This is a genomic window from uncultured Spongiibacter sp. (genome assembly GCF_964011655.1).
GTDB lineage: Bacteria > Pseudomonadota > Gammaproteobacteria > Pseudomonadales > Spongiibacteraceae > Spongiibacter > Spongiibacter marinus.
The window spans coordinates 1-56,447 of sequence record NZ_CAXGPO010000015.1; the positions used below are offsets into that span (position 1 = coordinate 1).

Sequence of the window (56,447 nt, forward strand, 5' to 3'; positions counted from 1 at the left end):
AGCGCGCATAAGAGGGGTGGGGCATGGAAGTGCAAGAGGCAGTCACTCAACACACTGAGCGGGTAAACCTGCTTGGAATGACGCGCTCAAAAATGGAGGCTTGGTTGGTCTCCATTGGCGAGAAGCCCTTCCGTGCCCAGCAAATCCTGAAGTGGATTCACCACTCCGGTGTTGACGATTTCGAGCAAATGAGCAACCTCGGTAAGGCGCTGCGTGCCAAGCTGGGTGAGCTTGCCGAGATTCGTCCGCCAAAAGTGGTGCGCCAGCTCGACTCCAAAGACGGCACGCGAAAGTGGGCGATTGAAGTCGGCGGCAATAATTTAGTTGAAACGGTGTTTATTCCCGACGGCCAACGCGGCACGTTGTGCGTGTCATCTCAGGTCGGCTGCAGTCTCGATTGCAGTTTTTGTTCAACGGGTAAACAGGGTTTCCAGCGGGATCTCACCGCCTCAGAGATCCTCGGCCAGGTGTGGCTAGCAATCAAATCCTACGATGCCTTTGGCCCCGGTAAGAATCGCGTCGTCACCAATGTAGTGATGATGGGCATGGGTGAGCCCCTGCTGAATTTTGAGAATGTGGTGGATGCCACCAACCTGATGATGGACGACTTTGGTTACGGTTTGTCCAAGCGCCGGGTTACGCTCAGCACATCGGGTGTGGTGCCTATGCTGGATAAGCTGGGCGACGTATCAGAGGTGTCACTGGCGGTGTCACTTCACGCCCCTAATGACGCGCTCCGCAATGAGTTGGTGCCCATCAACCGCCGCTATCCTATTGCAGAATTGTTGGCGGCATGTCGTCGTTACCTCGATAAGCAGCCCGACAAACATCGTGTGGTCACCGTAGAGTACACCCTTATTGCAGGGGTTAATGACAGCATGGATCAGGCAAGAGAGCTTGCTCAGGTCTTGCGTGATTTACCCTGTAAGGTCAATCTTATCCCCTTTAACCCTTTTTCTCTGTCAGACTATCAGCGGCCGTCGAAGTCGGCGGTATCGCGATTTTGGCAGGTGATGACCGACGCCGGTTACGTGACGACGGTGAGAACGACGCGTGGCGACGATATTGACGCCGCCTGCGGCCAGCTAGCCGGCCAGGTGCAAGACCGCACTCGTCGCGCAGAGCGTCATCGTCGAAAAGCGGAAGAAACACAAATCATTCGGGTGATGTAAAGGGGGCACAGGTGCCAGCAGGACCGAAAAAGTACCCATTAATCGTGAGCTGTGCGTTGGCGGTGCTACTGTCCGCGTGTGTAACGACTCACAAGGGCGGCTTCGCCGAGAAAGCCGACGAGCAAAAAGCTTACGAGACCTCACTCCAGCTCGCGAAAAGTTATATCGCCCAAGGCAATTGGGAGCAGGCAAAGCGCCACCTTCAATACGTTGAAGAGAGCAACCCCCATAACGCCGAAACCATGGAAGCCCTCGCTCTGGTATACCAGAATACCGGAGAGCTGGAGATGGCTGAGAAGTATTACCGGCGCGCAGTGGCTGAAGCACCTAAATCGATGCGCATCCGCAACAATTTTGCGGCGTTTTTGTACCAGCAAGAGCAGTATCGCGAGGCCGCTGAGAACCTCGAAATTGTTACCGCTGAACTACTTTACGAACGCCGTTTGGAAGCCTTTATCAACCTTGGGCGCTGCTACCTGAAGCTGGATGAATTGCCCAAGGCTGAAGCCGCCTTTAAGCGTGCACTCCTGATGCAAAGCAGCAATGCGCAAGTTCTGCTGTCGATGGCTGAAGTGACCTATCGTCAGAATAAATACCCGGAATCCCAGCGCTTTTACGATGCGTTTCGCGAGCAGGGCGTTCGCCCCTCGGCGGCGTCGCTGTGGTTGGGAATTCGCCTGGCTCAGATCTTTGACGACCGCGATGCCTATGCCAGCAATGTACTGGCGTTAAAAAATCTTTACCCTAAATCAGAAGAATATCTGCTGTATAAAGCCTCGCTAAACTCGGTGGGGCAGTAAGGGCTATGGGCCAAGGTTCAAACGGCAACTATACCGCGCCGCCCGGGTCCGTGTTGCTCGATGCACGGCTGAGCGCCGGCAAAAGCGTTGAAGAGGTGGCTGAGGCGCTTAACCTGTTGAAGACCCACGTTGAGGCGCTGGAGAGTAACGACTACTCCCGTTTTAACTCGCCAATGTTTGCCCGGGGATATATACGCAGCTACGCGCGTTATTTTGGGCTGGACGAAGCACCGCTGCTCAATGACTGCGAACGTATTTGTCGCCGCGATGAAGAGCAGGCCGCCAAAAAGCGCCCCCAGGGACAAACGCGCGCGCCGGGTCAGGCGAAGTTACTGTTTGCCCTGCTGGGAACGCTGCTGATTTGGGGGTTGAGTGTGCTGCTCTTCAACGGCCAAAAACAGCCGGAAATACAGCTCAGCTTGATTGAGGAGCGCTATGCGCCGCTGGTAGAGTTGCGCGCGAGGCCGTCGCTGGGTGAGTCGCTGCTACAACTTCCGGACAGCGGCACGGCCCCGCGAGTCCCACCCGAACTATTGCATGATGTCAGCATGACGCTGCTCGCCGACGAAACGGTCTGGGTGGAAGTGCGCGATGCCAACAACGCTATGCAGTTCAGCGGCAATATTGACGCTGGGCAAAAGCAGGAACTCGACCTCCAAGGGCCAGTGCAAATCGCCATAGCGTATTGGCCGGCACTGGAAATTACCTACAACCAGCAGGCTGTTGACCTCAATGGCTTGGCAGAAAGCAACGCCGTGCGTGTGCAGATTGGTGAATTATGAAGATGGAATCACCCATTAATCGCCGCAAGTCTCGCCAGATATTTATCGGCGATGTCGCTGTGGGCGGCGACGCACCGATTTCGGTGCAGAGTATGACGAATACCGACACCTGTGATGTCGACGCGACGGTGGCCCAAATTCGACGTCTGGAAGATGCCTGTGCAGATATCGTGCGGGTTTCGGTGCCGAGCATGGACGCCGCAGAAGCCTTTAAGAAAATCCGCGAGCAAGTCAATGTGCCGCTGGTGGCCGATATTCACTTCGATCACAAAATTGCCTTGAAGGTCGCGGAATACGGCGTGGATTGCCTGCGCATCAACCCGGGCAATATCGGCAGGGAAGATCGCGTGCGCGCTGTTATCGACGCCGCAAAAGCACGCAATATACCCATTCGTATTGGCGTGAATGCCGGGTCATTGGAAAAAGAGCTGCAGCGCAAGTATGGCGAGCCCACTCCCGAGGCATTGGTGGAGTCGGCGATGCGCCACATCGACATTCTCGATCGTCTCGACTTTCAAGACTACAAGCTGAGTGTGAAGGCCTCCGATGTCTTTATGGCGGTGGCGGCCTATCGGCAAATAGCCAGTCAAATTGAACAGCCTCTGCACCTGGGTATTACCGAGGCCGGTGGCTTGCGCGGTGGCACCGTCAAGTCTGCCGTGGGCTTGGGCATGCTATTAATGGATGGCATCGGCGATACAATTCGAGTGTCTTTGGCTGCCGATCCGGTAGAGGAAGTAAAAGTTGGTTACGAAATCCTCAAGAGCCTGAAGCTGCGCACCAAGGGCATCAATTTCATCGCGTGTCCGAGTTGTTCCCGCCAAAACTTTGATGTTATTGGCACCATGAACGAACTTGAATCGCGCTTGGAAGATGTCACCACGCCTCTCGATGTCGCCGTGATCGGCTGTATTGTTAATGGCCCTGGTGAAGCGAAAGAAGCGGAAATTGGTCTGACTGGCGGTACGCCCAATAACCTGGTGTACGTTAACGGCCAGAAAGATCACAAAGTGCAAAACCCCGAGTTGGTGGATCACCTTGAAAAACTGATCCGCGAAAAAGTGGCTCTCAAAGAACAACAAGACAAGGACCTGATCGCCCGCAGCTAAGCATCGGGTGCAGTGGTAATAGGTAAACACTTGGCTAGAATTCAATCGATCCGCGGGATGAATGACATCCTCCCCGAGGACTCGCCGTTATGGCAGTACCTAGAGTCCACAGTAGCGGCGCTGTTGGCGCGCTACGGCTACCGGGAAATTCGCTTCCCCATTTTGGAGCAAACCGAGCTGTTTAAGCGCTCTATTGGCGAGGTTACTGATATCGTCGAGAAGGAGATGTATACCTTCGAAGACCGCAACGGCGATAGCCTGACTTTGCGCCCGGAAGGCACCGCAAGCTGTGTGCGCGCCTGCGATCAAAATGGTTTGCTGCACAATCAAGTTCAGCGGCTGTGGTATGCCGGGCCGATGTTTCGTCACGAGCGCCCGCAGAAGGGGCGCTTGCGTCAATTTCATCAAATTGGTGTCGAAACCTTTGGTTTAAATGGCCCGGACATTGACGCCGAGCTAATTTTGCTCAGCGCACGCCTGTGGCAGCAGTTGGGAATCAGCGATGCCCTGACGCTGGAATTAAACAGCATTGGCAACAGCGAGTCCCGCGGCCGCTATCGCCAGGCCTTGGTGGATTATCTCAGCCAGTATAAAGACCAGCTAGACGCTGACAGCCAGCGTCGTTTGGACACCAATCCGATGCGGATTCTCGACAGTAAAGTGCCCGAAACTCAGGCTTTGCTGAGTGATGCGCCGTTATTGTCTGACTATTTAGACGATGCCTCCAAGGCACACTTCGACGGTCTGTGCGCGCGCTTGGACGCGGCTGGCCTGAGTTACACCCTGAACCCGAAACTGGTAAGGGGGCTGGATTACTATGGCCTCACAGTGTTTGAATGGACGACGACGGCGCTGGGGGCTCAGGGAACGGTTTGCGCCGGCGGGCGCTACGATGGCCTGGTGCAACAATTGGGCGGCAAAGCGACCCCGGCGGTGGGCTTTGCAATGGGCTTGGAGCGGCTGTGTCTGCTGCTGGAAACCCTAGAGGCGTTGCCGGAATCAAAACCCCTTGCTGATGTCTATATCATCGCCAATGGCGAAGCCTGCGAAATTCGCGCTTTGAGCCTGGCGGAGTCTCTGCGAGACGCGCTGCCTGCGGTGAAGGTCGTGCTTAACTGTGGCGGTGGCAGCTTTAAAAGCCAGTTTAAGAAAGCGGATAAAAGTGGCGCCGCCGTGGCCGTTGTTCTCGGTGAAGACGAGCTGGCCAACGAGCAGGTAACGGTCAAGGTCTTGCGTGGTGAACCGAACCAGCAACAATTGGCTATCAGCGATCTGGCTGAACATATTAAAACAACGCTGTTGTAAGACAGCTGAAGGCTTGAGGAAGAACGTGGAAACCTACCGTACAGAAGAAGAACAAGTAGAAGCTATCAAGCATTGGTGGCGCGAAAACGGCAAGTCTACCGTGCTGGGCGTGGCCATTGCGCTGAGCTTGGTATTCGGCTGGCGTGGCTGGAATAACTATCAGGCTGACCGCGCTGCTGAGGCCTCGGTGCTCTATGAGAATCTGCTGCAGGCCGACGCCGCCGTGCAAAGTAACGGCAGCAAGCGCGAAACCGCTGAGCACTTGGCGAATACGCTAAAAGACGGGTTTTCAGGCCATAGCTATGCCCAATACGCGGCGCTTATCCAGGCGAAATATGCTGTCAATGACGGCGATTACGACGCTGCAGAAGCTGAGCTGAATTGGGTGTTGGCGCAGGGGCCAGATGCGGCGATAAAGGCGCAAACGCAGTTGCGCTTGGCTCGCGTTCAATTTGCCAAGGGCGAACTCGATGCCGCGCTGGCGATTGCTGAGGGGCTGAAAGACGGCAGTGCTGCTGTGCAGGCTCTGGAATTGCAGGGCGACGTGATGCGTGCGCAGGGCGACAAGGCTGCAGCGCTTGAGGCCTACCGCCAAGCTGACGCGATTAATCGTCAACAGGAAAACCCGCTGAATAATCCGCTGTTAAAAATGAAAATTAACAGCCTGGCCGCCGAACAAGGCGCTGACAAAAATACCACGGCTCAAAACTAGGAATGGCTATGTCACTGTTGCGCCCACTCGTATTTATTCTGCTAGGCAGTGTGCTGGCGGCCTGCTCCTCGACCCCGAAAAGCAGCGACCCCGCGCCGCTGACAAGCTTTGACGAGCAAAAACGACTCAAAAAGGCTTGGTCTTACTCTCTGGGAGATGGGCAAGGAGAGTCTTACTACCGTATTGCACCGGCTATCGATGGCGATGAAATTTTCATTGCCTCGGCAGATGGTGGTGTCGCGGCCTTGAATAAAAAGACCGGCAAAAAACTCTGGAAGGAATACCACGAGCTGAACATCTCCGGTGGCGTGGGTGTTGCCTCGACGCAGTTGTATGTGGGAACCGCCGACGGTGAAGTGGTCGCGTTGGATCGCCTCAGTGGCGACGAGCTGTGGCGCACGGCGGTCAGTGGTGAGGTACTTGGCGCACCGGCAGGCAATGGCAGCGTCGTTGTGGTGCAAACCTACAGCGGCTTGGTACATGGCCTGAATGCCGAATCGGGAGAGCGCCTGTGGACTTATACCTCGCAGGTTCCTCGCCTTACCATGCGCGGCACCAGCAGCCCGGTGATTGTTCGCGGTGTTGCCCTAGTGGGCTTGGCCAATGGCCGTATTGTTGCTCTGGACGCCGATACTGGCACCGTGCGTTGGGAACAGCGCGTAGCGGTCGCGCAGGGCAGTACCGAAATTGATCGTCTGGTCGACGTCGACGGCCGCTTGCTGTTGATTGAAAACGAGCAAATAGTGGTCGTTAACGGATATCAGGGCAAAGTGATCGCCATTGATATTGCCAGCGGCCGGCCGCTGTGGGCGAAAGACAATTCCAGCTACGTGGGCGCGGCCGAAGCACTCGGTAACATCTACGTGGTCGACGCCGAAGGCGGTGTTAGTGCGATTGCCGAAGGTGGCCAGAGCATTGTTTGGACGCAAACCGTATTGGCGCGTCGGCGCTTAACAGAGCCGGCGGCATTAAGCGGTGTTGTTGCGGTTGGCGATTTTGACGGCTACCTGCACCTGCTGGGCCAATTAGATGGCCAGCTTATCGGCCGCACGCGGGTAGACAGCGACGGCTTGCGAGCGCCCATGGCGGTGGATGGAAAGCTGCTTTATGTCTACGGCAACAGCGGTAAATTGGTAGCGTATAAAGTTACCGATCGATAGTCGATTGGCTGACGCGGTGTATATTCAGGTAAGAGAAGTATGGTTCCGGTAATCGCCTTAGTCGGCCGCCCCAATGTGGGCAAATCTACATTGTTTAATCGCTTAACCAAGAGCCGCGATGCCTTGGTGGCGAATTTTCCCGGGCTGACCCGCGACCGCAAATACGGCGATGCCATTCTCGGTGATCGCCATTTCATCGTTATTGATACCGGCGGCATCAACGGCGATGAAGAGGGCATTGATGAAGCGATGGCGCAGCAGTCATTGCAGGCCATTGATGAAGCGGATGCCGTGCTGCTGATGCTAGATTCGCGTGCCGGCTTGATGCCTGCTGACCAGGGGCTGGTCAACCACCTGCGTGGCTGCTCGAAGCCGGTGTTTTTCGTTGCCAATAAAGTGGATGGCGCCGACCCCAATGTGGCCATGGCGGAGTTTTACCAAACCGGCGCCTCGACGATTTATCCTCTGACTGCGACGCACGGCAAGGGTGTGCGCAAGCTGATCGACGATGTTCTCGCCCTGTTTCCCGAGGCTGATGAAGCCGCCGAAAGAGAAAAAGCCACCGGTAAAAAAATAGCGGTAGTTGGCCGGCCAAATGTGGGTAAGTCCACCCTGGTTAACCGCATGCTCGGCGAAGATCGCGTTGTCGTCTACGATCAGCCGGGTACCACCCGCGACAGTGTGTACATCAATTATGAGCGCGATGGGGAACCCTATACCCTGATCGATACCGCGGGCGTGCGCAAACGCCGTCACATTAACGAAGCGGTAGAAAAGTTTTCAATTGTTAAGACCCTCAAGGCCATCGATGACGCCAATGTAGTGATTTTGGTGATGGACGGTCGCGAGAATATCGTCGATCAGGACCTTCACTTGTTGGGACAAGTTGTCGATGCCGGACGCGCGGTGGTGGTCGCGATCAACAAATGGGATGGCCTGACCACCGATCAGAAAAATCGTATCAAGACAGAGTTAGACCGCCGCCTGCAATTCATCGATTTTGCTGAAGTGCATTTCATTTCTGCCCTGCATGGTACGGGGGTAGGGCATTTGTATGAGTCGATAGAAAAGGCCTACCGCTCTGCGACTCAGGATCTGCAAACCCGCCGTTTAACGATGATCCTGGAAGGGGCGGTCTACGACCATGCGCCGCCGATGATCAATGGTCGCAGAATCAAATTGCGCTATGCCCACCCCGGTGGTCACAACCCGCCTATCGTGGTTATTCACGGCAATCAAACCAGCAAGGTGCCCAATAGCTATACGCGCTATCTGGAGAAAGTTTTCCGCCGCGAGCTGAATATGGTGGGCACGCCTATCCGCATTGAGTACAAAACCTCCGATAACCCCTACGAGGGCAAGAAGAATCAGCTTAGCAAGCGCCAAATAGACCGCAAGCGTCGTTTGGTCAGCTTTGTTAAGAAGAAAGAAAACAAGAAAAAACGCGGGCGTTAACGCGCAATCGCCCGTGGAAAGCGTTGTGAATATGTCTTTACCTACCACGCCTGCCAATGCCGATATGGATACGCCCGAGCGTATTCGTGAGTTTGTCGAGGCGTTTTACGAGCGCTTGCTGGCCGATGAGCGCCTGGCACCCATTTTTATCGATGTTGCCAACATCGATATTCGTGAGCATTTTCCGCGAATTCAGGCTTACTGGGAGAAACTGCTGCTGGGCGGTGATAATTACCAGCGCCACACCATGAATATTCACCGTGCGCTTCACGCCAAGCAAACCCTGACACCTGCCGATTTTGAACGCTGGCTGAGCTACTTCGAGCAAACTGCGGACAGTCATTTTGCCGGCCCCAAAACTGAGCGCGCCAAAATGATCGCCAAGCGCATCGCCACCAATATGGAACACGCCCTGTCATCCTGAAGGGCGCCCAGTTTTAATGGCTAAGCATGGTGCCTGCCAGCGCCAGGCAAAACCCCATAACTGCCCCGAGAGGCGGTGCCCAGTGTTTGTCGAGCCGCGACTGCGGTGCAATATCCTGAAATATCAGGTACAAAATCCCGCCTGAAGCGAACAGCATAATCCCACCTAAGATGCCTGGTGCATCGCCCAGGAACAGATAACCGAGTAGGCCGGCGATCGGTCCCAGCGGCACAAAGGCATACATTATTCTCAAGCTACGGCGCGCGTTGGCGCTAATTTGATTGAGCTCACGGTAGGCGTTGAAGCCCTCGGGCAGGTTTTGTAATCCTATCAGCAGCGCCATCAGTGCAGCCGTCGGTGACCCCGTCGCCATCAGCCCGCCCAGGGCGATCGCTTCGGGGATGTAGTCGAGCATCATCCCCATTAATTGTGGTGACTCTCGTCGCCGCAAGCCCATTGCTCTCTCAATGGCGAAAAAACACAGGCCACCCAGCACAATGGTGATGATGGCCAGCGCTGGCATGTCCATACCTTTCAGGCCTTCCGGCACTAAAACCAAGCTAACCGCGCCCAGCAAGATGCCGCCACCAAAGGCGATAACGAAGTGGCGAAATTCGTTCTCTAGCCAATCCGGGCCGAGGTGTTCAATGCGTGCCAGCAGGCCGCCTATGGGAATGGCGACGCCGGCCAGTCCAGCGTAGAGCATTATTTGCAGGATGTCGGACATACTTATTCAGACTCGCTCTGCTCAGCATCCGGGGTGGGTTGGCGCAGTATGTAGATACTGACTAGCGCGGCGATGCTGCACAGCACGGCGCTTACCCAGGGGATTCGCACGATCAAAAAGGCGCTACTTAACATCATTATCCACAGCACGGTGATGATCAGCGCCTTTATCTTTTTGGGAATGCCTTGCCCCTCAATGTAATAGCGAATGTACACACCGAACCAGGGGTGCTCAGTTAACCAGCGATAGAACTTGGGCGAGCTGCGAAGAAAGCAAGCGGCGCTGAGAATCAAAAAAGGCGATGTCGGCACCACGGGCAGCAATAAGCCGATCATCCCCAAGACAAATGACAGCCAGCCTATGGCGATCAGGCTATAGCGGATGACGGGATTGCGGTGCTCGTAGGGTGACTTCATGTTGAGTGGCGTACGACCTCTGGGTTTGTTGTCTGTGGCATTTTAGCGCGCTGATCGTTTTTGTCAGCAGAGTGATCAGCAGCGACATTGTCTGGTTTAAGCCTCACAGAGATACTCCTCCGGCAAGCCAAATCTGGGCCTGCTATTGCACTATCGGCCATATGGCCTAAGTAGCTGCAGGGCAGGGTACATTACCAAGGAGAGACGAGATGTCTTCATCGGCTGAAATTTTAAGTCAGGCCTTTACATTGGGGTATACCTATACCCGTTCAACCGGCCCTATTGTGGGCCAGTTTCTCACAGCGTTGCGCGACCGGAAAATGGTTGGTATCAAAGGCAGCGACGGCAAGGTGCTTATGCCGCCGGTCGAATTTGATCCAGTGAGTGCGCAAGCGCTGAGCGAGTTTGTGGATGTTGCCGATTGCGGCGTTGTGCAAACGTGGAGCTGGGTCAGTGAGCCGCGTAAGGCGCACCCAAGCGACAAACCCTTTGCCTGGGCGCTAATTAAGCTCGATGGCGCTGATACGCCCATGCTTCATTGGGTGGATGCGGATGATGCGGCGCAGATGTCTACGGGTATGCGTGTAAAAGCGCGCTGGGCAGAGAAAACCCAGGGCTTAATCTCTGATATCAATGGCTTTGTTCCCGAGGCGACCGCGCTGAGTGAAGACTACCAAGCTAATGAGGCGGAAGAGCCTATCACGGGTATCGACTCGCCCAGCTACCTGACCTACAACTTCACTGCAGGTGGCGCGACCGCACGTTACCTGGCTGAACTCAAGAAAGGTAAGTTGGTAGGACAGCGCTGCCCCTCCTGTGAAAACGTTTATATTCCCCCACGCGGTAGCTGCGCCGCCTGTGGTGTGGCGACAACCGACGAAGTTGAATTGACCAATAAGGCTACCGTCGAGTCGTTCACTATCGTGTATATCCCCATTCCCAACAACCCGATCAAGCCGCCCTACGTGATTGCAAACCTGGTGCTAGACGGCGCCAATATCAGTTTCCTGCACCTGCTCAGTGAGTGTAAGAACGAAGATGTGCGTATTGGTATGCGGGTTGAAGCCGTGTGGAAGCCCGAAGAAGAGTGGGGCTATGCCATGGAAAATATCCAGTACTTCAAGCCCATCGACGAGCCCGATGTTCCGGTGGAAGAAATTGGCAAATTGAAAAAAGGGGGCCGTTAAGATGCGCGATGTAGCTATTGTAGCCTTTGCCCAGTCTGATTGTGTGCGCGATGCTGGCGCTCGCAACGAAGTTGAGCTGATCATGCCGGTCTTGCAGGAAGTCTACAAGCAGACGGGTATTAACAGTGCTCAGGATGTTGACTTCACCTGCTCTGGTAGTTGCGACTACCAGCAGGGCGCAGCCTTCGCATTTGTGGCGGGTGTTGACGCGCTGGGTGCCGTGCCACCCATTAAAGAGTCACACGTTGAGATGGACGCCGCCTGGGCGCTCTATGAGTCTTGGCTAAAAATTCAAATGGGCCAGGCCGAGTCGGCACTGATTTACGGCTTTGGTAAGTCGTCGCCAGGCGAATTGCCGATCGTACTCTCTCAACAACTCGACCCCTATTACTTGGCGCCACTCTGGGTGGACACCATTGCCTTTGCTGCCATGCAGGCGCGGGTGATGCTGGAGCAGGGTTTGATTACTGAAGCCGAGATGGCTGAGGTCGTTGCGCGCTCACGCAAAAACGCCGCCAACAACCCCCACGCTCAGCTTAAGGGTGATGTCAGTGTTGATGAGCTGCTCGCCGAGCCCGAGTATGAATCGCCACTGCGTCGCCACGATTGCTGCCCAATCTCTGATGGCGCTTGTGCAATGATTATCTGCACCGTCGAGAAGGCTAAAGAATGGGGTAAGCCCTATGCCGTGATTAAGGGGATTGATCACCGCATCGAGACCCACCACATCGGCTCGCGCGATCTAACGCAATCAATCTCTACCAAGCAAGCGGCTGAGGCGGCTGGTGTCGCGCAGGGGCCAGTGGATATTGCCGAGTTGTATGCGCCGTTCAGCCACCAGGAAATCATCCTGCGCCGGGCGCTGAATTTATCCGATGACACCAAGGTAAACCCGTCGGGCGGCGTATTGGCAGGCAATGTGATGATGGCCTCTGGCCTGTCGCGCATCGGTGAAGTGGCCATGCGATTAATCAACGGTGAAGGCAAGCGCGGCGTGGCACACGCAACGTCGGGGCCGTGTCTGCAACAAAACCTGGTAACTGTACTGGAGGCCCAATAATGGCTCAATTAGCTGCTGTGGTCGGCGTCGGTCAGACCAAATACAAAACAAAGCGCGGCGACGTATCAATCGCGGGCCTGGTTCGCGAAGCGGCGCAGAATGCGCTCAATGATGCCCAGCTAACCTGGGATGACATCGATGCCGTCATCCTCGGCAAGGCGCCGGACATGTTCGAGGGCGTTATCATGCCCGAGCTGTACCTCACCGATGCACTGGGTTGTAACGGCAAGCCAATGCTGCGTGTGCACACTGCTGGCTCGGTTGGGGGCTCCACGGCTATCGTGGCGGCATCCTACGTGCAGAGCGGCGTGTTCAAACGCATTCTCACGGTGTCGTTTGAGAAGCAATCCGAGTCCAACGCCATGTGGGCATTGTCCAACCCTCAGCCATTTTCCCCACACTTGAATGCGGGTGCTGGCGGTTATTTTGCGCCGATTATTCGCGAGTATATGCGCCGTTCTAATGCCCCCTATGACGCGGGTATTAAAGTTGCCGTGAAAGACCGCCTGCATGGTGCCAAAAACCCGCTGGCGCATCTACAGCTGCCAGAAATTACCATGAAAGAGGTCGAAGACAGCCCAATGCTGTGGGAGCCACTGCGCTTCCTTGAGGCCTGTCCGTCGTCTGATGGTGCCTGCGCGATGGTTATTGCCAATGAAGATCTTGCCGAGCAATCACCGGGCAAGCCGGCGTGGATTCGCGGTGCGGCAATGCGTTCAGAGCCGACTATGTACGCCGGCCGTGAGCAGGTTAACCCACAAGCGGGCCGCGATTGTGCGAAGGACGTGTACAAGCAAGCGGGTATCGACAACCCTCGCAAGGACCTCGATTGCGCTGAGATCTATGTACCTTTCTCCTGGTATGAGCCCATGTGGCTGGAAAACCTCGGTTTTGCCGAAGAAGGTAAGGGGTGGGAGCTCACCATGAGCGGCGCAACCTCCCTACTGGAAGGCGGCGATATTCCCTGGAACTGCTCTGGTGGCGTACTGTCGTCGAACCCGATTGGTGCCTCGGGCATGATCCGCTTTGCCGAAGCAGCGCAGCAGGTGCGCGGTGAAGCGGGAGACCATCAGGTGGACGGTGCCAAGACGGCAATGGGCCACGCCTACGGTGGTGGTGCCCAGTTCTACTCAATGTGGATAGTGAGCAGCGAAAAGCATTAACAAATGGTCATCAGCCATCCCCCTCAACTCGTCCCTTGGGAGGATGGCTGGGTGAGAATGGCCTTGTTACTGTGTTGGGCTATACGCCGTTCTGGCCTGCCCGGCAATACGGTTGCGATACATTACTGCGAGTCATCGCAGAGATAACAATTAAACAAATTGGCGCCGCCGTCGAGGCGGCGTTGATCTAACAGGGACCCACTATGAGCATGCATTTTAACCTTGCGGATTTGTTTGAAGCCGTTGCCGATAAAGTACCCAGCCGTGAAGCACTGGTATGTGGCAGTAGCCGTGCGACCTACGCCGAGCTGGATGCTGGCGCCAACCGTATGGCCCACTACCTGAGCAGTCAGGGTGTGAAGGCCGGCGACCACGTTGGTTTGTACATGTACAACTGCAACGAATATCTGGAAGCGATGCTGGCTTGCTTCAAAATTCGCGCGGTGCCTATCAATGTTAACTACCGCTATGTGAAAGATGAGCTGCTTTACATCTTTGATAATGCAGACATGGTTGCCTGTGTGCATCACCGCGAGTTCGCCCCGCATATTGCTGATGTTCGTTCGGCGGCGAAGAAACTGAAAGTATTCGTGTCGGTGGATGACGGTAGCGATGCAGACATCGCCAGCATTGGGTCTATCGACTACGCGCAGGCCTGTGAAGGACAGAGCGCCGAGCGCGATTTCGCTGAGCGTGCCGATGACGACTACTTTGTGCTCTACACAGGTGGCACTACGGGCATGCCTAAGGGCGTTATGTGGCCGCATAAAAATGTATTTTTTGCGGCGATGGGCGGCGGCGGTCACTTTTCGCCACTCGGCCCCTGTGAGAAGCCAGAAGATATTACCGAGCGTGTCGGCGAGCACCCGCTGACCGGTATCGCACTGGCGCCGTTGATGCATGGCGCATCGTGGTGGTATGCCTGTATCCAGCTGCTTGCGGGCAACAAGCTGGTGCTTAATCACAATCGCTCCTTCGACGGTGCCGAGGTATGGCAGATCGTTGCGGACGAAAAAGTGAATGCTGTGCAGATCGTTGGCGATGCCATGGCTATTCCCCTGTTGGATGCACTCGATGCGAACCCCGGTCGCTGGGATTTGTCGGCAGTATTTAACGTTGGTTCAGGCGGTGCGATCTTTTCTGAAGCCAAGCAAGAGGCCTTCAAGAAGCATTTCCCTAATGTCTTTGTTACCAACGCGTTTGGTTCGTCGGAAGGCGGCCAAATGGGCATGGATAACGGCAGCAAGAAAACGGCATCGGGACTTGGCAACGTTAGTCGTACCGACTACATGGACGTGATTATCGACGAGCCAGACCAACCGCGTCGTCACGCTGAACTCGGCGAAACCGGTATCTTTGCTCGCGCGGGTTACATCCCAATGGGCTACTACAACGACCCTGAAAAAACCGCGAAGACCTTCGTTGAGGTGGACGGTAAGACCTGGTTGTTGACGGGCGATGCCGCCAAGCTGGAAGAAGATGGGTCAATTACTGTCTTCGGCCGCGGCTCAAATTGTATTAACAGCGGTGGTGAGAAAATTTTCCCCGAAGAGGTTGAAGACGCGCTTAAGGCCCACGACGGTGTCTTCGATGCACTGGTCATTGGCGTTCCCGACGAGCGTTGGGGTAGCCGCGTGAGTGCGGTTATTCAGGCGCGCGAGGGTGTCGACCTCGACCTTAAGAATGTTCAAGAGCATTGCCGCAAACATGTGGCGGGTTACAAGGTGCCACGCGAGGTGCATATCATTGCAGAAATTCCTCGCGCCCCCAGCGGCAAGCCCGACTATAAAACAGCAAAAGCCTTTGCGCTGAGTGGTGAGGGGCAGGTTTCCTGACCCCGGGGCCGGGGTAGCGATGCTACTCCGGCACACTCTGCCCGCATTCATGGCCGCTGCTTTTCACTTATTCTCATAACAATGAATTGCGAATGGAGCCAATCATGCCTACCGAACTGCCTATCAGTACCGAAAACTGCATCGTTGAAAAAGACGGCCACGTACTGATTGTTACCCTGAACCGCCCGGAAGCAAAAAATGCGTTCAGCCCTGAAATGCTGTTGGGGCTCTATAAAGCGTGGCGCTTGCTGGATGAAGACGACGATCTTCGCTGTGCTATTCTTACCGCCAACGGCGATACCTTTTGTGCGGGTATGGACCTTAAGGCCGGAGCGGATGGCCAACAGCGCAGCACGGAAGAGTTTATGGAATTGATGGCCACAGTGCCCAATATCCATTGGCAGGCACTGCTGCGTGACAACCGCCCCTGCAAGCCATTGATCCTTGCTGTGGAAGGTTATGCGCTGGCGGGTGGAACGGAAATTCTTCAGGGTACTGATATTCGCGTTGCGGCTGAGGATGCCATCTTCGGTGTGACGGAAGTGGCGCGTGGCCTATATCCGATGTCTGGCTCAACTGTGCGTCTGCGCAAACAAATTCCCTACTGCATTGCCGCTGAAATTCTGCTGCTTGGTGAGCACGTTAGTGCACAGCAGGCGCTGGAATTTGGCTTGATTAACCGCATTGTGCCCAAGGGTGAAACCTTGAACGAAGCGAAGAAAATAGCCGAAAAAATCTGTGCAAATGGCCCGCTGGCGGTGAAAGCGGTGACGCGTTCATTGCGTGAGCACACCGAGCACCTGGCAGAAGACGAGGCGATGTTGAAGTCCGATGAGCTGGCAGGCCCGGTGTTTGCCTCCAAGGATGCCAAAGAAGGCATGCGGGCCTTCAAAGAAAAACGTCCCGCCGAATTCACCGGCGAATAGTCCGTCGCAGCGGCGGACGATGCTTCCGCCGCTACCCGCGACCCACTTCTCAATACGAATAATTACCCCGCTAAGAAGGATGAGGCTATGTCTGGGCCACTAAACGGCGTGAGAGTTATCGAGATGGCCGGCATTGGCCCCGGGCCTTACGCCTGTATGTTGTTATCCGACCTGGGCGCTGAGGTGATCCGAATTGATCGCAGCGGCGCACTGGGCCAGCCGGGTGATGTCAGCACCCGTGGTCGGCGCTCGATAGCCTTAAACCTGAAATCAGAAGACGGACTCGCGATTGCCCGACAGCTGATCGATGGTGCCGACATGCTTGTCGAAGGTTTCCGACCCGGTGTGATGGAAAAGCTAGGCCTGGGCCCCGAGGTGTGCTGTCAGTCAAATGAAAGGTTGATATACGGCCGCATGACGGGGTGGGGGCAAAACGGGCCGCTGGCAATGACAGCCGGTCACGATATTAATTACATCGCCTTAAGTGGCATGTTGGCAAGCATGGGCGATGCTGACCGCCCACCACCGGTGCCCCTGAATGTGGCGGGCGATCTGGGTGGCGGCTCGCTATTTCTGGTGATGGGAATGCTGGCGGCGTTGCATGAGCGAAGCCAGTCAGGCAAAGGACAGGTTATCGATGCGGCAATTTGCGACGGCGCGGCATCGTTAATGAGCACCCTGCACGGCCTCAAAGCGATCGACTTCTGGGATGCCGAGCGAGAGCACAACATGCTTGATGGCGGCGCGCCGTTTTACCGCAACTATGAGTGCAAAGACGGGCGCTATATCTCTTTCGGCGCAATCGAGCCACAGTTTTATGCGTTGTTGCTGGAAAAACTGGATATTGATTTTGGTGGCACAGACTACAGCGTGCAGTTGAACAAAGCCGATTGGCCGCGTCAGCGTGAGCAGATCGCTGCGCGAGTTAAGGAAAAGACTCAGGCACAGTGGTGCGCGATTTTCGACGGCACTGATGCCTGCGTAGCACCGATTGTGCCGTTAGATGAGGCAATCGACCATCCACATAACGCCCAGCGAGGGAACCTTGTTGAACGCGATGGCGTGGTTCAAACTGGCGTCGCGCCGAGGTTGTCTCGCACTCCCGGTGAAATACAAAGTGGTCCAGCAGTGAGTGGCGCTCAAAGCCGGGAGCTACTGCAGGAACTGGGTTTCGATAAAGAAAAGATCGAGTCGCTAATTGCGGGGAATGCAGTTAGTACAGACTGATAGGGAGAGAGAATGAATCACGCACACGCTTTTTACGACGTGCTAGAGCGCAGGCGGTCAGTTCGCGCATTTCGCCCCGAGCCGATAGCCGAGGCGCGCTTACAGAAGATTTTTCGCGCTGCGCAGCAAGCGCCGTCGAACTGTAACACGCAACCGTGGTTGTGCGCGGTGGTCAGTGGTGAGCGATTGGAAGTACTCAGAGCGGCGATTCCGGAAGCATTTACCGCAGGGCAGTGGACCATGGACTTTCCCTACGATGGTCAATACCAAGGGGTGTACAAGGAGCGCCAATACCAGGCAGCGTCTGACCTATACAGCGCGATGGGGATTGCCCGCGAGGATAAAGCCGGGCGCAATGAACAATTCATGCAAAACTTTCGGTTTTTTGGTGCGCCGCACGTGGCATTTATTTTCCTGCCCGAGCCCTTCGGTTTGCGCGAAGCAGCCGATTGCGGCATGTATGCCCAAAGCCTGATGCTGGCTCTGACAGCAGAGGGCTTGGCCAGTTGTCCGCAGACGGCACTGAGCTTTAATGCCGACCTAGTGCGAGAGGTACTGGGAATAGGTGCGGAAAATAAACTGCTATTTGGTATCTCCTTCGGCGAAGAAGACACCGATGCTGCAGTGAATAATTGCCGAACCCAGCGCGACACTTCAGACAATTGCCTGCGGTTCTTTTCCTGAATAGAGCGAGATAACTATGAGCGATACAGTACTTCAGAAACTAGACGAGCACGGTGTGCTGCTGCTGACGCTGAACCGGCCAGAGAAAAAAAATGCTTTTAGCAATGAACAGTGGCTGGCCTTTGGCGAAGCGCTGGAAGCCGCCGATGAAAATCCGGCGGTCGCCTGTGTGGTGGTGACCGGAGCGGGCAGTGATTTTTCCAGCGGCGTAGATCTAAACGATTTTTCAGAGGCGGGTGGGGAGCACCCTTTCGAGCGCTGCGCGCGACGTCTGGTCGACTTTAACAAGCCTATTGTGAGCGCGGCCAAGGGCGTGGCGATAGGTGGTGGCGCGACCTTACTGCTGCATACCGATGTTGTCTATGTGGGCGAATCCCTGCGTTTGCGTTTTCCTTTTACCGCGTTGGGCTTGGTGCCTGAGTGGGGCAGCAGCTACCAGCTTCAGGCCGTTATCGGTGCCCGTAAAGCCGCAGAACTGATGTATACCTCTGAGTGGCTGGGGGCTGAGCGCGCAGTAGAGCTGGGTATTGCCACGGCGGCTTACAGCGATGACGAGCTGCTGGAGCGGGCTATGGAGAAGGCAAGAGAAATTGCGAAGTGGCCGGTCAGCTCGTTGCGTGAGACGAAAGATCTGATGCGCCGAGTGCACCGTGCAGCGATTCATGCCGCTATTGATGCTGAACAAGCAGGCATGGCGAAACTGGCGGGTAAGCCCGAAAATATTGAAGCTGTCGTAGCGATTATGGAAAAGCGCGCACCGGATTTTTCCCAGTTTCGCAAGGCATAACTCTCTGTGAGGTGAGGGTTGCCAATATTTGATTGAGCCCAGGGAGTGAAAATGAATCAGCCCTATATTGGTTATCGCGGAGCGGTAAAGCCTGAGTGGATCGATGTAAACGGCCATATGAATGCGACGCACTTTGGTTTGGTGATCTACGAGGCGCACGCCGCGCACAGTGAATGGCTAGGCTTTAATGAGGAGTATGTCGAGCGGGCCCGGTGTGGCAAAGCCGTGCTGGAAAGCCATATGCGCTATGAGCGTGAGGCCGGGTTGGGCGACCAGCTGGAGGTGCGGTGTTGGCTGCTGGCGGTCGATAATAAGCGTCTGCATTTCTTCCACGAGCTGTATAACTGCAGCCGGCAATGCCGCAGCGCCACATCTGAGCAAGTGGACATTCATATCGACTTACAAGCGCGGCGCTCAGCAGACATGCCCGAATCGCTGCAGCGCTTTTTGCGTAAGCAAGTCCGCGAAAATCTGGCGCAGCCGCTGCCGCTAAATATTGGTAGTCAATTGCGGCCGCCGCGAAATACCTGGTTGGATGGCGAATGATCAAGCCTTGGTATCGGCGTCCGCTGATACATTTTCTTGTGCTGGGTTGCCTGTTGCATGCGGCAGAGCGGTGGCGGCTGCAATACGCCGCTTATCAAATAACGGCGCCCGATGCGGCGTTTTTGATCGATGCTGCTGTGCAAGTCGAAACACTGCAGGGGCGACCGCTTTCCCCGGCGCAGCACGCGGCGCTGCGTCAACATGAAATCGACCAACGCATATTGTTTAGTGAAGCACTGCGCCGAGATCTGCATTTGAGCGACCCTGTTGTCAAACAACGGCTATTGCGCAACGCGGCTTTCCTGGGGATGGACGGCAGCGCTGAGCAGCAGATGAATACGGCGTTGTCCTTGGAGCTCCATCGCGGTGACGAAGTGATTCGGCGCCGTTTAATACAGCGCATGGAAGCACTCGGCAGCGCTTCCGGAGCGCTAACAGCGCCAACGGAAGCCCAGCTAAGGGCTGCTTACGAGGCCGATAGAGCGCGCTGGAGCGGTGAACCGAGTTATAGCTTCCGCCATGTTTTTATCAGTGCAGACAAACGAGATATGCAACAGCGGGCCCAAGACCTACTCCAACGGCTGCGTAGTGGAGGGCTCAGTGACGCCGCGGCTCTCTCACAGGGGGATAGTTTTCTGCTTGGCTCTGAGATGTCTCAAGTCTCGGCATACCACCTGGAGCGCAGTTTTGGTGAATCTTTTTCCCAGTGGATGCAACAGCACTCAGCAGCGTCGTTGCAGTCCTCGCATTGGCAGGGCCCCGTTGCCTCGGCGTATGGTTTACATCTGGTTAAGATAACGGGCTTTCATCCTGCTACTGAGCGCGCATTTGCCAGCGTTAGGTCAGCGCTGCGCGAGGAGCTGTTTCAACAGCAGCGCGCGGACAATCTCCAGGGCTTCATAGAGCAATTACGCCAACGTTACCGAGTGCGCAGTCCATGAATGTATTTTGGCGCCTATCATTCCTGGCGGGACTACTGCTGTTCGCTGGGGCGAGCTGGGCACATAAATTAGCGCCGTCGTTGCTGGAATTTCGCGCAGTAGGCAATGCGGAATATCAGGTGCTGTTTCGTACGCCAGCTGACGCACAGCGGCCGCCGCAGCCGCAGTTTCCCGCTGCCTGCTCACCCTCAGCGCCGAATATTTCGCCTCAGGGAACGGCCCTGGAGTGGCGCTGGGAACTGCATTGTTCAAGCCCTTTGCCTGGGCAGAGCATCGCCATCACTGGCTTGCAGCAGAGTCGTACAACGGCCTTATTGCGTGTTCAGAATGAACGCGGTGAGCTATTCGAAACACTCCTAACGGCGGATGCGCCGCGCTTTGAATTTGCCGAAAAAGCATCGCAGGGCAGCGTCTTTACACAGTATTTGGGCCTGGGCTTCAGCCACATCTTAATTGGTTTGGATCATTTATTATTTGTAGCGGGGCTGCTGTTACTGGTTAGCACATGGCGCCTGCTGTTGTTGACCATTACCGCGTTTACGGTCGGGCACAGTATCACCTTGGTGCTGGTGAGCATCGACGTGTTGCCGCATTGGCCGGCCTTGGTGGAGTTGGCTATCGCGGCAACGATTTTACTGTTGGCCCTGGAATTAACGCGCCCGGCATCTGGCCGCGCTGGCGGTATTTTGCGCCGCTACCCCTGGCCGATGGCGCTGCTGTTCGGTTTGGTGCACGGGCTGGGCTTTGCCGGCGTATTGGCGGAACTGGGGCTGCCCAGCGGACACCTGCTCAAGGCGGTGTTGGCCTTTAATATTGGCATTGAGCTCGGGCAGTTAGCCTTTGTTGCAGCACTGGCCGCGGTGCTGGCAGCCCTGCGCTCGGTTTCGCGCTGGGAGCCGCCATTGCGCTATGCGCTGATATACAGCATGGGCGCGATCTCGGTATTCTGGTGCCTGGATCGCGGCGTTAGCCTTGCGGCAGAGCTTAGCCGCGCCGCCCTGTAAACACTCAACTGCTGAAGGGCGCCATATCAAAGTAGTCCCGCCACTGCTGAATTAACCCGTCGCGCAATAGAAATACCCCCATAACAGGCAGGTCAATGGCCTTGCCTGCCAGGTTTATTCGGTCTGTGCGTTCATTCATGACAACGCCATTTGCGTCATCGCAAAGCTGGTGGTGCACAATGAATTCAATGTCTTCCAGGCTGTTGAGAAAACCCTCGATAAATTCGCGTATGGCGGCTTTGCCAATGTGTGGCGGCCCCATAGGAATGTTGCAGTATTCGGCGTCCTCGTGAAAGAAACCCATGATCTGTTCGAGATTTCGCTGGTTCCACGCCTGCATAAACTGGTCGATTATTTGCTGATTCTTGTCGTTCATTGCTTGTGTCTCGCCGTTATTATTTTCTGGTTTACAGTGTAAGCTTGCTCGGGTAGTTTTACCAGTACCTGCAATGAAGCTTGCTGAGGCTCTGCTATGAATCGTCCGTTTTACCACAGTCGCCGTCGTTTACTTTCTCACCTCATTGAGCGGGGAATGCGGTTATCGGCGCGACGCTATACCCGTCGCACAAAGCGAGTTGACAGCCCAGGCGTCGAGACCGCCACGGGAAATATCGCCGTGGGGCAGCCCACGCGCCCGGAAGATTTTCGCCCGCTGGAAGACGCCTGTTTTCAGAACCCCTATGCCTTTTACAAAATGCTGCGCGACGACTACCCGGTTTACCAGTTGCCCAATGGCATTTACTGCCTATCCCGGTATCAGGATATTGTTGAGGTGAGCCGGAACACTGACGTTTTTTCGTCTACCCATCAGGGCGTGATTGCAGGGCTAAAGCCTGGACACAGTGTCGAGCGCGAGGCGGCGAAGTTGCGCCCCCTTGAAATGATGGGAGTGATACCCAGCGACGTGTTGGCGCTGTCTGATCCGCCGGCCCATACCGCCGAGCGCAAGGTCGGGCATCGCGGTTTAAATGCGCGGGTGGTCAAGGCCATGGAAGACGAGGTGACGGCACTTTGTCGGGAAATGATGGATGCGGTCATCGACAGGGGGGAACTTGAGTTTATGCGCGACTTCGCCTGGCGGTTGCCCATGCGACTGATCATTCGCATGCTGGGCTTTCCCGAAGCAGACTATGAAAAAATAAAAGACTGGTGTGTGCACGGTATTGCCACACAAAGCGGTATCGCTCAGGGGGCGGCGCTAGCCCGCAGTCAGGCAGAGCTGGTGGTGTTTTATCGCTATTGCTGGCAGCAATTTATACTGGCCAAGCGGCGGCCACGCGATGATCTTAGCGCGGTGTTTGTGCAGGCGGCCACGGGCGAAGATGCGGTGATGGCTGAGCACACCGCGGTTTCCGCGATAATGCAGTTGCTGATCGCCGGGTCGGACTCCTCCGCGACCAGTATGGGAAATGCGCTGAAATTGTTAATTGAAAACCCCGATATCCAGGCGCAGCTGCGCGAGGATTTGGATGGCTTGCTGCCGGTCTTTATCGAAGAGGTCTTTCGCCTTGAAGCGGCCTTTCAGGGGCATTTTCGTTGGACCAAGAGCGCGACGCAATTGCACGGTGTACACTTGCCCGCCGACAGCCGGGTGTTTCTAATGTGGGCGGCGGGGAATCGCGACGAGCGCGTATTCACGGCGCCCGATGACATTCGTCTTGACCGCAGCAACGGCAAAAAACACCTGACATTTGGTCACGGTATACACGCCTGCATTGGTCGCGAGCTGGCGCGCATGGAAATTCGTATCGTATTGCGTGAGTTTCTGCTGCGCACCGAAAACCTATCCCTGGCGGGACCATCCCCCTATGTGGCGTCGATGTTTGCACGCACATTGCAGTGCTTGCCGATCCGCTTTACCGCTAAGCGCGGGCTCGCTGGCGGTGGTGGGGGAGCCGAGCGTCGTGACCACGCCGGAGCGGCATAGTTGTGTTGGCTACAAATAAGATAAGTCGAGGTGATATGAGTGGCAGTTTGAATCGCCAGCGTTTTGTGGATGCTGCGCTAGACGTGATTGCCGATGTTGGCGTTGATAAATTATCGATGCGCCGTGTTGCCAGTCAGCTGGGGGTTTCCGCAATGGCGATGTACAAGCATTTTGCGAATAAAGATGAGTTGCTGGGGGCAGCCTTTGAAGAATTTATCGCTCGCGCGGAGGTGCTGCCCGATGACCAATTGCCCTGGGATGAATGGCTGATTGTGAGCGCGCGGGGCATGTACCAGGCGCTGTGTAGCGAAATGTCCTGGGTGCCCTGGCTGGGAAAGTTGCGCCTTGGCGGCAACGCGCTCCGGGTGACAGAACGCTTTGCCGCCAAGCTGGCGGAAAGTGGATTGGCGACAGATGCCTCGGTGAGGGTCTATATGGCGACTATTCAGCTCGTGGTCGGCGCTGTGTGTATGCGGGCCTCTTTGCATGCCGGCCATTGGCAACAGGGCGAGGCTGCGGCGGCGATGCCTGAGGCACTGTCGCCGGAGATCTTTACAGGCTTGGCAAATGCGGTTGCTCAGGAGCCCATCGACATATCCTTACCCCTGTTGATTGAGGGGGTTCGCCACCAATTACTGGCTTAATGCCGCCTGCCGGCCCGCCAGTCGACCGAAAAATGTCGCATCACCCACCGACATGCCGCTGGCGTATCCCTTTGCGGTGCGCGGCAGGCCCGCGGTTGCACGGCCTGCGGCGAAGAGGCCGGGGATCGCCCGGTTGTCGACATCGAGTACTTCGCCATTACAACGTGTTTTTAAGCCGCCAAGCGTAAAGATTAGCGGGCCATTGGTGCCCGGCATAATGATTGCGCGCATTTCACTGGCGGAATACTCCAGCAGGGCGTAAGGCGGTTTATTGAGCGGCTTTAGCCATTCGGAGGTTTTGTGGAAGAGCGGGTCGCGCCCTTCACTGGCATGTCGATTAAAATAGTCGACAGTATCTTCCAGCGCGCCGGGGGGGAAGGGGGCTTCTGATGCCACTTCAGCGATGCTGTTACCGCTGGCGATCAGCGGTGCACGCTCGAGGTAATGTGAGGCCTCGTAGTCCTCTTCCTGCACAAGTAAATAGAATTTTTGCTCAGGCTGCTGGCAGGAGTAATGCGCTAACCGGGCAAGGTAGGCATCTTCATTGATGTAACGCTGGCCACGCTGGTTGAGCAGCAGGCCGTAGGTAAGCTTGGCGGGTGGGTAGAGTGGGAACGACATGAAGGCCTGATCCATATTGATGGCTTGGCCACCCGCCGCGAGCCCAAGCTGGATACCGTCGCCCATATCATAGCTATTGCCGTAGGGCACCGCGTATTGATGAATCTCTGGCAGATATTGGCGGGTCATCGCCTCATTCATAACAAAGCCGCCGGTGGTCAACACCACCCCGCGCGTGGCGCGAATCGCGATTTCGCGGTTATCGTGTTTTGCGATAACGCCACAGATTCGCCCCGTATTGTCCGCCAGCAGTGCCAGTGCCCGGCAGTCGTTAACAACGTCCACTCCCGCTTCATCAACGCGCTGCATAATTGCATCCATAAAAATTTTGCCGCCTTCGTCGCCTTCCTTTGAGGGGACGTGGCCACGCGGCACTGGCTCAGCGATGGTATTGAAGGGGTAAGATTTTTCATTGCCGGTAAACAGCAGCGATTCGTCGCTGAGTGGCACCACGGTGCGCTCATGCATTACCGCACGCTTATAGCTAACACCCAGTGACTCTACCCAGTCGAAGTGAGCGGCCGCGCCCTCGGCGTAACAGCGAATTTTTTCGCTGTCGCCGTAGGGGCCCAGCGCTTCGTGTAGGTAGGCGAGCAGGTTTTCAGTACTGTCGTGTATGCCCAGGTCTTTCTGCAGCGCGGTGCCGCCACTGCCGCCGAGATACATTTCGCAGCTGGATAACGCGGTGGCACCGCCACCGGCGCTGGCGCGCTCAATAATACAGACCTTCGCGCCGGCCGCGGCAGCCTCAAGGGCCGCGGCAGCGCCAGCGCCCCCGTAGCCGCAAATTAACACGTCGGTGGTGATATCAAAGTGAGTAACGGATTCAATCGGGCGTATGCGGGCGTTCGCTGCCATCTTTCAGGACCTCATTATTGTTGTTTGTGACGTCGATAATTTTAACTTATCATTTGATAAGTATTAATGTCGAGTCAAAAGAGCGCCCCATGGCTAAGCCGTCATCACGAAATCACATTATTGCTGTTGCCACCGAGCTGTTTGCCGAGCGTGGTCTGTCGGTGTCGCTGCGGGAGGTCAATGAGGCGGCGGGTCTGAGCGCTGCGGCCGTTCACTATCACTTTAAAAACAAGGGGGCGTTGATCGATGCGGTGCTTCGCAGCCGCATGCGACCCAAGGCCGAGCGAGAAGGGCAGCTACGACAATTGGCCACTGCGCCCAAGGTCACCATCGACGATATTGTTCGGACCTTGCTTGCGCCGCTGCGCGAGGTGTTGTCGGAAGACGCCATCGCAGGGCGGCAGTATGCCAGGGTGATTGCCCGGGTGTACGCCGAGCAGTCGGAAGAGCTTCCTTTGCTGGATGAATTCCTGTCGCCAGCCAATGCGCTGATTGCCATGCTCGCGCAACAGCGCCCGGATCTGTCATTGCTGCAGTGCCGACTCCGCTATGGCTTCGCTGTGGAAGCGATGCTCAATACACTGTCTTGCGTACACTTCCCCAGCCCCTTTGGTGGTGATGAGGTGGCGGACGATATGGCCATGTTGTTTGATGAGTTACAGCAGTTTTTGGTGGCGGGTTTGTCGGCGCCATAGCGGATCTGCGAATTCACGTTCTATTGCGAATAGCCACCACCAAAGCATTCTGTTATTAGTGTCTGGGAGTTTGTTTGCCAGCAAAGGATAGCGGTATGTCCACCGAGCTAAATCAGCCTTGGTATGAGCGCGCCATTGCCGGAGTGGATCGCCGGCATTTCGTCAATAACAGTCAAGCTGACCTGGTTGTCGGGCGCAGCATCCCCCCAAAAGACCTGGTTGCCCGCAGCTTAGCCTTGCTCACCCTGCCGGAAAAGGCCCGCGTGCTTCATCTGGGGGCGGGTGTGGGATATGCCACGGCGGTGTTGGCCCAGATTGCCGATCGCGTGATTGCTATCGAAAGCAATCCAGCGCTGGCCGAGATTGCTAAACAGAAGTTGGTTGCGTTAGATGCGAGCAATGTTGAACTGCGCGTTGGCGACGCCAGTGCCGGGGCGCCTGAGGACGGCCCTTTTGATGTAATTTGGGTGTCAACGCCGGCGATTACTGAACGTGAATCCCTGTGGGAGCAGCTCGCTGAGCGTGGCCAGTTTCTCTGCATGGAAATGGGTGAAGCCTCGCGGTTGGTGCTGGTGAAGTACCAGAACCGGGGACATCATAAAATCGCGCGCACCGAACATGGCTATGTCGATATCGCTCCGACAGAAGACCAGATATTTGTCGAGCTCGGCATGGTAACGCCTGAGGTGCTGGCACAGGCGAGGGCGCAGGCGGAAAAAAATAACAGCTTGATTGTCGATGAAATCAGCAAGCTGCAACACCTTGATGAATTAAAGCTATACCGCTCAATGGCGAAGCAGTGCGGCCTGCCGTTGCAAAGTATGGAGCAACTGCTCAGTAAAGTTGATCCCCGGGTTTTTTCGCGGTTTTCACAGGCATTTCTGGATAATTTGCAGGCCATTCCCCTGTGTGTTGAGCGCGGGCGTTTGCTGGTTGCCTGCACACGGCCAGGCACCTCGATGCGCGAAATTCAGCTGGTTTTTCCCGAGTTAAAAATCGAGAAAATACTGGTTACCCCCGTTGATTATCGACGCTTGTGGAGCTCGCTAACACGCGGCGCAAAAGGGGGGAAAGATGCTGGTGAGCAAGAACGACCGTCTGACGACAAGACCGATAAAGACCTACTGGACAGCGAAACCGGTGAACCTGATGCGCGCCTGGTCGCCGTCTATGAGGCGCTGCTGCTTGACGCTGTCGCGGACCGCGCCAGTGATATTCACTTAGAAAAATACCGAGACCGGGTGCGGGTACGGCTGCGGGTGGACGGCGAGCTGCGTGATTTGCACCACTACCAGATTAGTGCTGCGGGCTATCGCGGTTTAGTCAATGTGGTGAAACTTCGCGCCGAAATGAATATTGCCGAGCGGCGTTTGCCCCAGGGCGGTCGGTCGCAGGTGCGAGTAGGGGATGCGCGTTTCGATTTGCGGGTTCAGGTGCAGCCTTCGCTGCACGGCGAGCACGTGGTTATCCGTTTGTTGCCGCAAAATTCGCCGCTGATCAGCATCGACAGTTTGGGGATGTCGCCGCTGGTGGCAGGGCACTATCGCCGCTTGCTGAACAACCCCGCAGGTTTGGTGTTGGTGGTGGGGCCAACCGGGTCGGGTAAAAGCACTACCTTAAATGCTGGCCTGCAGATGCTTGCCGACGATGCGCGGCGAAAAGTCATTACCGTGGAAGACCCCATCGAGTACTCCATTGACGACATTCAGCAGACGCGTGTGCGGCCCGAGATCGGTTTCAGTTTCGCCGATGCGATGCGCTCCTTTGTGCGTCAGGATCCGGACGTCATTCTCGTTGGGGAAATTCGCGACCACGAGACGGCGCTGGAGTCGATACGCGCTTCGCAGACGGGGCATATTGTCCTGTCCACACTGCATTGCAACGATGCCATTGATGCCGTTCAGCGTTTATTTGATCTCAATGTGCACCCCAACTCGCTGGCCAGCGAGTTGCTCGCAGTGATTGCCCAGCGCCTGGCGAAACGTATTTGCCCGCATTGTAAATACGAGGCGGAGCCCGAGCCGGACATACTCAAGGAACTCTTTCCCGGCGACGCGCCCAAGCACTTTCGTAGCTACAAAGGCAAAGGTTGTGAGCGCTGTCATGGCAGTGGCACGCACGGGCGGGTGGCAGTGGTCGAGTATTTACAACTGAACGCTGAGCTGCGCGACAGTATTTCCCGCGGTCGTCCTGTGGGTGAGCTGCGTGCTCAGGCGCTGGATTCAGGGTTAATCACGATGCGTGACTCCGCTCTCGACCAAGTAATTGCCGGCAACATCCCTTTGTCTGAATTACCCCGTATTTTGCCGGAGGAGCGTATGGCACCGGAGAAGCGCGGCCAGTGGCAACGCTAATTGCGAGGACCAGCAATGACTGAAAAATCAATTCAACGCCCGGCGGCAGAGGATGCCTACCGCGATGAGCTTGCGCTGTTAAAGCAGCGGGATCAGGAACCGGTACCGCCCGGTTGGTGCCTGTCTCCCTACGCCGTTGAGCAATTTATAATGGGAGATGCCGAGTTAGGTATCGAGCGTAAGTTTGTCGCGCCCCAGGCGCTGCTTAGCCGCGTGATTATTTCGTTGGCCACCAACCGAGGAGTCATGTTGATTGGCGAGCCGGGCACGGCTAAGTCTTGGTTGTCAGAGCTATTGGCCTGTGCCATCTCTGGCCATTCCAAACTAACGATTCAGGGCGGTGCGATCTCTGATTACCGCCAGCTACTCTACGATTGGAATCAGGCCATTTTGCGGCGCGATGGGCCGTGTCGTGAGGCCTTGATTCCAGGGCCTATTTATCGCGGGATGGCAGCCGGGCAATTGGTGCGCTTTGAGGAATTGGCGCGTTGCCCGCAGGCGGTGCAAGACGCCATCCTATCGGTAATGTCTGAGCGTCAAATGCAGATTCCCGAACTGGAAGGAGAGGATGCGACGCTCTATGCGCGCGAGGGTTTCAATATTATCGCCAGCTCTAACTCTCTGGATCGCGGCCTGTTTGATATGAGTGCGGCACTGAAACGCCGGATGAATTTTGAGACCATCGCGGCGATTAATGACCTTGCCGATGAAATGGATGTTGTCCAGCGCGAGGCGGGGAAATTACTTCGCGGCAGTGGTGTCTCGATGGACATCGAGCCGATGATCGTCGAGATGCTGGTAACGGTATTTCATGAACTTCGCAACGGTCAAACCCTGAGTGGCCGCAGTACTGACCGTCTCGCGGCGGCGGTAATGTCCACCGCGGAAGCGGTTTCGGTGTTGCATGCAATGGCGGTATACGCCTATTACTACCGCGATGGCGTCATGCAACCAGCCGACTTGATCCACTTCCTGCTGGGCGCGGCGCTAAAGGACAATCCGCAAGACCGGCGGCGCGTGCGCCATTACTTTGAAACAGAAGTGGTGAACAAGCAGGGCAGTCACTGGCAGGCGCTGTATGAACAGCGCCATTTACTAAAAGATTGATCGAGCCACCACCGCTCACCGCTCCCGTGCTCGGTGGCGGCAGCGTTTAGCTTGCTTTTAGCTGCTCGGCATATTGGCTTTGCGCTGCGGCGTTGATAACGGCGTGTAAGGACGCACTCACCACATCGTTGTTCACCGCCACGCCGATATAGCGCTGCTTGTTAATGCTCAGCAACACGTAGGCTATCGCTTCTGACGCAGTGCCTGATTTCAGGGCGTGCTCGCTGTAGTCGATCACTTCCACCGCGTCGCCATAGCGCTGTTGCCAGGCATCGGTCAGAGCACTGATCGCGCCATCGCCTTCACCTTCCAGGGAAACCGCTTGGCCGTTGATATGGGTGACCAGTTTAAGCCGGTCGTGGCCGTGATGGCTGGCATTGTCCTGACTAATGGAGAAATTCTGCAGTGACTGCTGCCCCTCAGGCTGAAGGTAACTGGCGGCGAAGACCGACCAAATCTCGGCTGCACTGAGCTCTCCCGATTGGGCCTCGGCTTCGGCCTGTACTTTCCGGCTGGCGTCAATTTGCAGCCAGCGCGGCATGTGCAGGCCGTAGTCGTTCTCAAGCACCCAGGCAACACCGCCCTTGCCAGACTGACTGTTAATCCGTATCACAGCCTCGTAGTTGCGACCCAGGTCAGCCGGATCAATAGGCAAGTAGGCAACGTCCCACTGAGCATCTTTGTCCTGCTGGGCGAGGCATTTTTTTATCGCATCTTGATGGCTGCCCGAGAACGCCGTGAACACCAACTCACCGGCGTAAGGGTGGCGGGGGTGCAAGGGAATCGCTGTGCAGTGCTCAACCACCGAGATGATTTCGTCCATATCGGAGAGGTTCAGCTTGGGGTCAATGCCCTGGCTATACAGATTCATCGCCATAGTGACGACATCCATATTGCCGGTGCGCTCGCCATTGCCAAGCAAGGTGCCCTCAATGCGGTCGGCGCCTGCCATCAATGCCAGTTCGGCAGCCGCAACCCCGCAGCCGCGATCATTGTGAGTATGAATCGACACCCGGTAGTCTGCGCGGTACTGACTGTGGCGGCAGAAGTACTCGACCTGGTCGGCGAATACATTGGGAGTGGCGCATTCTACGGTCGCGGGCAAATTGACGATGAGAGGTTTACCACTGTCACGCCACTGAGCGATAACCGCATCGCAGACCTCAACGGCGTAGTCGACTTCGGTACTGCTAAAACTTTCGGGTGAGTATTGAAAGGTCCACTGGGTTTGCGGGTAGCGCTCAGCGTATTCCCGAACCCATTTCGCCCCTTGAACGGCGATGGCTGTAATACCCGCTTTGTCGAGACCAAATACCCGTTCGCGCTGCACGGGGCTGGTGGAGTTGTAAACATGGACAATGGCGCGCTTGGCACCCTCCAATGCTTCGAAGCTGCGAGCAATCAAGCTCTCGCGCGCCTGCACCAAAATTTGGATAGTGACGTCGTCAGGTATACGTTGCCCCTCTATCAAGGCGCGTACAAAGTCGAAATCGGGCTGGGATGCAGAGGGAAAGCCAACTTCAATTTCCTTAAAACCGAGCTTGACCAGCAAGTCCCACATACGCAGTTTTTGTTGCACGGTCATCGGTTCAACCAGGGCTTGGTTGCCATCGCGCAGATCAACTGAACACCAATCGGGGGCGCGATCGATAACGCGGCTTGGCCACTGTCGATCATCTAAGGCGATGGTGGGGGTGGGGCGGTATTTGCTGTGGTCAAAAGTCATCTCAGTTCCTGTCGTGAGGCTTGGCCTCATAGTTGTTTTTTAGCCCGCGGGTAGCGGGCTGTTTTTTTTCAGCCTTGTGGGCCTTTTAACGCGTCGGAGTCGCGGGGTGTTGCGGCTCGTTCGGTGTGGGTGGAAGCGGTAACTTCCTGTAGTTGGGCTACGTGGAACAGTGTAGGGAAAACGGCAGGGCAGGCGATTGCGAAGTGCTGGTTAATTTGGGGTGAAAATTCTTTTTTATTGCCAATATTGCTTTTATTTTGGAATAATATTGCTATTGATCGTTATTTGGTGGTTTTTATGAATATAGATCGCTATGACAGAGCAATTTTGAGTGCCCTGCAGAATGACGCGCGCCTTAGTAACCAGGAGTTGGCTGATCATATTGGCTTGTCGCCGTCGCCCTGCTTGCGGCGGGTGCGGCGCCTGGAGGAAAGTGGCTTAATCGAAGGTTACCGGGCCCTGCTCAATGCCCGCCAACTGCAACTTAAGTTGATGGCCTTCATCCATATCAGCATGGACAAGCACACGCCTGAGCGCTTTGAGAATTTTGAGAAGAAAGTGGCCAATTGCGACGCAGTATTGGAGTGCCACCTGATTACCGGCCAGGATGCCGACTACCTGCTAAAAGTGATCGTCGAAGATATGGACGGGTTTCAGGCCCTGTTGCTGGAACAGATTACTCGAATAGAAGGCGTAAGCGGCGTACACTCGAGCTTTGTAATGAAGTCGCCAATCAGTAAAACGGCGCTACCTATTTAGCGTAAAATGACGAAGGGGTGATGATATGGGCGGTCAGTTTATTGCTTCGCTTGAAGAGGTGAAGGACGGGGAATTTCTCAAGCGGGAAGTCGATGGCAAAAAGGTATTGCTAACCCGTGTGAACGGGCAAATCGCCGCTGTCGAAAACCGCTGCCCGCACCTGGGCTTGCCGCTGGCGAAAGGGGAGATTTGTGATGGCGCCGTTACCTGCCCTTTTCACGGTAGCCGCTTTGATTTGCTCAGTGGTGAGAACCTGGATTGGACGCACTCTTTCTTTGGGGCAGAGCTGCCTAAATGGAGTCATAAGCTGATTGCATTGGGTAAAGCCCCGCAAGATTTACATACCTTTGATATCGAGTGTGTTAATGGTGCGGTGTATCTGCGCGGGTAAGGTATGTTGTGCTTTTTGTGTAAGGGCTTGAGATAGTAATGGCGGTAGATATTTCCGTTGTCCCGATTACCCATGCCATTCAGCAGGCGGTTGCGCCGGTATTTTTGCTGGCGGGCATCGGCGCAATATTAAATGTGCTCACCAATCGCTTAGCCAGGATTATTGACCGGTCGCGTAATTTGCACGCCAGGCTGGAGATGGTCGGGCCGGAGAAATCTGAGACAATACACGCTGAGTTGGTTGTGCTCACCAAGCGCGCTCGGGTGGTTAATCGCGCTATTGGTTATGGCACGGTGAGTGCCTTGCTGGTGTGTACGGTGATTGCGACGCTGTTTATCAGTGCTGTGGGCGAATGGAATAGCGGTATGTTTGTCGTTGCGCTGTTTGTGTTGGCAATGTTGTTTCTTATTGTTTCGCTTTTGAGTTTCTTGCGAGAGATTCAAATGGCGATGAAAGTGATCCTCAACGGGCCGTGACGACGCCAGCGCTTTTTACTGTCGCTTACGCGTCTTTGTCGTCGGGCGCTTCGGCCCGCGGCACTTGGTGTTGTTTGCTAACCTTCTGCAGCATAAATACCGGGTAGTGCTTGCGAATATAGGTTTGTTCGCGAAACAGCTGCCCAACATCCAGGCTTTTGTCGAGGGCAATTGCCAAACCGTCACTGTCTTGCCGAATAGCCACACCTTCAGCTTCCAGCGTTTTTCCGTCATGAAAGATAATGACGCCGCTGAGCCGGGTGGAGATAGCTAAGTCGGGCTCATTGACCGCCGCGATTTTTAGCCCCTTTTCTGAGACATCAATGACCGAGTAGCGCTGACCGGAGTGCGCGTGAAAGGGGGGCTGTTCATTATCTGGGTAGGGCACCCGGAAATACCGTCGCTGGCTAGGCGGCTTTTGTTCGCTCATTGCGTTTTCCCTTCATCTCTGAGCATGAGCATAGCAGAAACCGTATCCGGCAGCGTGCGACAGCGGTTTACAGAATTTATTTACTTTTACTATTTGGAGAAAATCTATGACCGACAAAATCGTCATTGTGGGAGGTGGCGCCGGAGGCCTGCCGCTGGCAAGTAGCCTGGGTAAAAAACTGGGGCGCCGGGGCCGTGCAGAAATCACGCTGGTGGATAATTCTGCCAGCCATATCTGGAAACCTCGCTTCCACGAGGTGGCCACGGGCGCAATTGATGCAGACTTAGACGCGGTGGATTATCGAGCCCATGCCCGGCGCAACCACTACCATTTTGCCTTGGGCAAGATGCAGAGCGTGGACAGGGAGAACAAGCAGTTGGTGTTGGCGCCTCATTGCAATGCAGCGGGCGAGGAAGTCTTGCCTGAGCGACGACTGGACTACGATTATCTTGTGTTGGCAGTGGGCAGTCGCGGGAACGATTTCAACACGCCCGGTGTGCGCGATCATTGCTTGTTCCTGGACAGCCGCGCGCAGGCGGACCGCTTTCACGACCGTTTTCTCGATCTGTGTTTGCGCGCCAACCATCGCGCCGAGCCACTTTCTATCGCCATTGTTGGCGGCGGCGCAACCGGCGTTGAGTTAGCGGCGGAGATTCATCACGCCGTTGCCTTGTTGAAACTTTACGGACATGAGCAACTGGATCGCAGTCGCCTGAGGGTGGATGTTATTGAGGCGGGTCCCAGCTTGTTGCCGGTGCTTAAGCCGGCACTGGCGGCGACGGTGAAATCTGAGCTGGAGAAAATGGGGGTGAATGTTCACCTGAATACCAAGGTGAAAAGCGCTGATGCCGAAGGCTTTGTTACCGCCGACGATCAGCGCATTGATGCGGACATCCGGGTTTGGGCGGCCGGCATCAAGGCGCCATCGTTTTTGGCAGAGCTCGGTTTGGCGCACAATCGCATCAACCAGCTGATGGTTTCGTCCACCTTGCAGACCGAAGAACCCAGTATTTTTGCCATTGGGGACTGTTGCGCCTGTGAGATGTCGGAAAACAAATTTGTGCCACCGCGCGCGCAGTCTGCCCAGCAAATGGCTAAACACCTGTCCAGGAACTTGCAGCGACAAATTGCCGGCGAGGCGCTAAAACCTTTTACTTACCGCGACCATGGTTCCCTGGTATCGCTCTCCAACTACACCGCGGTAGGGAGCCTGATGGGAAGTTTGCGTGGCGGCTCGGTATTTGTAGAGGGCTGGTTGGCACGAATGATGTACATCAGTTTGTACCGCATGCATCAAGTCGCCCTTTATGGCTGGATCCGCACGGCGATGCTGCTGCTCGCCGGGCGTTTTAATAAACTGTGGCGCCCGCGCCTAAAACTACATTGACGTAGCGCTGGCCGCTGCTGCGTCGGGGTGCTAAAAAGGAAGGCACACGACAAGCAGGAGGCAGTAGTGGACGGACAACATGAGCAGGCCACTGCCCGCAAGGCGCAGTGGTTGCACTCCGAAGCAGAGTGCGTTGAGCAGGTGCGCCAGCGCTTGGGTAATACATTAACGCTGGCGCTACCGCTGGGCTTGGGCAAGCCCGTTGCCTTGGTCGATGCGTTTTACCAACAAGCCTGCAAGCACCCTGAGCTTTCCCTTACGGTGATGACGGCGCTTACCCTGGAGCGTCCGCAAGAGGACGACCCGGTACGCGGGCGTTTATTAACGCCGGTATTTGAACGCCTGTTTCGCCGTTATCGCGAGCCCTTGTATACCACTGCTGAACGTCGCGGCGAGCTACCGCCGAATGTGCAGGTGCACGAGTTTTATTTTAAGGCTGGTGCCCGCCTTGGTAATCCGATAGCGCAACAAAACTATGTAAGTAGCAACTATACCCATGCGGCTCGTGATATCAGTGAGCGCGGTTGCAATGTGGTCATGCAGTTGCTCGCCCGGCATGCCGATGGCCGGCTGAGTATGAGTTGCAACCCGGATACCTCCAATGCCTTGCTAGAGCGATTGCGCGCAAAGGCTGAGCCATTTGTCGCTATTGGCGTGGTACACGACGAGCTGCCCTTTATGGTTGGCGATGCCGAAGTTAGTGAACAGCATTTTGACTATCTGTTGAACAATGACAGCCAGCAGCACGGCTTGTTTGCGGTGCCGCGTTTGCAGCCGGTTCCCGCTGCCGACTACGCAATTGGGCTGATCGCCAGCAGTTTGGTTAAAGATGGTGGAACGCTTCAACTGGGCATTGGCAGTATGGGGGACGCCATTGTGCAGTCGCTAATGCTCAGGGATCAGCGCAATGACAGCTATCAGCAACTGCTAAAGCAGTTGGGTGTTAACGCCTCGCTCAGCGATCAAGTAGGTGGGCGTTTACCGTTTGAACACGGCCTTTACGGCGCCACCGAGATGTTTGTGGAGGGCTTTCTTTCGCTGTTCGACAGCGACATTTTACGCCGCGAAGTATACGACTTCTGGGCGTTGCAGCAGCTGATTAACGAGGGGCGTTGCCAGCCCGACAATTTGCAGGCGGACTGTTTGACCGCGATGGCAGATGTCGGTGTGCGAGAGCTGCGCGGCAAGGACTTTGAGGTATTGCAGTACCACGGTTTTTTCCGGGATGACTGCCGCTATCGCGAGGGCCGCCTGATCGCGGCAAGTGGTGAATCCTGCGCGGCGAATATGGCGAATCCGTCGAGTCAGCGGTTTATCGCCGAACACTGTCTGGGAAGGGCGCTGCGCAATGGAAAAGTATTGCACGGGGGCTTCTTTCTGGGCAGCGAAGACTTTTACGCTCGATTGCGCGCGCTACCAGAGGAGCGCCGTCGACAGCTTGCGATGTGCGGTGTCGATAAGATCAATCAACTCGATCTGAACCCACGGCTATTCCGTGCGCAGCGGCGCGACGCACGCTTTATCAACACAGGGTTGAATGTGAGCTTAAACGGCGCCGTCGCCTCCGATACATTGGAGAGTGGCCAGGTTATTTCCGGTGTTGGCGGGCAATACAATTTCGTTGCGATGGCCCACCAACTTCAAACGGGGCGCTCTGTGCTGATGATCCGCTCGCATCGTCAGGGCGCTTCCGGCCCGGAGTCGAATATTGTGCCGCACTACGGCGCCTGCACCATTCCGCGTCACCTGCGGGACCTTATTGTTACCGAGTACGGTGTTGCCGATTTGCGGGGTAAGTCAGATCGCGAGGTAGCCGAGGCGCTTATTGCCATTGCCGATAGTCGATTCCAGCCTGAGTTGATCCGCTATGCGCAGCAAGCGGGTAAGCTTCCCGCTGACTTTGTATTGCCTGAGTCGCAGCGCGGCAATACGCCGCAGCGCATTCAGACAATCATTGCCCGTGCGGCAGAGCAGGGCCTGTGTCCGCCGTACCCACTGGGCTGCGATTTTAGTGATGTTGAGCTGCGCGCGGCTAAACGGCTTCTCAAGGTAAAGAATATGAGCGCCTTGCAGCGATGTCGCACATTGTTGCAGTCAACGCCGATAGATAGTGCCTCAGATGAACTGTTAGAGTTGCTCGCGCTGAAGCAGGTAAGCGGGCTAAAACAGCGCCTTTTGCGGCGACTATTGCTGGCAGTCGACGATTGAATTTGTGGCTCTGCTCACATTTTGAACAATTGGCTTGTTGGTCATTGAGCTCCGCAAGTTATTGATAATGAGGCTAAATATAGTCGTTAGCGATAGTGGGGTAGGGGAAAATGCCTGCTGCTGTCGCCGCCTGTTTTCGCTAGTGTGAAGGCTACTGAATTGCACGCCGCGACATAAGTTCTTGTTTGCGACGGCCCAGCGAAAAGCAATAGGTGACGTATGAAGGCAGTAATGGCAACGAAAGTATTGATTGGGTGTTTGAGCGTGTCGGCGTGGTGTTATGGCGCGGAACCTGAGCAGTGCTTGAACTGGACAGTTGAAACCCATAATTCCGCCTCGAAAGCCTCCAGTTGCGCCTATTACATGCGCGACAAGGTGTCCACTCGCTTCCTCGTACAAAACCAGTGTGAGAGTAGAGTGTCAGGGGTTTTCAGTTACACGCGAGAAGATGCGGTACGGCCGCTGAGTGTACAGGCCTTTGATGTTGAACCGGGGGAGGTTGAAGAGGTGGCGAACCCTTGTGACGAAGCCGGTGACTGGCGCATTCAGGTGTCGCAAGTCAGTTATTGAGAGCCTGCCTTGTCGCCGCCCTGTTGCGGTAGTTTTCGCCAGACAAAAAAAAGCGCTGCATATTTGCAGCGCTTTTTTTATGCCAGAAGACCTAGCGAAGTTCGAAGCGAGCCGGGTCCATGCCCATAACGCTTTCGGTGCTGCTGTCCATTGACGCTGCGTGAGCTTTCGCGCGAGGTAACAGGCGAGAGAAGTAAAACTCAGCCGTTTCCAGCTTGGCTTTGTAGAACTCGCTGTCGCCTTCACCGGCTTCCAGCTTGTTCGCGGCGACTTCTGCCATCATCGCCCAGTAGTAGGCCATAGACAGATAGCCTGAGTACATCAGGAAGTCATAGGACGCGGCTGATACGGCATCGCGGTTACGGCTGGCGCGCGCGACCATTTTGATGGTTTTCCAGTTCAGGCCCAGGGTGTAGCCAATCAGCTTGGCACTGTGGCCACGGCGCTTGCCGCTGATCAGGTTTTTGAAGCCAAATTTGTAAAGCTTTTTGCTGAAGCCTGCGTACAGTTTAAAGCCATCCAGAACCACTTTTCGGCCGATCAGGTCCATCGCCTGAATACCGGTTGTGCCTTCGTACATGGTGGCAATACGTGCGTCGCGGTAAATCTGCTCCATGCCGTGCTCAGTGATGAAGCCGTGGCCACCGTAAACCTGCATGGCATTGCTGGCAGATTCCAAACCGGTTTCTGTCAGGAAGGCCTTCAGGATAGGAGTTAAGAAGCCCAGCTCGTTTTCCGCTGCGTCGCGCTCTTCCTGAGTGTTGGCGTGAACCATTACGTCAGAGTATTTGGCGGCGTCGTAAATCATTGCGCGGCCACCTTCAGCAAAGGCGCGAGCTGTTAACAGCATGCGGCGCACATCGCCGTGGTGGATGATTGCATCGCCGGCTTTGTCGGGGTTTTTAGTGCCTGACAGGGCGCGCATAGAGTGGCGCTCCATCGCGTAGGGCCAGGCGTTCTGGTAAGCCAACTCTGACGCAGCCAGGCCTTGGATGGCCGTGCCGATACGGGCGGTATTCATGAAGGTGAACATGGCCGCCAAGCCTTCGTTCTCTTTGCCCAGCATATAACCGGTGGCATCGTCGAAATTGATAACGCAGGTCGCGTTGCCGTGGATACCCATTTTCTTTTCGATGCTGCCACAGGCAACGCCGTTGCGCTCAGTGATGTTGCCGTCGTTGTCAGACAGGAACTTGGGCACGATGAACAGGGAAATACCCTTTGTGCCTTCCGGTGCGCCGGGTGTGCGGGCGAGTACAATGTGGACAATATTTTCGGCCAGGTCGTGTTCGCCAGCAGAAATAAAGATCTTGGTGCCGGTCAGTTTGTAACTGCCGTCTTCTTGTGGTTCGGCCTTGCTCTTCATTTGACCGAGGTCAGAACCGCAGTGGGGTTCGGTCAAGCACATGGTGCCGGTCCAGGTGGCTTCGCAGAGCTTGCGCAGGTAAAGGCCTTTCTGCTCTTCAGTGCCGTGTACGTAAAGCGTGTTCATCGCGCCGAGGCTCAGGCCTGGGTACATGCCCCAGCTCCAGTTGGCGGTGCCGACCAGCTCTGATTTGATCAAACCCATTGACATCGGCAGGCCCTGGCCGCCGTATTCTGCAGGGTGAGACAAGCCCTGCCAGCCGCCCTCTACCCACATATCGTAGGCTTCTTTGAAACCGGGAGGAGTGGTGACTTCGCCGTCTTTCCATACACAGCCGTGCTCGTCGCCGCTTTGGTTGAGAGGCGCAAGGACTTCTTCAGAGAATTTTGCCGCTTCGCCAATGATGGCATCGATCATGTCGGGGGTGGCTTCTTCGCCGCCGGGGATCTGGGCATAGTGTGCTTGGTAGTCGAGCACATCGTTGATCACAAAATCGATATCGCGTACCGGGGCCTTGTAAGTAGTCATGGCTGCCTCGTGGTTGTATATTCGCTGTCGGAGGAATTCCCAGTGAGGAATTCAGCTAGGTGGCGGAGCATAACGAAAGCGTTGCGGCGACAAATTGGCCGTGCCAACCAATAAAAAATGACAATTGGGTCAATGTAGACACGAGCTGTTGTCAAAAAAGCGCGAGGCCGTTGGCTCAGCGGCGCCCGCTATGCTTGAGAGATATGCGGTCAGGAGGGATACTGGGGGTTCGCGTTCTCGCAGGTGGAGTTGTCAGCATGAATGTTGATTTTTCAATTTGCATGGAGCGCCATCCGCTACCCGCGGGTGGCTATTTGGCCCAGCTTACGCTAAATGCGCCGTCGCGGCGCAATGCCATTACCCCGGAGATGGCCGAGCGTTTGCACCGGGCGCTTCTTGGCCTGCGCGACGACCCCGAGGCGGTGGCAGTACTGCTCGATGGCGCTGGCGACGGCGGTTTTTGCGGCGGTGCTGATGCTCAGCGTATGTTGGCGTCGGCACTGGCCAATCCGGGGGGCGCCGCCGTCGAAGCGGAGGCCTTTCTGTGTTGCGGCTATATTTCCACGTTTTTGATTCACACTTTCCCAAAACCAGTAATTTGCTGGGGTGACGGCAGAGTAATGGGGGCCGGCCTGGGCCTGATGGCGGGTGCCAGCCACCGCATTGTCACTGAGCACAGCCGCTTATCGGTGCCCGAGGCGAGTATTGGTTTACTGCCGAACGCGGGCGCGGGCTGGTATTTGGGGAAGATGCCCGGTGAAACCGGTTTGTATATGGCACTGACCGGCGTGCAGCTGGGTGCGGCGGATGCCCTGTATGCCGGGCTCGCCGACTACTGCTGGGCATCGGCGGAAAAATCGACCCTGTTGCGCAGTTTATTGCACTTGCCCTGGTGCGACGACTCCTTGGCGAATCACGAGATGCTGACCGATGCGCTCACTGACTGGGAAGTGGAACAGGGTATTTGCTTGCAGCACGCGCCGCTGAAAACGCACCGGCAATGGATAGACCAGCATTGCCGTGAATCCTGCCCGGCAAGCCTTGAGTCCGCTTTAGCGGGCGCCGCGCCGCGCGACGCCTGGCTGTCGGAGTCGCTGGCGGGCCTTCGTCGAGGCGCCGCGAGTGCCCATAAACTAATTGTTCGCCAGTTTGAGCGCAGTCGCGGTTTGGGGCTTGCCGATGTGTTGCGTCTGGAAATGACCCTGGCAGCGAACCGGCTTCGCGACCCGGAGTTTGCCGAAGGGGTGCGCGCGCGCTTCAAAGACCGCGACCAGGACCCTCACTGGTGCTACCGCAGCGTCGCCGAGGTGCCAGACGAGGAAATTGAAGCGCTTTTTGTGCCGCCCTGGCAGCAGCACCCCCTGACCGCGCTGGGATAAGAGGCACCGGGCGTTTATTGCGCTTCAGCCAGGATGTCCTCGTTGGTGTCTATTTGACGCGGCGCCGATATCCAGTTGTCGAGAGCATCTAGCATGTCGCTGCGCCGCCGTTTCAGGCCACTAAATGCCAGCAGCGGCGCAACATGGCCACCGTCGCTTACAAACAACTCCGCAGAACTTCCCGCTGACTGCAGTAATTCAACCAGCCGCTGACTATTGCGCACACTAACCGTCGTGTCGTCGCGACCGTGTATGAGCAGCGCTGGCGGGTGACTGGCGCTGACAAAGTTCACCGTGTTGCCCTCTGGGTAACGCTCTGGTGGGCCGAAGATCGCCGCCACCTTCTTTGCCTTCGGTGGCAGGAAGTCGTAGGGGCCAGATAGCCCGAAGACACCACTCAGCCACGCTGGGCTGCCACCTTCTGCACGAAGGTAACGTTCATCCAAGGCGAGCATCAGGGCACTGTGTGCACCGGCAGAGTGACCACCGACATAGAGTTGCTTCGGGTCGCCGCCGTACTGCGCGGCAATTTTGCGCACGGCTGCCACGGCGCTTGCGGCATCTTCAATAAACGCGGGAAAACGCACTTCGGGGAATAAGCGGTAACTGATGATGACGGCAAGATAGCCTCGCTGAGCCAGGGTCTCGCCCACAAAGCGATACTCGCTGCGCTCGCCAGATGACCAGTAACCGCCGTGAATAAAAACCACCACAGGAAGATTATCGCCCTGCTCGGGGCGATACAGGTCAAACTTGTGTCGGGGGTGCTCGCCATAGGACAGCGCTGGTATATGCGTGGCACCGGAGCCGGGCGTCAGGGCGTTGATAAGATGCATGGCGCAGCCGGTTATTGAAAAAAATGCCATAAGGAGTCCTGTCCACCGAAGAGCACAACTGAGATTGCTGAAAATAGGGCTCATTAGAGCGTGATTCCGTATTGGATAAAAGCGTGTTTACGGTGTGGTGCCGCAGTTGTGATCAGCAGAATAATTTTTGCCTATCAATTTTATAGATATAATCGAATTTATCTATTTTTGGTGCGCGGTTAAGGTGAAAGCCAGCAATGAGGATTGAGGGCAAATACCATGAAAAAAACTCTGAGCTTTGCCGTGATGCATTTCAGCGTGGCCTTTGCCGTGGCTTATATACTGACCGGCAGTGTATTGATCGGTGGGCTGTTAGCCTTGGTTGAGCCTGCAGTGAATACGGTGGCGTTTTACTTCCACGAGCAATTTTGGCAGCGGCTGCAGTCATCCAGACCGCAGCCAGCGGAGGTGTTATCCGTTTAACAGATGCTGTATCAGTGCCACCACGATACCGACGGCAACCAGGGGCAGTATCCAGCGGCTGATCCGCTGTTGCTGCTCAGGGCTTGTTCGCGGCGCGTATTTTTCAATTAGTGGCACAAGCAAAAACAACGAGATAAATATCGCTGCAACAAGGGCTAGCATGGTAGCCATAGCGTCGCCTCTCCTTTATTTAAAACGCCTACTGGCCGCGCCACTTTACCTGGTACAGGTCGTGACGTCGGTCGCGAAGATTCTGTACGGTGCCACTATTGCGGGCGACGTGCAGGCTTTCTGGTCGCAGGTCTGCAATGGCAACGGTTTCGACATTGGGCGTGGTGTCAGCGGCAATACCGTCGCGGGCAAAGGAGAAATCGCAGGGTGTCAGAATGCAGCTCTGTGCATACTGAATGTCCATATTCGCCACGTTGGGAAGGTTGCCGACATTGCCCGACATCACGACATAGATTTGGTTTTCCACCGCCCGTGCCTGACAACAGTAGCGCACGCGCATATAGCTCTGGCGTTCGTCTGTGCAAAACGGCACGAACAGGATCTGAGCGCCCTGGTTCACGAGGTGGCGTGATAATTCGGGGAATTCCGAGTCGTAACAGATCAATACGCCAATGGGACCGCAGTCGGTGTCGATAGTATTCAGGCTGCTGCCGCCCTCAATATTCCACCAATACGCTTCGTTGGGGGTCGGGTGGATTTTCGGTTGCTCGTCGATGCGGCCATCGCGATGAAAGACATAGGAGATATTTTCCACCCGTCCATTGGCGACGCGGGTAGGGTGGGAGCCGCCGATAATATTGATGTTGTAGCGCACGGCGAGGTCTTGCATGGCTTCGCAGTAGCGCGGCGTGTATTTGGTCAGGGCTTCAATGGATTCCGCTGGGCTGAGCTCTTGGTCTTCAATGGAGAGGAGCTGGAGGGTAATCAGCTCAGGGAAGACCACAAAATCCGCTTTGTAGTCGGCGACGACATCGACGAAGTATTCCACGAAGGACATGAACTCCGCGAACGACTGCACTTTGCGCTGCATGTATTGCACTGTGCCAACGCGCACGGTATCCGCTTGCCTGCCACCAAATTCGCTGGTTTGGGTGATATAGGTGTCTCTGGCGATCTTCGGGTTGTGCCATACCAGGTGGGCGCCAAAGCCCAGCGAGTCGCGGTCGGCGCTGAGGTAGTTTTCAACCACGCCCAAGACCTCAAAACCGTTGCCAATCTGGAATGACAGTACCGGGTCGCGCACCTGTTTTTGCATTACAGCGTCAAGGTAGGCCTCGGCACTGCCGAAACGGCGCAAACGCTTGGCCAGCCCTGGCAGGCGACCGACAAAAACAATGCCCTTCAGCGACAGGGACTCGCAGAGTTTTTTACGGGCATTGTAGAGCCGTTGGCCAATGCGATAACCGCGCACACTTTTATCGACGCACACCTCCATGCCATACAGCCATTCGCCATTGGGGTCGTGCCGGGTGCCGTAGCCATTGGCCGTTATCGACTCCCATGTGTGGGGCTGCAGGCACACTTTGCCGCTGACGCGAAACGTGGCGCAGTAGCCGACGATGTCTTCGTCGAGGGTGACCACAAACTTCCCCTCCGGGAAGTGGCTGAGCTGACCGCGCAGTTCTGCCGGTGAGTAGGGGTCGATGCCGGTGCCCTGATACACCCGACGGGACAAATTGACGATGCCTGGAATATCGCCGCGTTGGGCGGTTCTTACATGCAGCCGTTTGCCCGAGGCGGTGAGCTTTTCGCCGCCTCGTGAAGCCGATTTTGCCATTCTATGATCTCGCTAGCGTACGGGAAGGTGGGAGCTATTCACTGGTTTTCGCGCTGGACGCACGGCGCTTCGCAGGCGTTTTACGGGCGGATGGCTTGGTCTTGGTTTGGGTTTTGCTCTCCGAGTCGCGCTTGGTTGCCAGGCCGCTCACTGTTTTCAACAGGCGAGTGGTCATATCCAGCGTTTTCATGCCCTCGGTGAAAGCCGTTTTGGCGATTTGCTGCACCATCTCCGTATCGCCTTCGGTGATGCGTTTTTGCACAGAGTCCCAAATAGGCTGCATATCGGGCAGGCCGACTAAGCGCCGCAGCTCTTCGGGTTCGATCTCCAGTTCTAAATGTACTTTCATTCAAGGTGCTCCTTGTGGATATGCTGAGTATGCCACTGGCAAAGCAAGGGTCAATCACCTGTTGTTCGCGAATCGCATTATTTTTGTAGCTGTCTCAAAACGTACTGCAAAATGCCGCCGCAGCGGAAGTATTCGGCCTCTTGCAGGGTGTCGATCCGGCTGTGGGCAAGCACCTCATGACGACTGCCGTCGGCCCGCGACAGAATAACTCGCACGGCTTGCTTGGGCGTTAATTCAGCGTCGCAGGGAATCAAATCAACCTCTTCCAAGCCATTGAGATCAAGCATGGTCAAGGAAACTTCACCGTCCAGTTCAAGTGGTAAAACACCCATACCAATCAGGTTGGAGCGGTGAATGCGCTCAAAGCTCTCCGCAATCACTGCGCGAACGCCCAGTAGCAATGTGCCTTTGGCAGCCCAGTCCCGGCTAGAGCCCGTGCCGTATTGTTTGCCGGCGATAATAACCAGTGGCGTGTTGCTCGCGCGGTACTTTTCTGCCGCTGCGAAAATGGTGGTGACATCCTCACCATTGGGGGCCAGTGTAAAGCCGCCTTCTTTCTCGACCATGCGATTGTTCAGCCGGGTATTGGCGAAGGTGCCTCGCAGCATCACTTCATGGTTGCCTCGCCGCGAGCCATAGGAGTTAAAGTCAGCAGGCTCGATACCCAGGCTTTGTAGGTAGTGGCCGGCGGGACTGTCGTCGGCGATTTTACCCGCTGGCGAAATATGGTCGGTGGTGATGCTGTCGCCAAATACGCCAAGTATTCTGCCGTTGCGCAAGGCATCGAGCTGTTGCTTGGGGGCGGCAATATCGCTAAAGAAGCCGGGCAGGCGAATATAACTGGAGTCATCTTGCCAGTGGTACGTCTGCCCGGTGGGGGCGTCGAGCTGGCGCCATTCCTCGGTGCCTTTAAAAACGTCGTCGTAGGCCTCTCGATACATGCCACCGCTGACGATTTTGCGCACCTCATGGATTTCTGCGGTGGTCGGCCACAGGTCTCGCAGAAACACCGGTTGCTCCTTGCTGTCGTGCGCGATGGGGTCGCTTTGCAGGTCGATCAAACTGGTACCGGCCAGTGCGAAGGCGACGACCAGCGGCGGTGAAGCCAGCCAGCTCGCTTTAATTTGCGGGTGAATGCGGCCCTCGAAGTTTCGGTTGCCGGAGAGCACCGCCGACACCAGCATATCGCCGTCGTCGATGGCTTTGGCAACAGGCTCCGGCAGCGGACCGGAATTGCCGATACAGGTGGTGCAGCCGTAGCCAACGATATCAAAGCCCAGTGAATCCAAATCGTCCTGCAGGCCGCTATCGGCCAGATACTGGCTGACAACTTTGGAGCCGGGGGCCAGGGAGGTTTTCACCCAGGGTTTAACACGAAGACCGCGCTCGCGGGCTTTGCGTGCCAGCAGCCCGGCGGCGATCATCACGTCAGGGTTGGACGTGTTGGTGCAGCTGGTAATCGCCGCCAACACAACATCGCCGTGCTGCAGGGGTTGGTTCATGTCCGGGATGGGTGTCTGCTGATCGAGGTCGCGCCCCTGCAATTCAATATAGTCGCGCATTGCTTGGCCTAATTGAGGCAGTGCGACGCGGTCCTGTGGCCGACTGGGGCCAGCCAGGCTGGGTTCAACAGCGCTCAGGTCGAGGCTCAATGTGGTGGTAAATACCGGCTTGTCGCCAGCGGAGCGCCACAGCCCCTGCGCTTTGCAATAGGCCTCTGTCAGCGCAATAGTGTCGGCGCTGCGGCCGGAGAGCTTCATGTAGGCCAGAGTGGCGTCGTCGACGGGAAAGTAACCACAAGTGGCGCCGTACTCGGGTGCCATATTGGCGATGGTCGCCCGGTCGGCAACGCTCAGCTCGCCGAGGCCGTCGCCGAAAAATTCCACAAACTTGCCAACAACGCCCTGTTTGCGCAGTAGCTCCACCACGGTCAGCACCAGGTCGGTGGCGGTAACTCCCTCGCGAAGGGCGCCGCGCATTTCAAAACCGACAACATCGGGAACCAGCATGGAATAGGGCTGGCCCAGCAGCGCCGCTTCGGCTTCTATACCGCCCACTCCCCAGCCCAATACTCCCAGGCCATTGACCATCGGGGTGTGGCTGTCGGTGCCCAGGACGGTGTCGGGATAGGCGAGAGGGCCGTCGTCATCCTGCCCTTGAAATACCACCTGCGCTAAGTATTCGAGATTAACCTGATGGCAAATACCTGTGCCCGGTGGCACAACATTGAAGTTTTCAAAGGCGGACTGCCCCCACTTTAAAAACCGGTAGCGCTCGACGTTGCGCTGCATTTCCTTGCTAACGTTTTCCTGAAAGGCCTGGGCGGAGCCAAATTGGTCGACGGTCACCGAGTGGTCGATAACCAAATCCACGGGGATTTGCGGGTTGATTACTGACACGTCGCCACCGCGCTGGGCGACGGCATCGCGCATGGCCGCCAGATCGACTATGGCAGGCACCCCAGTGAAGTCCTGCATCAGTACACGTGCCGGCGAGAAGTTGACATCGGCACCGCCGCTGGCCTTATCTGCCCATTGGCACAGGGTGTCGACGATATGCTCATCGACCTGCGCGCCGTCGAAGTGACGCAACTGATTTTCCAGCAAAATTTTAAGCGACTTGGGCAATCGCTCAACGCCGGGTGAATCGAGTTTTTTTAGGTCGTAATAGCGGAAGTGTTTTCCTGAACAAGTCAGCTCAGAGAGCCATGATTCCCTACTTTTCATTACCGCCCCCTCAATCGTGTGACAACGCCAGTGCAGGCCTAACGGCTTTGACTACAACCCTAGCACAAGGTTGCGTGGATGAAAGCGGCTTGCATTGCCGTGCCGCCGCTAAAGCATCGCGTTTTTCAGGTCGCGACGGCGGGGGCGAAGGTGTAAGCTTGCAGGCGTTTTGCCCTGTTATGGGGCGTGATAATGGAAAGCGGCGAGGATGCTATGACAGTAATTGAAAACACCATCAACGGACTGATGAGCAGTAGTCCAGCACAGTCGGAGTTCTACCAGGCCGTCGAGGAGGTGTTGGAGTCGCTGGAGCCGTTGTTGGAGAAAGAGCGTCGCTACACTGAACACAGCGTTATCGAGCGGATGGTCGAGCCAGAAAGACAAATTATGTTCCGGGTGCCCTGGGTCGACGACGCTGGCTGCGTGCAGGTAAACAAGGGGTATCGCATTGAATTCAACTCGGCGCTGGGGCCCTACAAAGGCGGCTTGCGCTTTCACCCGTCGGTCAATGCAGGGATTATCAAATTCCTCGGCTTTGAGCAGATATTTAAAAATGCCCTGACGGGCCTGGAAATTGGCGGGGGCAAAGGGGGCGCGAATTTTAACCCCAAGGGCCGCTCTGATCGCGAGATCATGCGATTTTGCCAGTCGTTTATGACGGAGTTATACCGCCATATCGGCCCTCACACCGACGTTCCCGCGGGGGATATTGGCGTTGGTGCGCGTGAAATTGGCTATATGTTTGGTCAGTACAAGCGGCTGACAGGTCGCTACGAGGGTGTGCTAACTGGCAAGGGGCCCCTGTGGGGAGGCTCGTTGGGGCGGCGCGAGGCCACTGGTTATGGCTGTGTGTATTTCGCGCAAACGATGATGAAGGCCCACGACGAGAGCCTGGAAGGGAAAACCTGTTTAGTTTCCGGTGCGGGCAACGTGGCGATTCACACCATTGAAAAACTCCGCCAGATTGGCGCCCGTCCAGTGAGCTGCTCCGATTCCACGGGCACTTTGTACGACGCTCACGGCATCGATGTGGAAATTTTGAAACAGATCAAATTGGAGCGGCGGGAGTCCCTTGAGGCCTACCTGCACGAGTTTCCCAAAGCCGAATTCACGCCGATTGATGATTACCCCGAAGACGGTCACGCGGTATGGCGAATGGAGGGCGAGGTCGCCTTTCCCTGTGCAACGCAGAACGAATTGACGGCGGCCGATGCCAAGGCGCTATTGGCTAACGGTTGCCTGTGCGTCTGCGAGGGGGCCAATATGCCTTGCGAGCCCGCGGCGGCGGAGTTATTGATGCGTGAGGAAATCCTCTACGGCCCGGGTAAAGCTGCCAATGCCGGTGGCGTGAGCGTCAGTCAGTTTGAGATGAGCCAGAATGCCAGCATGCGTCGCTGGACTTTTGAGCAGGTGGACGAGCGACTGCAGCGAGTGATGGCGGATATTTATGCCCGCTGTAGTGCGGCAGCGAAGGAATTTGGCGAGCCGGAGAACTTGGTTGTGGGGGCAAATATTGCGGGCTTTCGCCGCGTCGCTGATGCGATGATTGAGCAGGGTGTGGTGTAAGGGCACAGGGTAGCGGTGCAGGGCAATCTTGCCGCGGAGGATAAATGTCTTCAGTAATCGTGTTTCTCGATTTTTTTGGTATCGCGGTGTTTGCGATGTCGGGTGCGCTGACCGCCGGCCACAAGCAGCTGGATATATTCGGCGTACTGGTTGTGGCCCTGATCGCCTGCCTGGGCGGCGGCACGCTGCGCGATGTGATCCTCGGTGCGCACCCTGTGATATGGGTGGCTAACCCCGCCTATCTCTATGTGGGCATTAGCGCGGCGATGGTGGTTTTTGTGCTGGCGAGATTTGTGAGGATACCGCTGCGCACGCTGGAGGTGTGCGATGCGATCGGGCTGGCCTTCTTCACCTTGGCAGGCTTGCAAAAAGCGCAGTCACTGGGTCACAGCGCTGATATCGCCTTGTTGATGGGCCTGATGACAGGGGTTGCAGGCGGTATTCTTCGCGACGTGTTATGCAATGAAATCCCGCTGATATTTCAGCGGGAAATCTACGCAACCGCGGCGATCGCCGGTGGCGCGCTGTTCCTCGTTTTACAGGAGCTAGGCGTTGCGGGCAGCGTTGCGCTGTTTTTGGCCATGGCCACCATACTTGTACTGCGCCTAACAGGCGTGTTTTTTGGTCTGTCGCTGCCGCGCTTCCTGCTGAGCAAGCCCTAGCGATCAAGCTGCTTATGGCGGTATTGCGCTGGCGTGAGCTGCGTCCAGTTTTTAAAGGCGCGACTGAAGGCACTCTGCTCTGAAAATCCCAGTAGCGCTGCCACCTCGCCGAGTTGCAGCCGTGGATCGGCCAGATAATCTTCGGCCAGTTGCTGGCGGGTCTGTTGAAGAAGCTGTCGAAAGTTGCAGCCTTCTGCGGCAAGTTTTCGGTGGAGGTGGCGCACCGAGACATGCAGGGTGTCGGCGATGCGTTCGGCGCTGGGTGGCCCCTGGCGCAGTTGGCTGACCAAACGCTGCCTGACGATATTTGCCAGCTCCTGGCCCTGCGGTGCTTCAAGGCTATTTAAGAGTTTCCGCGCCTGACCCTCCAGCACCTCGATCAGAGCAGGGTCGGCGGTGCGCAGCGGAGTACTGAGCAGGTCCAGCGAGATACTCACCCGCGTTTGGCTGTGGCCGAAACTCACGGGGCAGGCAAACCACTGCTGGTATGGCTGCACATCTTCGGGAGCGGGGTTAATAAACTCGACCTTTAGCGGCGCGGCGCCTGGCTGATTGGTGATGTCCCGGCAAAACTGCAGCAGGGCCGCAATGGCCGTCTCGTCGACCAGGGCGCCGGGCCTGCCATTCTCGGCACTCCAACACAAGTCAATGTAGTCACCGCAGTCCACCCGCTGCATGGGATTCACGTCGTAGATCAATTGGTGGTAGCGCTCCAGGCGTTGCAGCGCGCCGGCAACACTGCCGCAGGCCAGCAGTACATAGCCGAGAATTCCCAGGTGACGGGGGGTAATGCGTTGTCCCAGGTGCAGGCCTAGCAGCGGGTCATCGAGAGCAGCTGACGCGCGCTGCAGGTAGTCGCGCCAGCGCAATACCGGAAAGCGGCCCATGCCTTGCGGCGCGGGTTCACCGAGTAGCTGCTGCGCATCAATCTGGTGTTCGGCCAAATGCTCATAGAGCAATTGAACATAGGTGTGGGGCACCACGGCGTTTTGAAGTCGAGTCTGGGGCATTGCGGCACCTTAACATGTCCGAAATGGTCAAATACATGTCGTGTGGCGTCAATCATAATGCCTCGGCAGCGGGAATAATAGCGACAAAAAACGGAGTCCCTATGTTGAATGATGTGATCAGCCAGGTTCAGGCAATTTTCGGCGCCCATGTAGATTGGAAGCAAGTCGTGTTGATGGCGGCAACGCCAATCTTTATTGTGGCATTTATCGTCGAGCTCTATGTGCGCAAGGCCAAAGGGCCTGGCCACCGAATGTGGTCGCAGTTTGAATGGCGGGAGATTCTCACCAATCTCGGTTTGGGTGGAAGCTACCAGGTTTTTGAGTTGCTGCTGCACATCGCCATCACCGGGGCGGTGATTAATTGGATCTATCAGTTCCGCGTATTTGATATTCCGGTGAATGCGTGGACGGTTGTGCCCTTGTTCGTGCTGATGGAGTTTTGTTACTACTGGTTCCACCGCGCCAGCCATCGCATCCGCTGGTTTTGGAGTGCGCATGTTGTTCATCACTCCAGCGAAACCATGAATATGACGACGGCGATGCGCCAAAGCCTGCTGTATTCAGTGACTGGCTGGTGGTTGTTCTTCATGCCGATGGTGCTGTTAGGTGTGCACCCAGGCGTTGTGTTTACCCTGTACGCGGTGAACCTGTTTTACCAGTATTTCATTCACACCGAGGCGATTGGCAAGCTGCACCCCTGGCTGGAGTTTTGGTTTAACACGCCCAGCGCCCACCGCGTTCACCACGGTCGCAACCCCGAATATATCGATCGCAACTACGGCGGTGTGCTGATTATTTTTGACCGTATGTTCGGCACGTACACCGAAGAGCAGGACGATAACCCGGTTGAATATGGCATTGTCGACCAGATCCACTCTCACAATATCATCACGCTCAACTTCCACGAGTTTAACGATATGTGGCGGGACGTATTCGCTGCCGATACGGTAAAAGACGGGATCAAACAGTTGGTGCTGCCGCCCAAGTGGGACCGCCCCCAGTCGTAACGCCTATATTGGCCACCGGCGCCGCGTGCTGAAAAGCCCGCGGCGTTTTTGTATCGCGTGGCCGCAAATGCCTACTAATCTGATTCATTATGATGTGTCGTAGTGCGAGGGTCTGCGCTATGATTAAGACACTTGCCTTAACGGCATAACAATAATGAAAACGTAGGAAGTGATGCGATGATGAAGTGCAGTTGTCGGCGGTGGGCCAGTGGCCTGCTTATTGCCTCGCTCGGGGTGGCAGGTTCAGCGGGCGCGCAACCAGCCTTGGAAGAAGTGGTGGTGACCGCGCAGAAAAAAGCGGAGAGTTTGCAGGACACGCCAATCGCGCTGGATGCCTTTGGTGAAGAGGCATTGGAGCGCGAAGGCATTGGCGGCGTGGGCGATCTTGCCAACAACGTGCCGGCAATGACCATCCAGCCGTTTCCGATCAATACCACCACTCTGCGTATCTATATTCGCGGTATTGGCCTGATCGATGCGCAGATCACCCAGGATCCGCCTGTGGGCGTGTATGTCGATGGCGCCTATATTGCCCGTTCTGCGGCTCTAGCTACTGACCTTGCAGACCTAACGCGAATTGAGGTTTTGCGCGGACCGCAGGGTACGCTCTATGGCCGCAATTCCACCGGCGGCGCCGTTAATCTGATTACTCGCCGCCCCAATGTCGATGCGGCGCAGTTCAAACAGGCATTTACCCTTGGCGACCGCAATCTCTTCAGTAGTAAAACCATGCTGAATACGCCGCTCTGGCAGGGCGCTGCAGCCAAGTTTGCCTACTTCACCAAGCAGGTAGACGGCTATATTGAAAACACCGGCGCAGGTGGTGACTTTGGTGATTCCGATACGATGGGTTACCGCATTGATTTCGCCTGGGATGTTTCAGATAGCGTCCATATCGATTACGCCTATGACCTGGCTGAGGTGACGAACACCAATATGGCGTATTCCCATATCCGGCCTTCCGACCCCATTCCCAATCCAGAGGTCAATCAGGGCATCGCCTTCACCAATTTAATTAACTCGGGGGCGCGGCAGTTTTACAACTTTAATACCTCGGGAAATCGCCCCGACCGAATACACTCGGCTATCCCTATGGAAGAGGCCGATAGCGAAATTTCCGGCCATCAACTGTCGGTCGACTGGCAGATTAGCGAAACACTGGCGGCGAAATACATCTATGCCCAGCGCGAGCTCTACGACAATACGCCAACCATTTTGGCAACTGGCGCGCGCAGCGATGGCTACCGCCTGGATAATAGCCCGGTGTTCAGTTTTCCCGTGGCGGCAATACCCGGTGATTCGGCAGTGTGTAGTCCCTGTGTTGGCCGCAGTGAGCAGTACGGAGCGGTTCATCCATTGATCGATCAGGATCAGTTCTCTCACGAATTGCAGTTATCCGGCAGTGCGTTTGCGGGGCGTTTGTCTTACATCACCGGGCTCTATTACTTTGAAGAAACGGCTACCCAGGGCGCGGGCAAGATAGGGCACCTGCTGTCTGCCCCCTTGGGCAGCACTGCCGATGGCAACAACACCGGCAACCGTATTGAGGTGCTCACCGAGGCGCGTTTTGATATTGAAAACACCGCAATGGCGATGTTTGCGCAGTTTACCTGGCAGCCACCGGTGCTGGACGACCGCCTCAGCCTGACCTTTGGTGCGCGCCATTCCGAAGACAACCGAAAGTCTGCCGCGCTGCGCCGCCAGATCAGTTTTGTGGTGGTGCCGGGCGATTTGGATAACACCGACCGCGACGACAACGACATTGCCACCCAGTTGTCTGATGTCTTTTATGATGTGCGCGGCGATAAAGACTTTAAAGACGACTCCTTTAGCTTCATCGCCGAGTATGAGCTGAGCGACGATATCAACCTCTACTTCAAGGTCAATGAAGCCTATAAAAGCGGTGGTTTCAATACCCGCGAGCAGGTTACCGAGGAGGGCGCTCAGCGTTATATCGACGGCTTTGATGAAGAGAAGGTGACCGCCTACGAGCTGGGGCTGAAGTCGCGTTTACTTAGCAATCGCTTACAGGTGAATGCAGATATTTTTCAGCAGGATTTTGTCGATCAGCAGTTGAACTTTAGTGTGCCCAATACCACCAGCGACACCACCGTTGCCAATGCCGGCGAGTCCACCTTAAAGGGCTTTGAGATGGATACCACTTGGCTGGCGTCTGAAAACCTGATGTTGGTGCTCAACTACGCCTACTTAGATGCGGAAATTGCGCCCAGCCGCAATCCGCTATCTGGCGATGTCGACGACGGCTTCGTGTTTGATTCGGCGCCGCGACACGCTTACACGGCGATGCTTGATTGGACGCTGTGGAGCAGTTTGGACAAGGGCAATATTGCCTTCAATGCCACCTACTCATTTACTGATGAACGCAATGGCGGCGGGCGCAAGGAATTTGCAACCTTCCAGGCGGACCGTCAGGACGACTTCGCCGTGCTGAATGCGCGCTTGGGTTGGTATCAGTTGCCGGTATTTGACGGAGTGTTGGATGTAACAGTGTGGAGCAAAAATGTGCTCGACGAGGAATACAGTGTTAACAACGTTCACAATTTACCGCAGGCGGGCCGCTCAGTAATGTTTGGTGAGCCGCGCAGCTACGGTCTGGACTTGATCTACAATTGGGGAGGCTAATCTCCTTTGGCTGCGTGCGAAACACGTGTTCTTTCTGTGTTAAGGTCGGCATTGCCGGCCTTTTTTTGTTGGCTGAGATCGCTCGTTAGCGGCGTCAAGTAAGGCGGCTTAACATGGTCTTGAGAGGCGGGTAACAACAGCTGATATGGAAGAAAGCGCCCACCAGCGGTGCTGGTGGGCAAGCGGCTTAGGGCGCCGTTTGTTGCGGTGCCAGCAGTGGAACCGCTACCGAGCCGCTAATTTGCACAGGAATGGGTAAGGGAGACGCTGAGGTGGCGTACTGGCTGGGGTAGGAGCCATAGACCATCAGCACCAGCTTGTCGCCGTTTTGCATGCGGCTCATCACCCCGACCAAGTCTACATTGTGATCGCCGAAGCCTCTGAAAGGTGTTACCTGGTTCATCAACGGCGTGGGCGCCTGAAGCGGGTTGCTGTCGCCGGATTCTCTAATTGCCAGTCCGACAAACACAATGGGCTCAAGCAGCGGGGCGCCTGCTTGCTGGTCGGCAATGCTCATGCTCAAGCTGATTGTCGGTATGCCGGCGATTACCTGATTGTCGGCCTGGGCGGTGTAGAGCTCAATCTCAGTGGGTAGCAGGTTGGCTTCGTGGGCAATGATCGGCAGCGGGCTGCTAAAGGCAAAGTTGTCCCCGCCGTAGGGCACATCGTTGAGTACGATGCCATCATTGCCTTCACTGCCTAAATTGAAGCAGACCTCTGGAATCTCATCGGCCGCGCCTTGCACAAACTGTAGCTTTTCTTGAAACCAGCTTACGGTTGTGTCGGTGGTGTTTAAGCGTCCGCAGACACTTTGACCGTCGCCACTGTCGATGCCGTGGCCGGCGGCTTTGGTGAACAAACGCACATCGCCACCCTGATCACTCAAACAGCGGTAGTTTCGGTAGGCATCATTAAAGTTAAACAGGGTATCCATGTGGGACTGGGTAATGAACGCATCAATCGATCGCAAGCTGCCGTCGGCTGTTGTGTCGTTCTCATCGGCGCAGTGTGAGGCCGGGCTGTGGCGGTAGAGTAGCGCCAGTTTATCGTCGGCCAGGGTGTTTGCTGCCAAGCCGGTGGCGAGGCCTTCGTTGACTTCCTGGTCTTGATTGCCTGCCAGGTTGCCGCCAGCCGACAGCACGCTTGCCCAAAACGTTTTAAACACATCGTTTGGGTACAGGGAATAGCGCAGATCGTTCCAGGTAATGTCCGGGGCAATGGCATCCAGGCGGTGTTCTGGGTCAATCGCGTAGATCATTAATTGATAACCGCCACCGTAGGAGCCACCCACGGCGCCGATCAGCGGATTGTCTTTCTCGGTAGCGGGAGTCGGGCCATTATCTGCATAGGCAAGCTGACTCAGATTCTCTTCGGCCCAGTCCAGCACTTGTAGCCAGTCTTTGCCTTCCAGATCGGGGTCCAAAATGCGGATGGTGCCACCGGAGTCACCGTGGCCACGTTCATCCAGACTCAGCACGTAAAAGCCTTCGTCGAGTAAGGCTTTCAGCAAGCCACCGGTGGGTCGACTTGACTGACGGCTGCCAGAGTAGCCATGGCTGTGCAAAATCAGCGGATAGCTTTCCTCTGAAGACAGCGATGTGGGCTCGTGCAGGGTGAACGCAATATTTTCGCCATCGACATTTGACGCAAGGTTTACATCGTAGGAAACGCCGTCGGTAATGGTCGCTGGCGGGCAGCCATCGGCTTCAACGGCGGTGCCCGGCGGGGTGTTGGGGCACTGGTCATTGCCATTGAGGACTCCGTCGCCGTCGTTGTCATCTTTTTGCACATTACTGCAGCCCTCGCTGTCGACGGTTGCGCCGGCAGTGGTATTGGGGCAGATGTCGTCGGCGTTATTGACGCCATCGTTATCGTCGTCCAGTTGTGAGGGCGAGCAGCCTTGAACATTGGCGGTTTCCGTTGCCGGAGTGGCCGGGCAGTCGTCTTGACCATTGCTGACACCGTCGCCATCGTCGTCGCGCTGTGCGTCGGAGCAACCATTTTGGTCAACGCTGGCACCTGCCGGTGTCAGTGGGCAGAAATCCTGGGCATTGCCAACGCCGTCGCCATCGTTGTCGCCGTTTTGACTGTTACTACAGCCATTGGCATCCACCGTGGCGCCTGCCGCTGTATTTGGGCAGTTGTCGCTGCTGTTGTTAACGCCGTCATTGTCGTCATCCAGTTGTGAGGCGGAACAGCCATCGGTATCGACGCTTTCTCCCGCCGGCGTGGCTGGACAGCTGTCGTTGGCATCTGCAACCCCGTCGCCGTCAGCATCTTCAACCGTAATCGCGCAGCCCTGAGCATCGACATCGGTGTTGCTTGGGGTTGCCGGGCAACTGTCAGATTGGTTGCTCACGCCGTCGCCGTCGTCATCCAACTGCGAGGCAGAACAGCCGTTGCTGTTGGCGATTTCGCTACTGGGCGTGGCGGGGCACTGATCTCGGGTGTCGGCAATGCCGTCGCGGTCGCTGTCAGTGCTGCCTCCTGAGTTATTGCTAGAAGAGTTGCTGCTCGAGCCACCACAGGCGGCGAGCATGAGGGTGAGCAAGAGTAAG

51 protein-coding genes (1 of these 51 running past the window's edge) are annotated in these 56,447 nt (G+C 56.1%); 37 read left to right on the forward strand and 14 right to left on the reverse strand.

Annotated elements, in window-relative coordinates; translation table 11 throughout:
- The first annotated feature begins 23 nt into the window (after window positions 1-23).
- The 9 genes from rlmN to ABNS66_RS08980 are packed head-to-tail and all read left to right on the forward strand — an operon-like array spanning window position 24 to window position 8,919.
- Window positions 24-1,172: a 23S rRNA (adenine(2503)-C(2))-methyltransferase RlmN gene (rlmN, locus tag ABNS66_RS08940; protein ID WP_027873634.1), complete on the forward strand. Its 1,149-nt coding sequence runs from the start codon at window positions 24-26 to the stop codon at window positions 1,170-1,172.
- A gap of 11 nt (window positions 1,173-1,183) precedes the next feature.
- Window positions 1,184-1,972, forward strand: a complete 789-nt coding sequence (gene pilW, locus ABNS66_RS08945) for a type IV pilus biogenesis/stability protein PilW (RefSeq protein ID WP_286836845.1) — start codon at window positions 1,184-1,186, stop codon at window positions 1,970-1,972.
- Window positions 1,973-1,977: 5 nt separating this feature from the next.
- A complete protein-coding gene (locus tag ABNS66_RS08950) occupies window positions 1,978-2,754 on the forward strand; it encodes a helix-turn-helix domain-containing protein (RefSeq protein ID WP_286836843.1) in 777 nt (258 codons plus the stop codon).
- Complete coding sequence (gene ispG, locus ABNS66_RS08955; RefSeq protein ID WP_286836841.1) at window positions 2,751-3,863, forward strand: flavodoxin-dependent (E)-4-hydroxy-3-methylbut-2-enyl-diphosphate synthase; 1,113 nt, start codon at window positions 2,751-2,753, stop codon at window positions 3,861-3,863. Before ABNS66_RS08950 ends, ispG begins: the two co-directional genes overlap by 4 nt.
- Window positions 3,864-3,893: 30 nt before the next feature.
- Window positions 3,894-5,168 carry a histidine--tRNA ligase gene (hisS, locus tag ABNS66_RS08960; RefSeq protein WP_286695859.1) on the forward strand — a complete coding sequence of 425 codons (1,275 nt, stop codon included), beginning with the start codon at window positions 3,894-3,896 and terminating at the stop codon, window positions 5,166-5,168.
- Between the two features lie 25 nt (window positions 5,169-5,193).
- Window positions 5,194-5,880, forward strand: a complete 687-nt coding sequence (locus ABNS66_RS08965; RefSeq protein ID WP_204995919.1) for a tetratricopeptide repeat protein — start codon at window positions 5,194-5,196, stop codon at window positions 5,878-5,880.
- Between the two features lie 8 nt (window positions 5,881-5,888).
- On the forward strand, window positions 5,889-7,040 hold the full coding sequence (gene bamB / locus ABNS66_RS08970; RefSeq protein ID WP_204995918.1) for an outer membrane protein assembly factor BamB: 1,152 nt from the start codon (window positions 5,889-5,891) through the stop codon (window positions 7,038-7,040).
- Window positions 7,041-7,079: 39 nt separating this feature from the next.
- On the forward strand, window positions 7,080-8,495 hold the full coding sequence (gene der, locus ABNS66_RS08975; protein ID WP_286695858.1) for a ribosome biogenesis GTPase Der: 1,416 nt from the start codon (window positions 7,080-7,082) through the stop codon (window positions 8,493-8,495).
- Window positions 8,496-8,526: 31 nt separating this feature from the next.
- The gene (locus tag ABNS66_RS08980) at window positions 8,527-8,919 is read left to right on the forward strand and encodes a group III truncated hemoglobin (protein WP_288363483.1); all 393 of its coding nucleotides are present in this window, start codon (window positions 8,527-8,529) and stop codon (window positions 8,917-8,919) included.
- 13 nt (window positions 8,920-8,932) lie between these two features.
- Here the strand turns inward: ABNS66_RS08980 and ABNS66_RS08985 are convergent, their stop codons facing one another.
- Window positions 8,933-9,646, reverse strand: coding sequence for a divalent cation transporter (locus ABNS66_RS08985; RefSeq protein WP_204995915.1), 714 nt, complete (start codon window positions 9,644-9,646; stop codon window positions 8,933-8,935).
- Window positions 9,647-9,648: 2 nt separating this feature from the next.
- Entirely contained in the window at window positions 9,649-10,062 is a 414-nt protein-coding gene (locus ABNS66_RS08990; RefSeq protein ID WP_204995914.1) for a YbaN family protein, read from the reverse strand.
- 209 nt (window positions 10,063-10,271) lie between these two features.
- Between ABNS66_RS08990 and ABNS66_RS08995 the strand changes: the two genes are divergently transcribed.
- From ABNS66_RS08995 to ABNS66_RS09045, 11 genes are all read left to right on the forward strand, one after another.
- Window positions 10,272-11,249 (forward strand): OB-fold nucleic acid binding domain-containing protein, encoded by a 978-nt coding sequence (locus ABNS66_RS08995; protein ID WP_286695857.1) that lies wholly within the window; start codon window positions 10,272-10,274, stop codon window positions 11,247-11,249.
- Between the two features lies 1 nt (window position 11,250).
- A complete protein-coding gene (locus ABNS66_RS09000) occupies window positions 11,251-12,309 on the forward strand; it encodes a thiolase domain-containing protein (RefSeq protein ID WP_204995913.1) in 1,059 nt (352 codons plus the stop codon).
- Window positions 12,309-13,472, forward strand: a complete 1,164-nt coding sequence (locus ABNS66_RS09005) for a thiolase domain-containing protein (RefSeq protein ID WP_286695856.1) — start codon at window positions 12,309-12,311, stop codon at window positions 13,470-13,472. Before ABNS66_RS09000 ends, ABNS66_RS09005 begins: the two co-directional genes overlap by 1 nt.
- Window positions 13,473-13,675: 203 nt before the next feature.
- Window positions 13,676-15,307, forward strand: a complete 1,632-nt coding sequence (locus ABNS66_RS09010) for an acyl-CoA synthetase (RefSeq protein ID WP_286695855.1) — start codon at window positions 13,676-13,678, stop codon at window positions 15,305-15,307.
- 104 nt (window positions 15,308-15,411) lie between these two features.
- On the forward strand, window positions 15,412-16,233 hold the full coding sequence (locus ABNS66_RS09015) for a crotonase/enoyl-CoA hydratase family protein (RefSeq protein ID WP_286695854.1): 822 nt from the start codon (window positions 15,412-15,414) through the stop codon (window positions 16,231-16,233).
- A gap of 87 nt (window positions 16,234-16,320) precedes the next feature.
- On the forward strand, window positions 16,321-17,460 hold the full coding sequence (locus ABNS66_RS09020; RefSeq protein ID WP_286695853.1) for a CaiB/BaiF CoA-transferase family protein: 1,140 nt from the start codon (window positions 16,321-16,323) through the stop codon (window positions 17,458-17,460).
- 12 nt (window positions 17,461-17,472) lie between these two features.
- Window positions 17,473-18,144, forward strand: coding sequence for a nitroreductase (locus ABNS66_RS09025; RefSeq protein WP_286838082.1), 672 nt, complete (start codon window positions 17,473-17,475; stop codon window positions 18,142-18,144).
- 16 nt (window positions 18,145-18,160) lie between these two features.
- Window positions 18,161-18,931 (forward strand): enoyl-CoA hydratase-related protein, encoded by a 771-nt coding sequence (locus tag ABNS66_RS09030; RefSeq protein ID WP_204995908.1) that lies wholly within the window; start codon window positions 18,161-18,163, stop codon window positions 18,929-18,931.
- 51 nt (window positions 18,932-18,982) lie between these two features.
- A complete protein-coding gene (locus tag ABNS66_RS09035) occupies window positions 18,983-19,477 on the forward strand; it encodes a thioesterase family protein (protein WP_286695851.1) in 495 nt (164 codons plus the stop codon).
- On the forward strand, window positions 19,474-20,418 hold the full coding sequence (locus ABNS66_RS09040) for a peptidylprolyl isomerase (protein WP_286838080.1): 945 nt from the start codon (window positions 19,474-19,476) through the stop codon (window positions 20,416-20,418). Before ABNS66_RS09035 ends, ABNS66_RS09040 begins: the two co-directional genes overlap by 4 nt.
- Complete coding sequence (locus ABNS66_RS09045) at window positions 20,415-21,422, forward strand: HupE/UreJ family protein (RefSeq protein ID WP_286838078.1); 1,008 nt, start codon at window positions 20,415-20,417, stop codon at window positions 21,420-21,422. The genes ABNS66_RS09040 and ABNS66_RS09045 overlap by 4 nt, the downstream gene beginning before the upstream one ends.
- A 4-nt stretch (window positions 21,423-21,426) precedes the next feature.
- Here ABNS66_RS09045 and ABNS66_RS09050 read toward each other — a convergent pair whose 3' ends face one another.
- Window positions 21,427-21,798: a nuclear transport factor 2 family protein gene (locus ABNS66_RS09050; RefSeq protein WP_286695848.1), complete on the reverse strand. Its 372-nt coding sequence runs from the start codon at window positions 21,796-21,798 to the stop codon at window positions 21,427-21,429.
- A gap of 96 nt (window positions 21,799-21,894) precedes the next feature.
- Between ABNS66_RS09050 and ABNS66_RS09055 the strand changes: the two genes are divergently transcribed.
- Window positions 21,895-23,349, forward strand: coding sequence for a cytochrome P450 (locus tag ABNS66_RS09055; protein ID WP_286838076.1), 1,455 nt, complete (start codon window positions 21,895-21,897; stop codon window positions 23,347-23,349).
- Between the two features lie 35 nt (window positions 23,350-23,384).
- The gene (locus ABNS66_RS09060; RefSeq protein ID WP_286838074.1) at window positions 23,385-23,993 is read left to right on the forward strand and encodes a TetR/AcrR family transcriptional regulator; all 609 of its coding nucleotides are present in this window, start codon (window positions 23,385-23,387) and stop codon (window positions 23,991-23,993) included.
- Here the strand turns inward: ABNS66_RS09060 and ABNS66_RS09065 are convergent.
- Window positions 23,982-25,472, reverse strand: coding sequence for an FAD-dependent oxidoreductase (locus ABNS66_RS09065; RefSeq protein ID WP_286838072.1), 1,491 nt, complete (start codon window positions 25,470-25,472; stop codon window positions 23,982-23,984). The two genes, ABNS66_RS09060 and ABNS66_RS09065, sit on opposite strands and share 12 nt — an antisense overlap.
- Window positions 25,473-25,561: 89 nt before the next feature.
- Here ABNS66_RS09065 and ABNS66_RS09070 point away from each other — a divergent pair, with 89 nt between their 5' ends.
- The 3 genes from ABNS66_RS09070 (at window position 25,562) to ABNS66_RS09080 (ending at window position 29,628) form a co-directional block, all read left to right on the forward strand.
- On the forward strand, window positions 25,562-26,167 hold the full coding sequence (locus ABNS66_RS09070; RefSeq protein WP_286695844.1) for a TetR/AcrR family transcriptional regulator: 606 nt from the start codon (window positions 25,562-25,564) through the stop codon (window positions 26,165-26,167).
- Window positions 26,168-26,262: 95 nt separating this feature from the next.
- A complete protein-coding gene (locus ABNS66_RS09075; RefSeq protein ID WP_286838070.1) occupies window positions 26,263-28,521 on the forward strand; it encodes an ATPase, T2SS/T4P/T4SS family in 2,259 nt (752 codons plus the stop codon).
- 15 nt (window positions 28,522-28,536) lie between these two features.
- On the forward strand, window positions 28,537-29,628 hold the full coding sequence (locus tag ABNS66_RS09080; RefSeq protein WP_286838068.1) for an AAA family ATPase: 1,092 nt from the start codon (window positions 28,537-28,539) through the stop codon (window positions 29,626-29,628).
- A gap of 46 nt (window positions 29,629-29,674) precedes the next feature.
- Here the strand turns inward: ABNS66_RS09080 and leuA are convergent, their stop codons facing one another.
- Window positions 29,675-31,354: a 2-isopropylmalate synthase gene (gene leuA, locus ABNS66_RS09085; protein ID WP_286695841.1), complete on the reverse strand. Its 1,680-nt coding sequence runs from the start codon at window positions 31,352-31,354 to the stop codon at window positions 29,675-29,677.
- Window positions 31,355-31,651: 297 nt separating this feature from the next.
- Between leuA and ABNS66_RS09090 the strand changes: the two genes are divergently transcribed.
- Genes ABNS66_RS09090 through ABNS66_RS09100 form a run of 3 tightly spaced genes read left to right on the forward strand, consistent with a single transcriptional unit; the run spans window position 31,652 to window position 32,980 of the window.
- On the forward strand, window positions 31,652-32,113 hold the full coding sequence (locus ABNS66_RS09090) for an Lrp/AsnC family transcriptional regulator (protein ID WP_204995898.1): 462 nt from the start codon (window positions 31,652-31,654) through the stop codon (window positions 32,111-32,113).
- Between the two features lie 25 nt (window positions 32,114-32,138).
- Window positions 32,139-32,504, forward strand: a complete 366-nt coding sequence (locus ABNS66_RS09095) for a Rieske (2Fe-2S) protein (RefSeq protein ID WP_286838066.1) — start codon at window positions 32,139-32,141, stop codon at window positions 32,502-32,504.
- A gap of 38 nt (window positions 32,505-32,542) precedes the next feature.
- Window positions 32,543-32,980, forward strand: coding sequence for a DUF2721 domain-containing protein (locus ABNS66_RS09100; protein ID WP_204995897.1), 438 nt, complete (start codon window positions 32,543-32,545; stop codon window positions 32,978-32,980).
- A gap of 25 nt (window positions 32,981-33,005) precedes the next feature.
- Here the strand turns inward: ABNS66_RS09100 and ABNS66_RS09105 are convergent, their stop codons facing one another.
- Window positions 33,006-33,410 (reverse strand): PilZ domain-containing protein, encoded by a 405-nt coding sequence (locus ABNS66_RS09105; protein WP_204995896.1) that lies wholly within the window; start codon window positions 33,408-33,410, stop codon window positions 33,006-33,008.
- A gap of 106 nt (window positions 33,411-33,516) precedes the next feature.
- Between ABNS66_RS09105 and ABNS66_RS09110 the strand changes: the two genes are divergently transcribed.
- From ABNS66_RS09110 to ABNS66_RS09120, 3 genes are all read left to right on the forward strand, one after another.
- Window positions 33,517-34,797 carry an NAD(P)/FAD-dependent oxidoreductase gene (locus ABNS66_RS09110; RefSeq protein ID WP_286838063.1) on the forward strand — a complete coding sequence of 427 codons (1,281 nt, stop codon included), beginning with the start codon at window positions 33,517-33,519 and terminating at the stop codon, window positions 34,795-34,797.
- Between the two features lie 66 nt (window positions 34,798-34,863).
- Window positions 34,864-37,005, forward strand: coding sequence for an acetyl-CoA hydrolase/transferase C-terminal domain-containing protein (locus ABNS66_RS09115; RefSeq protein WP_286838061.1), 2,142 nt, complete (start codon window positions 34,864-34,866; stop codon window positions 37,003-37,005).
- A gap of 231 nt (window positions 37,006-37,236) precedes the next feature.
- Window positions 37,237-37,575 carry a hypothetical protein gene (locus ABNS66_RS09120; RefSeq protein WP_154653854.1) on the forward strand — a complete coding sequence of 113 codons (339 nt, stop codon included), beginning with the start codon at window positions 37,237-37,239 and terminating at the stop codon, window positions 37,573-37,575.
- Window positions 37,576-37,666: 91 nt separating this feature from the next.
- Here the strand turns inward: ABNS66_RS09120 and ABNS66_RS09125 are convergent, their stop codons facing one another.
- Window positions 37,667-39,469 (reverse strand): acyl-CoA dehydrogenase C-terminal domain-containing protein, encoded by a 1,803-nt coding sequence (locus tag ABNS66_RS09125; RefSeq protein WP_027873664.1) that lies wholly within the window; start codon window positions 39,467-39,469, stop codon window positions 37,667-37,669.
- 257 nt (window positions 39,470-39,726) lie between these two features.
- Between ABNS66_RS09125 and ABNS66_RS09130 the strand changes: the two genes are divergently transcribed.
- On the forward strand, window positions 39,727-40,848 hold the full coding sequence (locus ABNS66_RS09130; RefSeq protein ID WP_286838059.1) for an enoyl-CoA hydratase/isomerase family protein: 1,122 nt from the start codon (window positions 39,727-39,729) through the stop codon (window positions 40,846-40,848).
- 14 nt (window positions 40,849-40,862) lie between these two features.
- Here the strand turns inward: ABNS66_RS09130 and ABNS66_RS09135 are convergent, their stop codons facing one another.
- Complete coding sequence (locus ABNS66_RS09135; RefSeq protein WP_286838057.1) at window positions 40,863-41,714, reverse strand: alpha/beta hydrolase; 852 nt, start codon at window positions 41,712-41,714, stop codon at window positions 40,863-40,865.
- A gap of 219 nt (window positions 41,715-41,933) precedes the next feature.
- Here ABNS66_RS09135 and ABNS66_RS09140 point away from each other — a divergent pair, with 219 nt between their 5' ends.
- On the forward strand, window positions 41,934-42,137 hold the full coding sequence (locus ABNS66_RS09140; RefSeq protein ID WP_027873667.1) for a DUF2061 domain-containing protein: 204 nt from the start codon (window positions 41,934-41,936) through the stop codon (window positions 42,135-42,137).
- Here ABNS66_RS09140 and ABNS66_RS09145 read toward each other — a convergent pair.
- The 4 genes from ABNS66_RS09145 to acnA all read right to left on the reverse strand — a co-directional run bounded on the left by ABNS66_RS09145 (window position 42,126) and on the right by acnA (window position 47,001).
- Window positions 42,126-42,308: a hypothetical protein gene (locus ABNS66_RS09145; protein WP_286838055.1), complete on the reverse strand. Its 183-nt coding sequence runs from the start codon at window positions 42,306-42,308 to the stop codon at window positions 42,126-42,128. The genes ABNS66_RS09140 and ABNS66_RS09145 overlap by 12 nt on opposite strands.
- Before the next feature lie 28 nt (window positions 42,309-42,336).
- Complete coding sequence (locus ABNS66_RS09150) at window positions 42,337-43,926, reverse strand: carbon-nitrogen hydrolase family protein (RefSeq protein ID WP_204995889.1); 1,590 nt, start codon at window positions 43,924-43,926, stop codon at window positions 42,337-42,339.
- A gap of 34 nt (window positions 43,927-43,960) precedes the next feature.
- On the reverse strand, window positions 43,961-44,275 hold the full coding sequence (locus ABNS66_RS09155) for a hypothetical protein (RefSeq protein ID WP_286838053.1): 315 nt from the start codon (window positions 44,273-44,275) through the stop codon (window positions 43,961-43,963).
- A 77-nt stretch (window positions 44,276-44,352) separates the two neighbouring features.
- On the reverse strand, window positions 44,353-47,001 hold the full coding sequence (gene acnA, locus ABNS66_RS09160) for an aconitate hydratase AcnA (RefSeq protein WP_348655304.1): 2,649 nt from the start codon (window positions 46,999-47,001) through the stop codon (window positions 44,353-44,355).
- Window positions 47,002-47,214: 213 nt separating this feature from the next.
- Here acnA and gdhA point away from each other — a divergent pair, with 213 nt between their 5' ends.
- Together gdhA and ABNS66_RS09170 are read left to right on the forward strand one after the other, a co-directional pair.
- On the forward strand, window positions 47,215-48,567 hold the full coding sequence (gene gdhA / locus ABNS66_RS09165; RefSeq protein ID WP_286839286.1) for an NADP-specific glutamate dehydrogenase: 1,353 nt from the start codon (window positions 47,215-47,217) through the stop codon (window positions 48,565-48,567).
- A gap of 44 nt (window positions 48,568-48,611) precedes the next feature.
- On the forward strand, window positions 48,612-49,229 hold the full coding sequence (locus tag ABNS66_RS09170) for a trimeric intracellular cation channel family protein (RefSeq protein WP_286839284.1): 618 nt from the start codon (window positions 48,612-48,614) through the stop codon (window positions 49,227-49,229).
- Here ABNS66_RS09170 and ABNS66_RS09175 read toward each other — a convergent pair.
- On the reverse strand, window positions 49,226-50,239 hold the full coding sequence (locus tag ABNS66_RS09175; RefSeq protein ID WP_286839282.1) for an AraC family transcriptional regulator: 1,014 nt from the start codon (window positions 50,237-50,239) through the stop codon (window positions 49,226-49,228). The genes ABNS66_RS09170 and ABNS66_RS09175 overlap by 4 nt on opposite strands.
- A gap of 101 nt (window positions 50,240-50,340) precedes the next feature.
- On the opposite strand from ABNS66_RS09175, the gene ABNS66_RS09180 reads away from it, so the two are divergent.
- Together ABNS66_RS09180 and ABNS66_RS09185 are read left to right on the forward strand one after the other, a co-directional pair.
- Window positions 50,341-51,246: a sterol desaturase family protein gene (locus ABNS66_RS09180; protein WP_286695830.1), complete on the forward strand. Its 906-nt coding sequence runs from the start codon at window positions 50,341-50,343 to the stop codon at window positions 51,244-51,246.
- A gap of 177 nt (window positions 51,247-51,423) precedes the next feature.
- Complete coding sequence (locus ABNS66_RS09185; RefSeq protein WP_286839280.1) at window positions 51,424-53,889, forward strand: TonB-dependent receptor; 2,466 nt, start codon at window positions 51,424-51,426, stop codon at window positions 53,887-53,889.
- Window positions 53,890-54,076: 187 nt separating this feature from the next.
- Here the strand turns inward: ABNS66_RS09185 and ABNS66_RS09190 are convergent, their stop codons facing one another.
- Window positions 54,077-56,447: the 3' portion of a thrombospondin type 3 repeat-containing protein gene (locus tag ABNS66_RS09190; protein WP_348655305.1), read on the reverse strand. 44 nt of this gene lie beyond the right edge of the window; only the last 2,371 of its 2,415 coding nucleotides appear in the window; its start codon lies off the right edge, out of view; it ends in the stop codon at window positions 54,077-54,079.

What these genes read in the sequence shown, in the direction of transcription:
- bamB (WP_204995918.1), top strand. Translation starts at nt 5,889, where the DNA reads ATGTCACTGTTGCGCCCACTCGTATTTATTCTGCTAGGCAGTGTGCTG.
- der (WP_286695858.1), top strand. Translation starts at nt 7,080, where the DNA reads ATGGTTCCGGTAATCGCCTTAGTCGGCCGCCCCAATGTGGGCAAATCT.
- ABNS66_RS08995 (WP_286695857.1), top strand. Translation starts at nt 10,272, where the DNA reads ATGTCTTCATCGGCTGAAATTTTAAGTCAGGCCTTTACATTGGGGTAT.
- ABNS66_RS09055 (WP_286838076.1), top strand. Translation starts at nt 21,895, where the DNA reads ATGAATCGTCCGTTTTACCACAGTCGCCGTCGTTTACTTTCTCACCTC.
- rlmN (WP_027873634.1), top strand. Translation starts at nt 24, where the DNA reads ATGGAAGTGCAAGAGGCAGTCACTCAACACACTGAGCGGGTAAACCTG.
- ABNS66_RS09070 (WP_286695844.1), top strand. Translation starts at nt 25,562, where the DNA reads ATGGCTAAGCCGTCATCACGAAATCACATTATTGCTGTTGCCACCGAG.
- ABNS66_RS09060 (WP_286838074.1), top strand. Translation starts at nt 23,385, where the DNA reads ATGAGTGGCAGTTTGAATCGCCAGCGTTTTGTGGATGCTGCGCTAGAC.
- ABNS66_RS09105 (WP_204995896.1), bottom strand. Translation starts at nt 33,410, where the DNA reads ATGAGCGAACAAAAGCCGCCTAGCCAGCGACGGTATTTCCGGGTGCCC.
- ABNS66_RS09050 (WP_286695848.1), bottom strand. Translation starts at nt 21,798, where the DNA reads ATGAACGACAAGAATCAGCAAATAATCGACCAGTTTATGCAGGCGTGG.
- ABNS66_RS09075 (WP_286838070.1), top strand. Translation starts at nt 26,263, where the DNA reads ATGTCCACCGAGCTAAATCAGCCTTGGTATGAGCGCGCCATTGCCGGA.
- gdhA (WP_286839286.1), top strand. Translation starts at nt 47,215, where the DNA reads ATGACAGTAATTGAAAACACCATCAACGGACTGATGAGCAGTAGTCCA.
- ABNS66_RS09005 (WP_286695856.1), top strand. Translation starts at nt 12,309, where the DNA reads ATGGCTCAATTAGCTGCTGTGGTCGGCGTCGGTCAGACCAAATACAAA.
- ABNS66_RS09130 (WP_286838059.1), top strand. Translation starts at nt 39,727, where the DNA reads ATGAATGTTGATTTTTCAATTTGCATGGAGCGCCATCCGCTACCCGCG.
- ABNS66_RS08950 (WP_286836843.1), top strand. Translation starts at nt 1,978, where the DNA reads ATGGGCCAAGGTTCAAACGGCAACTATACCGCGCCGCCCGGGTCCGTG.
- ABNS66_RS09150 (WP_204995889.1), bottom strand. Translation starts at nt 43,926, where the DNA reads ATGGCAAAATCGGCTTCACGAGGCGGCGAAAAGCTCACCGCCTCGGGC.
- ABNS66_RS09110 (WP_286838063.1), top strand. Translation starts at nt 33,517, where the DNA reads ATGACCGACAAAATCGTCATTGTGGGAGGTGGCGCCGGAGGCCTGCCG.
- ABNS66_RS09080 (WP_286838068.1), top strand. Translation starts at nt 28,537, where the DNA reads ATGACTGAAAAATCAATTCAACGCCCGGCGGCAGAGGATGCCTACCGC.
- ABNS66_RS09140 (WP_027873667.1), top strand. Translation starts at nt 41,934, where the DNA reads ATGAAAAAAACTCTGAGCTTTGCCGTGATGCATTTCAGCGTGGCCTTT.
- ABNS66_RS09040 (WP_286838080.1), top strand. Translation starts at nt 19,474, where the DNA reads ATGATCAAGCCTTGGTATCGGCGTCCGCTGATACATTTTCTTGTGCTG.
- ABNS66_RS08980 (WP_288363483.1), top strand. Translation starts at nt 8,527, where the DNA reads ATGTCTTTACCTACCACGCCTGCCAATGCCGATATGGATACGCCCGAG.
- ABNS66_RS09095 (WP_286838066.1), top strand. Translation starts at nt 32,139, where the DNA reads ATGGGCGGTCAGTTTATTGCTTCGCTTGAAGAGGTGAAGGACGGGGAA.
- ABNS66_RS09035 (WP_286695851.1), top strand. Translation starts at nt 18,983, where the DNA reads ATGAATCAGCCCTATATTGGTTATCGCGGAGCGGTAAAGCCTGAGTGG.
- ABNS66_RS09185 (WP_286839280.1), top strand. Translation starts at nt 51,424, where the DNA reads ATGATGAAGTGCAGTTGTCGGCGGTGGGCCAGTGGCCTGCTTATTGCC.
- ABNS66_RS09015 (WP_286695854.1), top strand. Translation starts at nt 15,412, where the DNA reads ATGCCTACCGAACTGCCTATCAGTACCGAAAACTGCATCGTTGAAAAA.
- leuA (WP_286695841.1), bottom strand. Translation starts at nt 31,354, where the DNA reads ATGACTTTTGACCACAGCAAATACCGCCCCACCCCCACCATCGCCTTA.
- ispG (WP_286836841.1), top strand. Translation starts at nt 2,751, where the DNA reads ATGAAGATGGAATCACCCATTAATCGCCGCAAGTCTCGCCAGATATTT.
- ABNS66_RS09100 (WP_204995897.1), top strand. Translation starts at nt 32,543, where the DNA reads ATGGCGGTAGATATTTCCGTTGTCCCGATTACCCATGCCATTCAGCAG.
- ABNS66_RS09145 (WP_286838055.1), bottom strand. Translation starts at nt 42,308, where the DNA reads ATGGCTACCATGCTAGCCCTTGTTGCAGCGATATTTATCTCGTTGTTT.
- ABNS66_RS09155 (WP_286838053.1), bottom strand. Translation starts at nt 44,275, where the DNA reads ATGAAAGTACATTTAGAACTGGAGATCGAACCCGAAGAGCTGCGGCGC.
- ABNS66_RS09010 (WP_286695855.1), top strand. Translation starts at nt 13,676, where the DNA reads ATGAGCATGCATTTTAACCTTGCGGATTTGTTTGAAGCCGTTGCCGAT.
- ABNS66_RS09025 (WP_286838082.1), top strand. Translation starts at nt 17,473, where the DNA reads ATGAATCACGCACACGCTTTTTACGACGTGCTAGAGCGCAGGCGGTCA.
- ABNS66_RS09090 (WP_204995898.1), top strand. Translation starts at nt 31,652, where the DNA reads ATGAATATAGATCGCTATGACAGAGCAATTTTGAGTGCCCTGCAGAAT.
- ABNS66_RS09120 (WP_154653854.1), top strand. Translation starts at nt 37,237, where the DNA reads ATGGCAACGAAAGTATTGATTGGGTGTTTGAGCGTGTCGGCGTGGTGT.
- acnA (WP_348655304.1), bottom strand. Translation starts at nt 47,001, where the DNA reads ATGAAAAGTAGGGAATCATGGCTCTCTGAGCTGACTTGTTCAGGAAAA.
- ABNS66_RS09175 (WP_286839282.1), bottom strand. Translation starts at nt 50,239, where the DNA reads ATGCCCCAGACTCGACTTCAAAACGCCGTGGTGCCCCACACCTATGTT.
- ABNS66_RS08990 (WP_204995914.1), bottom strand. Translation starts at nt 10,062, where the DNA reads ATGAAGTCACCCTACGAGCACCGCAATCCCGTCATCCGCTATAGCCTG.
- ABNS66_RS08985 (WP_204995915.1), bottom strand. Translation starts at nt 9,646, where the DNA reads ATGTCCGACATCCTGCAAATAATGCTCTACGCTGGACTGGCCGGCGTC.
- ABNS66_RS09020 (WP_286695853.1), top strand. Translation starts at nt 16,321, where the DNA reads ATGTCTGGGCCACTAAACGGCGTGAGAGTTATCGAGATGGCCGGCATT.
- ABNS66_RS09180 (WP_286695830.1), top strand. Translation starts at nt 50,341, where the DNA reads ATGTTGAATGATGTGATCAGCCAGGTTCAGGCAATTTTCGGCGCCCAT.
- ABNS66_RS09000 (WP_204995913.1), top strand. Translation starts at nt 11,251, where the DNA reads ATGCGCGATGTAGCTATTGTAGCCTTTGCCCAGTCTGATTGTGTGCGC.
- ABNS66_RS09125 (WP_027873664.1), bottom strand. Translation starts at nt 39,469, where the DNA reads ATGACTACTTACAAGGCCCCGGTACGCGATATCGATTTTGTGATCAAC.
- ABNS66_RS09170 (WP_286839284.1), top strand. Translation starts at nt 48,612, where the DNA reads ATGTCTTCAGTAATCGTGTTTCTCGATTTTTTTGGTATCGCGGTGTTT.
- ABNS66_RS09135 (WP_286838057.1), bottom strand. Translation starts at nt 41,714, where the DNA reads ATGGCATTTTTTTCAATAACCGGCTGCGCCATGCATCTTATCAACGCC.
- ABNS66_RS09065 (WP_286838072.1), bottom strand. Translation starts at nt 25,472, where the DNA reads ATGGCAGCGAACGCCCGCATACGCCCGATTGAATCCGTTACTCACTTT.
- ABNS66_RS09045 (WP_286838078.1), top strand. Translation starts at nt 20,415, where the DNA reads ATGAATGTATTTTGGCGCCTATCATTCCTGGCGGGACTACTGCTGTTC.
- ABNS66_RS09030 (WP_204995908.1), top strand. Translation starts at nt 18,161, where the DNA reads ATGAGCGATACAGTACTTCAGAAACTAGACGAGCACGGTGTGCTGCTG.